62 protein-coding genes, 1 other RNA gene and 1 riboswitch (2 of these 64 running past the window's edge) are annotated in these 56969 nt (G+C 43.3%); of the genes, 47 read left to right on the top strand and 16 right to left on the bottom strand.

Going from position 1 to position 56969, the window contains the following annotated elements; genetic code table 11:
- Window positions 1-252, bottom strand: the 5' portion of a protein-coding gene (locus SporoP37_RS06845; RefSeq protein ID WP_085430583.1) for a hypothetical protein. Its footprint begins 27 nt before the window's first position; 252 of the gene's 279 nt are visible here — the first part of the coding sequence; it begins with the start codon at window positions 250-252; its stop codon lies off the left edge, out of view.
- 397 nt (window positions 253-649) lie between these two features.
- Between SporoP37_RS06845 and SporoP37_RS06840 the strand changes: the two genes are divergently transcribed.
- Entirely contained in the window at window positions 650-1162 is a 513-nt protein-coding gene (locus SporoP37_RS06840) for a flavin reductase family protein (RefSeq protein ID WP_081242954.1), read from the top strand.
- Window positions 1163-1235: 73 nt separating this feature from the next.
- Here the strand turns inward: SporoP37_RS06840 and SporoP37_RS06835 are convergent, their stop codons facing one another.
- The gene (locus SporoP37_RS06835) at window positions 1236-2120 is read right to left on the bottom strand and encodes a hypothetical protein (protein ID WP_143565476.1); all 885 of its coding nucleotides are present in this window, start codon (window positions 2118-2120) and stop codon (window positions 1236-1238) included.
- Window positions 2121-2338: 218 nt separating this feature from the next.
- On the opposite strand from SporoP37_RS06835, the gene SporoP37_RS06830 reads away from it, so the two are divergent.
- The 4 genes from SporoP37_RS06830 to SporoP37_RS06815 all read left to right on the top strand — a co-directional run bounded on the left by SporoP37_RS06830 (window position 2339) and on the right by SporoP37_RS06815 (window position 6899).
- The gene (locus SporoP37_RS06830; protein WP_157118623.1) at window positions 2339-3412 is read left to right on the top strand and encodes an AIM24 family protein; all 1074 of its coding nucleotides are present in this window, start codon (window positions 2339-2341) and stop codon (window positions 3410-3412) included.
- Window positions 3413-3600: 188 nt separating this feature from the next.
- Window positions 3601-4440, top strand: a complete 840-nt coding sequence (locus SporoP37_RS06825; RefSeq protein ID WP_196796877.1) for a response regulator — start codon at window positions 3601-3603, stop codon at window positions 4438-4440.
- The gene (locus SporoP37_RS06820; RefSeq protein WP_085430580.1) at window positions 4433-5470 is read left to right on the top strand and encodes a HEAT repeat domain-containing protein; all 1038 of its coding nucleotides are present in this window, start codon (window positions 4433-4435) and stop codon (window positions 5468-5470) included. Before SporoP37_RS06825 ends, SporoP37_RS06820 begins: the two co-directional genes overlap by 8 nt.
- Before the next feature lie 4 nt (window positions 5471-5474).
- A complete protein-coding gene (locus tag SporoP37_RS06815) occupies window positions 5475-6899 on the top strand; it encodes a glycosyltransferase family 2 protein (RefSeq protein ID WP_085430579.1) in 1425 nt (474 codons plus the stop codon).
- Between the two features lie 63 nt (window positions 6900-6962).
- Here SporoP37_RS06815 and SporoP37_RS06810 read toward each other — a convergent pair whose 3' ends face one another.
- Together SporoP37_RS06810 and SporoP37_RS06805 are read right to left on the bottom strand one after the other, a co-directional pair.
- Window positions 6963-8366, bottom strand: coding sequence for a purine-cytosine permease family protein (locus SporoP37_RS06810; RefSeq protein WP_081242948.1), 1404 nt, complete (start codon window positions 8364-8366; stop codon window positions 6963-6965).
- 313 nt (window positions 8367-8679) lie between these two features.
- Window positions 8680-9576, bottom strand: a complete 897-nt coding sequence (locus SporoP37_RS06805) for a catalase (protein ID WP_158233648.1) — start codon at window positions 9574-9576, stop codon at window positions 8680-8682.
- 112 nt (window positions 9577-9688) lie between these two features.
- Here SporoP37_RS06805 and SporoP37_RS06800 point away from each other — a divergent pair, with 112 nt between their 5' ends.
- Window positions 9689-10237, top strand: a complete 549-nt coding sequence (locus SporoP37_RS06800) for a YusW family protein (protein WP_081242946.1) — start codon at window positions 9689-9691, stop codon at window positions 10235-10237.
- Window positions 10238-10438: 201 nt separating this feature from the next.
- Here SporoP37_RS06800 and SporoP37_RS06795 read toward each other — a convergent pair whose 3' ends face one another.
- A complete protein-coding gene (locus SporoP37_RS06795) occupies window positions 10439-10789 on the bottom strand; it encodes a DUF3899 domain-containing protein (RefSeq protein WP_158233647.1) in 351 nt (116 codons plus the stop codon).
- 188 nt (window positions 10790-10977) lie between these two features.
- Here SporoP37_RS06795 and SporoP37_RS06790 point away from each other — a divergent pair, with 188 nt between their 5' ends.
- The 6 genes from SporoP37_RS06790 to SporoP37_RS06765 all read left to right on the top strand — a co-directional run bounded on the left by SporoP37_RS06790 (window position 10978) and on the right by SporoP37_RS06765 (window position 17997).
- Complete coding sequence (locus tag SporoP37_RS06790; protein WP_081242944.1) at window positions 10978-12708, top strand: peptide ABC transporter substrate-binding protein; 1731 nt, start codon at window positions 10978-10980, stop codon at window positions 12706-12708.
- A 179-nt stretch (window positions 12709-12887) separates the two neighbouring features.
- The gene (opp3b, locus tag SporoP37_RS06785) at window positions 12888-13820 is read left to right on the top strand and encodes an oligopeptide ABC transporter permease (RefSeq protein ID WP_081242943.1); all 933 of its coding nucleotides are present in this window, start codon (window positions 12888-12890) and stop codon (window positions 13818-13820) included.
- The gene (gene opp3C, locus SporoP37_RS06780) at window positions 13820-14845 is read left to right on the top strand and encodes an oligopeptide ABC transporter permease (protein ID WP_085430576.1); all 1026 of its coding nucleotides are present in this window, start codon (window positions 13820-13822) and stop codon (window positions 14843-14845) included. Before opp3b ends, opp3C begins: the two co-directional genes overlap by 1 nt.
- Before the next feature lie 15 nt (window positions 14846-14860).
- Window positions 14861-15925 (top strand): ABC transporter ATP-binding protein, encoded by a 1065-nt coding sequence (locus tag SporoP37_RS06775; RefSeq protein ID WP_081242941.1) that lies wholly within the window; start codon window positions 14861-14863, stop codon window positions 15923-15925.
- A complete protein-coding gene (locus tag SporoP37_RS06770) occupies window positions 15925-16857 on the top strand; it encodes an ABC transporter ATP-binding protein (protein ID WP_085430575.1) in 933 nt (310 codons plus the stop codon). Before SporoP37_RS06775 ends, SporoP37_RS06770 begins: the two co-directional genes overlap by 1 nt.
- A gap of 405 nt (window positions 16858-17262) precedes the next feature.
- Window positions 17263-17997: a YtvA family blue-light photoreceptor gene (locus tag SporoP37_RS06765; RefSeq protein WP_081242939.1), complete on the top strand. Its 735-nt coding sequence runs from the start codon at window positions 17263-17265 to the stop codon at window positions 17995-17997.
- 50 nt (window positions 17998-18047) lie between these two features.
- On the opposite strand, the gene SporoP37_RS06760 is transcribed toward SporoP37_RS06765, so the two are convergent.
- Window positions 18048-18572 (bottom strand): DinB family protein, encoded by a 525-nt coding sequence (locus SporoP37_RS06760; protein WP_232329823.1) that lies wholly within the window; start codon window positions 18570-18572, stop codon window positions 18048-18050.
- 44 nt (window positions 18573-18616) lie between these two features.
- On the opposite strand from SporoP37_RS06760, the gene SporoP37_RS06755 reads away from it, so the two are divergent.
- The 6 genes from SporoP37_RS06755 (at window position 18617) to SporoP37_RS06730 (ending at window position 23082) form a co-directional block, all read left to right on the top strand.
- On the top strand, window positions 18617-19255 hold the full coding sequence (locus SporoP37_RS06755; protein WP_085430573.1) for a pentapeptide repeat-containing protein: 639 nt from the start codon (window positions 18617-18619) through the stop codon (window positions 19253-19255).
- A 149-nt stretch (window positions 19256-19404) separates the two neighbouring features.
- Complete coding sequence (locus tag SporoP37_RS06750) at window positions 19405-19950, top strand: GNAT family N-acetyltransferase (RefSeq protein ID WP_085430572.1); 546 nt, start codon at window positions 19405-19407, stop codon at window positions 19948-19950.
- Window positions 19951-20049: 99 nt separating this feature from the next.
- On the top strand, window positions 20050-20715 hold the full coding sequence (gene msrA, locus SporoP37_RS06745; protein WP_232329822.1) for a peptide-methionine (S)-S-oxide reductase MsrA: 666 nt from the start codon (window positions 20050-20052) through the stop codon (window positions 20713-20715).
- Between the two features lie 95 nt (window positions 20716-20810).
- On the top strand, window positions 20811-21983 hold the full coding sequence (locus tag SporoP37_RS06740; protein ID WP_085430571.1) for an MFS transporter: 1173 nt from the start codon (window positions 20811-20813) through the stop codon (window positions 21981-21983).
- 12 nt (window positions 21984-21995) lie between these two features.
- Window positions 21996-22586, top strand: coding sequence for a histidine phosphatase family protein (locus SporoP37_RS06735; protein WP_085430570.1), 591 nt, complete (start codon window positions 21996-21998; stop codon window positions 22584-22586).
- On the top strand, window positions 22570-23082 hold the full coding sequence (locus SporoP37_RS06730) for a YcxB family protein (RefSeq protein ID WP_158233654.1): 513 nt from the start codon (window positions 22570-22572) through the stop codon (window positions 23080-23082). The genes SporoP37_RS06735 and SporoP37_RS06730 overlap by 17 nt, the downstream gene beginning before the upstream one ends.
- Before the next feature lie 252 nt (window positions 23083-23334).
- On the opposite strand, the gene SporoP37_RS06725 is transcribed toward SporoP37_RS06730, so the two are convergent.
- A complete protein-coding gene (locus SporoP37_RS06725) occupies window positions 23335-23526 on the bottom strand; it encodes a hypothetical protein (RefSeq protein WP_085430568.1) in 192 nt (63 codons plus the stop codon).
- 128 nt (window positions 23527-23654) lie between these two features.
- Here SporoP37_RS06725 and SporoP37_RS16905 point away from each other — a divergent pair, with 128 nt between their 5' ends.
- Window positions 23655-23807, top strand: a complete 153-nt coding sequence (locus SporoP37_RS16905; RefSeq protein WP_157118622.1) for a hypothetical protein — start codon at window positions 23655-23657, stop codon at window positions 23805-23807.
- A gap of 51 nt (window positions 23808-23858) precedes the next feature.
- Here SporoP37_RS16905 and SporoP37_RS06720 read toward each other — a convergent pair whose 3' ends face one another.
- Window positions 23859-24605, bottom strand: a complete 747-nt coding sequence (locus SporoP37_RS06720; protein ID WP_081242931.1) for an AAA family ATPase — start codon at window positions 24603-24605, stop codon at window positions 23859-23861.
- Window positions 24606-24916: 311 nt separating this feature from the next.
- Between SporoP37_RS06720 and SporoP37_RS06715 the strand changes: the two genes are divergently transcribed.
- The 3 genes from SporoP37_RS06715 (at window position 24917) to SporoP37_RS17685 (ending at window position 27456) form a co-directional block, all read left to right on the top strand.
- The gene (locus SporoP37_RS06715; protein WP_085430567.1) at window positions 24917-25732 is read left to right on the top strand and encodes a Cof-type HAD-IIB family hydrolase; all 816 of its coding nucleotides are present in this window, start codon (window positions 24917-24919) and stop codon (window positions 25730-25732) included.
- A gap of 151 nt (window positions 25733-25883) precedes the next feature.
- Window positions 25884-26420 (top strand): acyl-CoA thioesterase, encoded by a 537-nt coding sequence (locus SporoP37_RS06710; RefSeq protein ID WP_085430566.1) that lies wholly within the window; start codon window positions 25884-25886, stop codon window positions 26418-26420.
- A 253-nt stretch (window positions 26421-26673) separates the two neighbouring features.
- Window positions 26674-27456, top strand: a complete 783-nt coding sequence (locus tag SporoP37_RS17685) for an ASCH domain-containing protein (RefSeq protein ID WP_081242928.1) — start codon at window positions 26674-26676, stop codon at window positions 27454-27456.
- A 168-nt stretch (window positions 27457-27624) separates the two neighbouring features.
- Here the strand turns inward: SporoP37_RS17685 and SporoP37_RS06700 are convergent, their stop codons facing one another.
- On the bottom strand, window positions 27625-28326 hold the full coding sequence (locus tag SporoP37_RS06700; RefSeq protein WP_081242927.1) for a YczE/YyaS/YitT family protein: 702 nt from the start codon (window positions 28324-28326) through the stop codon (window positions 27625-27627).
- A gap of 325 nt (window positions 28327-28651) precedes the next feature.
- On the opposite strand from SporoP37_RS06700, the gene wrbA reads away from it, so the two are divergent.
- Both wrbA and rpoN read left to right on the top strand, forming a co-directional pair.
- On the top strand, window positions 28652-29275 hold the full coding sequence (wrbA, locus tag SporoP37_RS06695) for an NAD(P)H:quinone oxidoreductase (RefSeq protein WP_085430565.1): 624 nt from the start codon (window positions 28652-28654) through the stop codon (window positions 29273-29275).
- A 145-nt stretch (window positions 29276-29420) separates the two neighbouring features.
- Window positions 29421-30701, top strand: coding sequence for an RNA polymerase factor sigma-54 (rpoN, locus tag SporoP37_RS06690; RefSeq protein ID WP_085430564.1), 1281 nt, complete (start codon window positions 29421-29423; stop codon window positions 30699-30701).
- A 54-nt stretch (window positions 30702-30755) separates the two neighbouring features.
- Here the strand turns inward: rpoN and tatA are convergent, their stop codons facing one another.
- Entirely contained in the window at window positions 30756-30953 is a 198-nt protein-coding gene (tatA, locus tag SporoP37_RS06685) for a twin-arginine translocase TatA/TatE family subunit (protein ID WP_081242924.1), read from the bottom strand.
- 149 nt (window positions 30954-31102) lie between these two features.
- On the opposite strand from tatA, the gene SporoP37_RS06680 reads away from it, so the two are divergent.
- The 3 genes from SporoP37_RS06680 to SporoP37_RS06670 are packed head-to-tail and all read left to right on the top strand — an operon-like array spanning window position 31103 to window position 34733.
- Window positions 31103-32518: a spore germination protein gene (locus SporoP37_RS06680; RefSeq protein WP_232329821.1), complete on the top strand. Its 1416-nt coding sequence runs from the start codon at window positions 31103-31105 to the stop codon at window positions 32516-32518.
- Complete coding sequence (locus SporoP37_RS06675; RefSeq protein ID WP_085430563.1) at window positions 32515-33612, top strand: GerAB/ArcD/ProY family transporter; 1098 nt, start codon at window positions 32515-32517, stop codon at window positions 33610-33612. The genes SporoP37_RS06680 and SporoP37_RS06675 overlap by 4 nt, the downstream gene beginning before the upstream one ends.
- Window positions 33609-34733 (top strand): Ger(x)C family spore germination protein, encoded by a 1125-nt coding sequence (locus SporoP37_RS06670; protein WP_085430562.1) that lies wholly within the window; start codon window positions 33609-33611, stop codon window positions 34731-34733. Before SporoP37_RS06675 ends, SporoP37_RS06670 begins: the two co-directional genes overlap by 4 nt.
- A gap of 95 nt (window positions 34734-34828) precedes the next feature.
- Here the strand turns inward: SporoP37_RS06670 and SporoP37_RS16900 are convergent, their stop codons facing one another.
- The 3 genes from SporoP37_RS16900 to SporoP37_RS06660 all read right to left on the bottom strand — a co-directional run bounded on the left by SporoP37_RS16900 (window position 34829) and on the right by SporoP37_RS06660 (window position 36163).
- Complete coding sequence (locus tag SporoP37_RS16900) at window positions 34829-34987, bottom strand: hypothetical protein (RefSeq protein WP_155961314.1); 159 nt, start codon at window positions 34985-34987, stop codon at window positions 34829-34831.
- Between the two features lie 125 nt (window positions 34988-35112).
- Entirely contained in the window at window positions 35113-35610 is a 498-nt protein-coding gene (locus SporoP37_RS06665) for a DUF3231 family protein (protein WP_081242921.1), read from the bottom strand.
- Window positions 35611-35677: 67 nt separating this feature from the next.
- Window positions 35678-36163, bottom strand: coding sequence for an antibiotic biosynthesis monooxygenase family protein (locus tag SporoP37_RS06660; RefSeq protein WP_085430561.1), 486 nt, complete (start codon window positions 36161-36163; stop codon window positions 35678-35680).
- Window positions 36164-36317: 154 nt separating this feature from the next.
- Between SporoP37_RS06660 and SporoP37_RS06655 the strand changes: the two genes are divergently transcribed.
- From SporoP37_RS06655 to SporoP37_RS06645, 3 genes are all read left to right on the top strand, one after another.
- The gene (locus SporoP37_RS06655) at window positions 36318-36641 is read left to right on the top strand and encodes a four-helix bundle copper-binding protein (protein WP_085430560.1); all 324 of its coding nucleotides are present in this window, start codon (window positions 36318-36320) and stop codon (window positions 36639-36641) included.
- A gap of 242 nt (window positions 36642-36883) precedes the next feature.
- Window positions 36884-37594, top strand: coding sequence for a type II restriction-modification system restriction endonuclease (locus tag SporoP37_RS06650; protein ID WP_196796872.1), 711 nt, complete (start codon window positions 36884-36886; stop codon window positions 37592-37594).
- Window positions 37591-39375 (top strand): hypothetical protein, encoded by a 1785-nt coding sequence (locus SporoP37_RS06645; protein ID WP_085430559.1) that lies wholly within the window; start codon window positions 37591-37593, stop codon window positions 39373-39375. Before SporoP37_RS06650 ends, SporoP37_RS06645 begins: the two co-directional genes overlap by 4 nt.
- Window positions 39376-39454: 79 nt before the next feature.
- Here SporoP37_RS06645 and ssrS read toward each other — a convergent pair.
- A non-coding RNA gene (gene ssrS / locus SporoP37_RS06640) (6S RNA) lies at window positions 39455-39650 on the bottom strand.
- A gap of 112 nt (window positions 39651-39762) precedes the next feature.
- Between ssrS and SporoP37_RS06635 the strand changes: the two genes are divergently transcribed.
- From SporoP37_RS06635 to SporoP37_RS06620, 4 genes are all read left to right on the top strand, one after another.
- A complete protein-coding gene (locus SporoP37_RS06635) occupies window positions 39763-39996 on the top strand; it encodes a hypothetical protein (RefSeq protein WP_081242917.1) in 234 nt (77 codons plus the stop codon).
- Between the two features lie 56 nt (window positions 39997-40052).
- The gene (locus SporoP37_RS06630) at window positions 40053-40196 is read left to right on the top strand and encodes a Jag N-terminal domain-containing protein (RefSeq protein WP_158233653.1); all 144 of its coding nucleotides are present in this window, start codon (window positions 40053-40055) and stop codon (window positions 40194-40196) included.
- Window positions 40197-40373: 177 nt separating this feature from the next.
- On the top strand, window positions 40374-40889 hold the full coding sequence (locus SporoP37_RS06625; protein ID WP_081242915.1) for a type 1 glutamine amidotransferase domain-containing protein: 516 nt from the start codon (window positions 40374-40376) through the stop codon (window positions 40887-40889).
- A 222-nt stretch (window positions 40890-41111) separates the two neighbouring features.
- Window positions 41112-41294 carry a hypothetical protein gene (locus SporoP37_RS06620; RefSeq protein WP_081242914.1) on the top strand — a complete coding sequence of 61 codons (183 nt, stop codon included), beginning with the start codon at window positions 41112-41114 and terminating at the stop codon, window positions 41292-41294.
- A 68-nt stretch (window positions 41295-41362) separates the two neighbouring features.
- Here SporoP37_RS06620 and SporoP37_RS06615 read toward each other — a convergent pair whose 3' ends face one another.
- Complete coding sequence (locus tag SporoP37_RS06615; RefSeq protein WP_085430558.1) at window positions 41363-42493, bottom strand: methionine biosynthesis PLP-dependent protein; 1131 nt, start codon at window positions 42491-42493, stop codon at window positions 41363-41365.
- Between the two features lie 81 nt (window positions 42494-42574).
- A riboswitch (SAM riboswitch) is annotated at window positions 42575-42674 on the bottom strand.
- Window positions 42675-42831: 157 nt separating this feature from the next.
- On the opposite strand from SporoP37_RS06615, the gene SporoP37_RS06610 reads away from it, so the two are divergent.
- The 7 genes from SporoP37_RS06610 (at window position 42832) to SporoP37_RS06580 (ending at window position 47979) form a co-directional block, all read left to right on the top strand.
- On the top strand, window positions 42832-43167 hold the full coding sequence (locus SporoP37_RS06610; RefSeq protein WP_081242912.1) for a DMT family transporter: 336 nt from the start codon (window positions 42832-42834) through the stop codon (window positions 43165-43167).
- A gap of 2 nt (window positions 43168-43169) precedes the next feature.
- On the top strand, window positions 43170-43484 hold the full coding sequence (locus SporoP37_RS06605; RefSeq protein WP_081242911.1) for a DMT family transporter: 315 nt from the start codon (window positions 43170-43172) through the stop codon (window positions 43482-43484).
- Window positions 43485-43503: 19 nt separating this feature from the next.
- The gene (locus tag SporoP37_RS17650) at window positions 43504-44013 is read left to right on the top strand and encodes a methylated-DNA--[protein]-cysteine S-methyltransferase (RefSeq protein WP_081242910.1); all 510 of its coding nucleotides are present in this window, start codon (window positions 43504-43506) and stop codon (window positions 44011-44013) included.
- A 208-nt stretch (window positions 44014-44221) separates the two neighbouring features.
- A complete protein-coding gene (locus tag SporoP37_RS06595; protein WP_081242909.1) occupies window positions 44222-44944 on the top strand; it encodes a FadR/GntR family transcriptional regulator in 723 nt (240 codons plus the stop codon).
- Window positions 44945-45096: 152 nt separating this feature from the next.
- Window positions 45097-45816, top strand: coding sequence for a (Fe-S)-binding protein (locus SporoP37_RS06590; RefSeq protein WP_081242908.1), 720 nt, complete (start codon window positions 45097-45099; stop codon window positions 45814-45816).
- A 22-nt stretch (window positions 45817-45838) separates the two neighbouring features.
- The gene (locus SporoP37_RS06585) at window positions 45839-47260 is read left to right on the top strand and encodes a LutB/LldF family L-lactate oxidation iron-sulfur protein (protein WP_085430557.1); all 1422 of its coding nucleotides are present in this window, start codon (window positions 45839-45841) and stop codon (window positions 47258-47260) included.
- 2 nt (window positions 47261-47262) lie between these two features.
- Window positions 47263-47979: a LutC/YkgG family protein gene (locus SporoP37_RS06580; protein WP_085430556.1), complete on the top strand. Its 717-nt coding sequence runs from the start codon at window positions 47263-47265 to the stop codon at window positions 47977-47979.
- A gap of 103 nt (window positions 47980-48082) precedes the next feature.
- On the opposite strand, the gene SporoP37_RS06575 is transcribed toward SporoP37_RS06580, so the two are convergent.
- Window positions 48083-48364: a hypothetical protein gene (locus SporoP37_RS06575; protein WP_085430555.1), complete on the bottom strand. Its 282-nt coding sequence runs from the start codon at window positions 48362-48364 to the stop codon at window positions 48083-48085.
- 141 nt (window positions 48365-48505) lie between these two features.
- On the opposite strand from SporoP37_RS06575, the gene SporoP37_RS06570 reads away from it, so the two are divergent.
- From SporoP37_RS06570 to guaA, 6 genes are all read left to right on the top strand, one after another.
- On the top strand, window positions 48506-49975 hold the full coding sequence (locus SporoP37_RS06570; protein ID WP_081242904.1) for a nicotinate phosphoribosyltransferase: 1470 nt from the start codon (window positions 48506-48508) through the stop codon (window positions 49973-49975).
- Entirely contained in the window at window positions 49944-50816 is an 873-nt protein-coding gene (gene nadE / locus SporoP37_RS06565) for an ammonia-dependent NAD(+) synthetase (RefSeq protein WP_081242903.1), read from the top strand. Before SporoP37_RS06570 ends, nadE begins: the two co-directional genes overlap by 32 nt.
- A 119-nt stretch (window positions 50817-50935) precedes the next feature.
- Complete coding sequence (locus SporoP37_RS06560; protein WP_085430554.1) at window positions 50936-51886, top strand: AAA family ATPase; 951 nt, start codon at window positions 50936-50938, stop codon at window positions 51884-51886.
- Window positions 51883-53061: a DUF58 domain-containing protein gene (locus tag SporoP37_RS06555; protein WP_085430553.1), complete on the top strand. Its 1179-nt coding sequence runs from the start codon at window positions 51883-51885 to the stop codon at window positions 53059-53061. Before SporoP37_RS06560 ends, SporoP37_RS06555 begins: the two co-directional genes overlap by 4 nt.
- Window positions 53058-55232, top strand: coding sequence for a transglutaminase TgpA family protein (locus tag SporoP37_RS06550; RefSeq protein WP_085430552.1), 2175 nt, complete (start codon window positions 53058-53060; stop codon window positions 55230-55232). The genes SporoP37_RS06555 and SporoP37_RS06550 overlap by 4 nt, the downstream gene beginning before the upstream one ends.
- Before the next feature lie 205 nt (window positions 55233-55437).
- Window positions 55438-56969, top strand: the 5' portion of a protein-coding gene (gene guaA, locus SporoP37_RS06545) for a glutamine-hydrolyzing GMP synthase (RefSeq protein WP_085430551.1). Its footprint extends 22 nt past the window's final position; 1532 of the gene's 1554 nt are visible here — the first part of the coding sequence; its start codon is at window positions 55438-55440; its stop codon lies off the right edge, out of view.

The raw sequence follows: 56969 nt of genomic DNA, 5'->3' as shown, positions 1-56969 counted from the left end.
ATCCGGATCGACCTCGGCATCTGGGTCAACTTCCGCATCCGGATCGACTTCAGTGTCCGGTTCCATATCTACTTCGGGCTCTGTATCTGCGTCATCATTCGGCGTCACATCAGCCGGCTGATCTACATCGATATCGTCATTATCATCAATGACCGGGTCATCATCTCCGCACGCGCTGAGGACGCCGACAGATAATATTGCTGCTGCTCCAATTTTTAATAAATTGTTTTTCTTTAGCTTATTTAGATCCATTTAAGGTATCCTCCTCTAATTGTTTGATAGATTTGCTATGTGTATAATATCCGGTATTTGATCTTGTAAACATTGAACCTGTTAAATGAAACTTTCGTCTTATCCCGGAACAATAATTCATTTTATCATCTGTTGTAAAAGGAAAATAATGATTAAACGATGTACCCAGTTTAGTGAAAACAGAAAGAAAATCACAATAAATGCTGAGAGCCAGTATGCAATACAGCATGGCAGATGGGTCAACGCGTGCATAAACTGATAGAAAAGGATAAAGTAAGCTGAGAATAATGAATAATGACGGAAAAAGTGCTATGATGGGAAAAGAGCTGTCTATTTCAAGTGGACTGGACATGTTCCGTCACTGGAAGTAGCGAATGAATAAAGGAGAGAATATTTTATGAAAAAAGAAGAACAACAAAACTTATTCAAGGAAATTATGGGGAATTATCCTACAGGTGTCACAGTCGTCACTGCGGTAACAGAAGACGGCACGCCGGTTGGATTGACAGTAAACTCGTTTGCTTCAGTATCCTTAGACCCCATGCTTCTCTTGTGGTCAATTGATCATAGAGTTTCATCTATTAAAGCATTTACAGAAGGCGGTAAATTTGCGGTTCACGTACTGGCTGGAAATCAGCAAGAACTTTGCAGTACGTTTGCCAGCCGTGTAGAAGACCGTTTCTCTACATGTAAATGGGAAATGTCCGACCGCGGTGTTCCAATTATTGAAGATGCATTCGGCGTATTCGAATGTAAAACATTCCAAACGATTGAAGCGGGAGATCATACAGTGATTATTGGTGAAGTCGTTGACTTGCACATTGACAAGCAAAAAGATCCAATGCTTTACCACCGCCGAGTGTTCGGTTCAGTGCCGCCTGTATTTTATGAGCAAGACGGAAAAGCCTGAATCTCTGATGCCTTACAATACAATACGAAAGCCGTCCCTTTCCAAAGGTGACGGCTTTTTGCGTATGTAATAGTTATTTCCGTTTCATCCAGCTTTCCAGCGAGTGAATCGCAATCCCTCGGAACTCTTCGGAATGATTAAATGCATTCTCCGCTTCTTTCAGCTGCTTATCCATATACGCGTTATTTTTGCCGAAGAAAGACAAGTAATCCCCTTCAAAAGACTTACTTGTTTCCACCGCGATGCGTGCTTCTTTTCCTGCTTGGCTCGCATAATCCATTTCGCTTTGCGCTAAGCTGATTATCCCGTTTCGTCCGTTTGCTTTATTGCGGTATGCCATTACGTTAATGCTGTCTGACTGATCAATCAGCCACTCAGATAATACCCCTTCGCCCATAGAAGTTGTGTAAAACGTGGTATCGAACCAAAAGGGAATATCGATTCCGAAATGGAGGTTGAGGAGAGCTGCCTCACCTGCGGCCAAATGAATGCTTTGCTGATAGCTGTCTATGGTCTTTTGTATGTCGGTATTCCAGTCTGGTAAGATGTAAGGTTCGATATCTAAGTGTATGCCCGCAAATTGTTCTGTTTCATCGGACACCGACTGATATGTTTCTATCCAGCGAAAAAAGTCTTGAACGGATTTTTGATCAGTTGTCCAATGCGGAGCACCGTCCAAGGCGTGAACTTCTATAGTATGCTCGTTTGCCTGTCTGATGAAATGCTGATACGCATCGTCGGGTATATCTGTATTCACTTGCAAATAAAGTATTGAAACATTTTTTCTGTTCATAAAATCAATTAAATCATCGGATCTGTCTGTTATTTGATGAGTGTGCCAAAGCCAAGTTGCTTTCGGCTGATCAGCACGCATAGTCAACATAGGTTTGAGCCAAATAAAATTAGTAATAACCAATAGAAATACCGCCACCCAAATAATTCGTCCCTTTTTAGTCAATATATTCACCTTTCTCTGTTAACCTCTAGTCAATTTGCTATACACATTAGTTTAGGCCTACCATTATATTTTACATCAAGAGATGTGAAAAAGTATAGTATATATAGACTAATAAATTTCTGTTAAGTAATTGTTTGCTAGAGTAGTAGATGATATAATAATACTAAAATATGGTTATTTAACGGTTGTCGATATATATATGAAGGAGAGACAGATCAGTGAAAAAAATAGTGATAGCCATACTTTTGATCTTCCTCGTCCTTTCACCACGGATTTATTGGACTGTCAAAGAGGAGAGAGTTTTGGATATAGCAGTTATCGATAAATCTGTTGCAAAAGAAGATTTTCGTGAGCACAAGGGGCTGTTTCATATACTCAAAGGCAAGAAAGTCGTCCGCCCTGATGGGGAATTGTATGATTTTACTACTGATTATTATGGTTTTGACCCGTTTCAGCAGAAAGCGCTGGAGCCATTTCGCGCACGCCCTCTGGATATGATTTATGTGGCTGACACATACGGAGTATTCAGCGATGATGTAAAGAAGCAGCCCGATGGTCAGCGTTCTGAACTTATTTACGGAGGTATGGAATTACCGGAGTGGAATGAGCTGATGGACAGTAAAGCGGAAAGCACAACATTAATAGCGGAATTTAACAGCTTTGCATCACCTACAAGTGAAGAAGTCAGTATCGTGATGCAGAAGAGTCTGGGGATAACGTGGACGGGGTGGATCGGCCGTTACTTTTCGGACTTAGCAAATGAAGAAATACCGCAATGGCTTGCAGAAGGATATAAAAATCAGACGGACAAAGAGTGGGTTTTTGCCGGGCCAGGCCTGGTATTTGTCCATACGTCAGGGCAGATTATTGTTTTGGATGGCCAAGAGAATAAAAGTGCTGCCCATTTCCAGCTGACGGCAGCAGGGAAAAAGAAATTTCCTGATGTCTATTCCTCTGATTATCTTTATTGGTTTGACGTGGTAGAACCGGCAGAGCAGACAGAAGTGCTGGCAACGTATGAATTTGACCTGACTGAAAAAGGACGCAGTGTGCTGCAGGGAGCTAATATACCTGAAACATTCCCTGCTGTGCTGCACCAGAATCAAACCCGCACGTATTATTTTGCGGGAGATTATGCGGATTTTGACAAACAGCCAATTTTGAAATGGCAGGGAATTCATAACGTCTATAAATATTTTGCGGAGGATGTGTCTGCATTTTATTGGCTGACATACTTTCCGATGATGAAAACGATTTTGGATGAAACCTATGAAAGAAAGACTAAAGGATAGTTGGCAGCTAATCCGATGTTTTCTCTTTGCTGCCTTGCTCTATTTTACAGCCCAAAGAGTACGGATAGCTGCATAAATCAGTAATACGGAATACCGTTTGCAATAACGAAAACTCCGCGGGCTCTCGCAGTAAAAACTTACGTATAGATATTCCAGCAGCTGATTTGCTGACGAAGGGTGTAATGAGAATGACAAATAAGGAACGTAATATAGTGGATGCAGCACTTTTTCCGCAGTTTTTCATGTGGCAGAAAGCAAATACAAAACGCTTTCGGCAAACATTCACATTGGTGTTCGTGAAAAGTCCGGACAGCCCGGCAATCAAACAGTTAGTCCTAAGGCAAATCAGGGATTCAGATCTGCTGTTTAGTTTTCCGGCAGGTGAGCCGGATATTATTTTAATGGCAAATACAAGAGAAGAAGAAGCGGATGTGTTCATCGAAAGGCTGCGTCAAACGGAAGATTCCAGAACATATCGGGTAGGGATTGCAGTTGTTGAAATCCGCAATGGCGACGTAACACTGGAAAATATACTGCAGACGGGATCTGACGCAGTAAACCGTGCAATTCAATTAACCGGAAATACTCCGTTTGTCAAAGAACGTTCGTTCAGAAAACTGGAGCAGCAGATAATACGTATCAGCATAATTGATGAAGATCCTGTCGTCACGACGGTCGTTCAGAAATTGGTGGAACGCGTATCGATTAAACAACTTGAACTGGAAATAAAAGTGTTTCATGACGGACAGTCATTTTTGGACTCTGCCTGGTATGAGTCTTCCCATACACATTTGGTCATCGTGAACGATATACTGCCCAGGAAAAATGGTTTGGAAGTGCTCTATGCATTGCGGCAATTACCAAATACACAAAAGTATCATGTGTTTATGATGACCAAGCGTAAGAATGAAGCGGAAATGATATTCGCTTATGAACACGGAGTAGATGACTATATAACGAAACCATTTAATCCGAATTTATTTGAAGCGCAAATAAAGAAAGTGTTGAACCGAATTTATTATGGATAAGTTATTATTGACGCTGCTGCTGATCATCCTGTTCATACTGCTCATTCTCTTTATTATGTTTTTTGTTCTTGTATACTACCGTATTCAAGAAGTAAAAAAGAAAGAAAAGATTGCAGATTATATTAAAGAGCGCCAGGACGAATGGTATGACTACTTATTTAGAGATAATCTGCAGGCTGAAACACTTATGCCGAAACACACTGTGGAACTGGAAGCAATTGATGAATTATTTTTCCGTCTCAGCTATCATTTTGCATCCGAAGACATCAGCGGAAAAATGAATGATTTCGCAAAGCGATATATGTCCGGCTACTACACTAAGCAATTAAACAGCCGGAGTGCAGGAGTCCGTATTAATACGCTAAATAAAATAAAATTATTTAATTTAACTTTTATTGCGGAAGAAGTATTGAAACAGCCGCAACGAAAGAGAAAATATTCTAAAACAGAGTATTTACTCATTTACGCGATTATTGCGAGGTTTTCTGCAGCTGAATTCGTTGCTCATTTTATTTGTCCGCAAGTTCCGCTTGGAGAATTTGACTATAAAAAGCTTCTTATAGAATTGGAGAAATCACAGATCGATTTACTGGGTGAGAAATTCGATGAATTGCCTGAGTTGCTTCAACTGACGCTGATTGAGATTGCAGGAGTCAACTATTACTTGGATTGGCTGCCTCTGCTGCATCAATGTCTGGACAGCACAAATCAAGAATTACGCATACGGGCACTAAAAAGTATTGCCGAGCTCGAAGTTGCGGACGTTCTGACGCTGTATAAAGAATTCGCATATTCACCGGTATGGGAAGAGCGTCTGATGACAGCGAAAATACTCCGATCCGCCCCGGCAGAAGATGCGCTGCCTGTATTAAATCAATTGATAGGAGATTCCGTCTATCAAGTTCGTGCCCAGGCTGCGAAATCTATGAAGTCATTAAGAAACGGTCAGCAAGCACTATATTCTGTCATCACTACATCATCAGATGAGTTTGCCGTGGATGTAGCGGAAGAAATGTTCGGAAAGGAGTAATGAGATGAATTTACCTGCTATTACTTCTTCAGTATTTGCATTTGTCGACTATATCCTGCTGATTTATATGCTGGCTGTCATTTTTGCATACACGTCTATGCTGATCATCGCGTTTACACAGCTGATGAAAGAGCGGAAACTGCAGAAAAACCTGTCAGATGAGGAAGCAGTCGATTTCATCTATACACAGCCTGTCACTATCATTGTACCTGCTTATAATGAGCAAGAAGGGGTGCTCGGTAATATTTATTCGTTATTGGCGCTGCAGTATCCGCAGTTTGAGATATTGGTGGTGAATGACGGCTCAACGGATAATACAGAAGACATTGTGATTGAGCATTTCAATATGAAGCCGATTCGTAAAGTAGTGAATCAGCAGCTTGCCACGCAGCCAATTGAGGCGATGTATCAATCTGTTATGCATCCGAATCTTTTGCTGATTACGAAAGTGAACGGCGGGAAAGCTGATGCACTTAATGTTGGGATCAACGTGTCGCAGTATCCTTATTTCTGTTCAATTGACGGTGACTCCATTCTGGACCGCAATTCATTGCTGCGGGTGATGAAGCCGATTATGGAGTCAAACAAGGAAGTGATAGCGACAGGCGGCAACGTAAGGATTGCGAATGGTTACGAAATACAAATGGGACAGGTAGTCAGGGAAGGGCTTCCAGATTCAGCTGTTGTGAGGATGCAGATTATAGAATACATGCGTGCTTTCCTGATGGGACGCATGGCGCTCAGTAAGTTTAATCTCGTGTTAATCATTTCAGGTGCATTCAGTGTGTTTTCAAAGAAATGGGTGCTGCAAGCCGGCGGGTATGCGAGAAATACAGTCGGTGAGGATATGGAGCTTGTAGTCAAGCTTCATGAAGAACTGGCGGATCGCAAAGAAGATAAAGAAATCGTCTTTACGCCAGATCCTGTCTGCTGGACGGAAGCTCCAGATTCTTTTAAAGACTTGCGCACCCAGCGCCGCCGCTGGCATCAGGGGTTGGCCGAGAGTCTTTGGCTCCATAAGAAAATGGCGTTTAATCCGAAGTACGGTACAGTAGGGTTGTTGTCTATTCCGTATTTCTTGTTTATTGAATTGCTTGGGCCGCTGATTGAACTGGCAGGCTATGCTTATATAGTTCTCTCTTTCTTCATGGGAGAGGTCTATATAGCCTTTGCGGCGATACTGGGCTTATTATTTATCTTGTATGGCTCATTGTTTTCTATGACCTCTGTTTTACTGGAAGCATGGAGCCGGAACACCTATCCAAAAATTAATGATTTGCTGCGCCTGGTTTTGCTGTCGCTCACCGAAGTGTTTTGGTACCGTCCGCTGACGCTGTTCTGGCGCGCAGAAGGAATTATTCGTGCATTAAGAGGGAAGCGTGACTGGGGACATATTAAACGCACAGGATTGTCGGAAGAACGTAAATGAAAAAGTGCCTGAAAGACCATAGTATTGGTCTTTTAGGCACTTTTTGATTGTATTAACCAGTTATTATCTAATTCTGTCCTCTGCGGTAATATCGTTTGGTTCACGCTGTAAATAATATGAACCTTTCGTATAGACGGCGATGACTACTGTCAATATAGCTGCAAGCAGCGCGGCAAAAAATGCTGCGGTTGACTGCAGGAATATTCCAAGCAGACCAGAAGCGGCAATTGTACCAAATGCGCTGGCTGCAAGAAGTGATACGACGCCTACAGGGTTCCATTTATACAGGAATCTCTGTCGTGCCACATAATAATCAGGTCCAATTTTCAGCCACTTTTTGACGATGAGTGCATCCGTCACCAAGATAGCAGCCCAGGAGAATAAAAACACCCCTTGGAAAGTCATTACGGTATCCAGATGATCCACAATTCCGCCGAGCATCAGTAAAATGGCGGTAACAGCGGAGACGACAACCCAAAATCTGCGTCCTGGAGTGAAACGAAGCACATTTTCGAAGAAATTGGACAATGAAAGTGAACTGCTGTAAATATTGGTAACATTGATTCGTAACTGCGTCAGCATAGTGAATAATGCACCGCCGATACCGAGCAGCAGAACGATGTAGACACCCGGATCCTTCTCGAGGAATCGTACACCAAACCATATTCCAAGTCCGCCCATCACGCCGTAACAGAAAATCTGCGGAATAAAACCAATCGCAAGGGAACCGAATTTTCGGTCTGAAGGTTTTAAGAAACGTGCATAGTCTGAAGCAAGTAAAGCGGTTAATCCCATAATCCCGTTATGCATACCGATACAGAATAACAGGGCTGTACCGCCAAACTGTACTCCTTCCGGCATGTATGAGAAAACAGATCCGGTGTATACTGCGGGTTTAATGAAAGAGACCACGATAGCTGTAACGAGAAATATCATAAATATTGGCATAGACCATTTCTGCAGCTTGTCCAATTGTTCGATTCCGAACCAGTTAAGCGGAATGACTAATGTTCCGAATACCACAATCAGAACCCATTCAGGCAAACCGGGAACGAAATGATGAACTGCTGAGACAAGTATCAAGCCTTCAAATGCACAATACATAATAAAGTTTGAAGCGTAAATCAGAGAGGTGAGTGAGGCGCCAATATAGCCGAAACCGCCGCCCCGCGAGAGTAAATTGACATTCATGCCCGATTTAGCCGATAAATATGCAATTACTGTACCAAGCAAGCCAGCTACGATAATTGCATAAATTGCAGAAGCGATGGCGTTTGGTGCGCCAAATTGCAAGGCCATCACGCTGCCCATTTGAAAATAAAAGATGGCAGTTGCGATACCGAATGTAATATTCGTTATGCTTAGCCAGCTTTTTGTCCGGTCTTCAATTGGCACACGGTCCAGGGTGTAATCCTTTTCTTCTTCATCTACTGTATTATCCAGTATCATTTGTTCTTCCTTTGTCATACACATCAGCTCCTTGTAGTGAGTAGTCAACCCCTTCTGCCAGTCTGACTGGTGAATTCTTATTTATAAAGAATTGCTTTTATTCCGCACGTTGAATTGACACGATGCTAGTTTAACAAGGGTGTGATGAAAAAATCAAGTTTATCAATACGGTATAAAAGTATGATTGTTTATATTACGGTTGTGAATAATTTAAAAATACAATGGAAATTGAAAGAATTGACAAACTGTGTGTGAAATATTTGGTGAAAATATTAAATTATCACATCGGATTATTACCGCCAATAGATTGCGGGCGTTCTCTTATATGAATCTATTCGAGTGCACCGCGCCGTCTGGCTGATTCTGCATAGGCGGCAGAGCGGAAGTGCAGAACCGGATCTTCACTGCACTTTACACCTTCAACTACCACTGTCGGATCAAAGACAATAGATTCAGCATTATCGGCACGCACGGCAGTCAATGTAAGGATGCCTGCCTCAATTTTCTTTCTGTCATTAGGCCACATAACAGTAGGATCATCAGTTGGGTCCCCTTTTTCAGCAAGCTGTATGAGCAGACGAAAGCGTATGGGGATTTCCGCTGACTCTACTTCTCGGATAAGTTTGTTTTCCATAGAGTTGCCTGATAAAGTCCGGTCATTTTGAGGCAGGGGCTGCCATTCAAATCGCACAGCCTGTTTCCGCTGTTCTTGATTCACTAGGTAGTATGCATGGATGGAGTAATAATGTAAGGTCTCATAATTGCGAAACGGTTTGATCTTCTTCAAAATAGTGCCGAATGCTTTATATTCGGCGTCTTGCAACAATGATTCGAAGCGCTGCGGCCAGGAGCCCGAAGCGCCAAGTGCCTGGATTAGGCGAATGAATGCATCAGGTGTTTTACTGATGAAGATTGGAATATTGGCCATTGTAAGATTTGTAAAGTTATCATCAGGTAATTCAAAGCGAACCGCCATACCTTTAATTGGATTCAGCCGCTGGTTTGGATCAGCACTTGTGGAGCTGTGAGAGAAACGAACGACAGCGGGCACTTCTTTTTTTTGTAAATGGGCTGCGACAGTCCAGGGCATTGCAGCACCGGTCGGCAAAAACACGGCATCAAAAGCGATGCCGGCCGCATGGGCCCGACGTAAATGTCTCTCTGTTGGAACAGCTGATTCAATCGAATCAATAGCCTCTTTTGCAGTTGCCAGGTATTTTTTGTCCATTCGATTCACTCCTTTACTTACCAACATACCCTTCATTAAATAAAACTAATCGATTAAATAATGAAAATCGGGGAATTACTATAAGGAATACAATATACAGGAGGAATTTATAATGAAACGAGCATTACTGACCGGAATTTCTGTCATGGCACTCAGTCTGGCGGCATGCGGGACGGACGCCGCAAAAGACACGGGAACAGAAAACAAAGATGCAGCATCAGCGCCTGTGGAACAGCCATTAGAACCTGCCACTGATGAGACAACGCAAAATTCTATGGGTGAAGGCGAAACGGAAGGATCAGCAGATTCTGCGGCAGGCAATATGGAAGCAGATATGAAGCAGCTTTCATTTAAAGAAATTGAAGTAGAGGTTTCATATGACAAGGACATCGAATACGAAGCAGAAATTGAACAAGATGAAAATGAGCCTGTAAAAGCGAAAGTAGAGGACGAAGTAAATAACGTGCATTTGAAAGGGCAGGAAGCATTTGACGACATATATCCAAAAGTGAAACAGCTAAGTCTGACGAAAGACAGTACAAATGAAGAGGCAATTGATCAGGTGCTGAAAGTCTTTAATCTGGATGCGAACTATACAAAGTTCGAAGTCAAGATTACGTTTAATGATGGCGGCAAACTGAAAGTAGAAGACCGTAAATAATGGAAATAACGCAGCGCTCCTGTAAAGGAACGCTGCGTTTTAATATTGAGAACATCGGTAAAACATATCTCTTATGTATGTAATAGTTTTTAGAAAATAATAAGAGAAAAATGAAAGCGTTTGGTGAACATTCAGTACATATATCCGTCAGGGAGTTAAGACGATTATTCCATTCAGTATATTTGTTCAAAAAATCCTTACTTATTGCTGTATATAATACACCACAAGCGCAACAATCATTAGAACAAAAGCAGGCAAGCCGGCTATAAAAAACCATGCCGGATTCGCTGACATTGCTTCACTGGGAGCACGCATGGAATCGAGCACTTCTCTCTGCCCTTTAGGCGCAAATACTTTCCGTGTACTTTTCATGAAAAAGTCGAAAGAACCCGTACGGATAATGAATACTGCACCGCCGATAAAGAGCAGAAAACCACTGACGAAAAATGAAGTGTTAATATAGCCGAGCAGTGAGATCCGGCCGTATACTGAATATGCTGCGATAATAATCATCAATTGAGATATAAGAAATATAATAACATTACGGTTCATTGAAATCCTTCTTTTCATTAATAGTGTAAGCAACTACTGTATATCATACAAGAAACGGGTCAAATTGTGTAGAATCTTCATCAATAGTTTAAAATTAAGATAATTATGTTGTTAGCGTTTACATTTATATGTTTTTCTTGTATAATTAAAAAGCTAGTACTTCAAAAACAAAAGGGGAGGTCAACAATTTGAAGAATAAGAAGTGGCTTTTACTTATGGCACTCACGTTAGTGCTAAGTATGTTCTTGGCTGCATGCGGCGGATCCAAAAATGAAGATAAGCCGGCAGCGGACGGAGATGACAAGGACAACGAAGAGGCAACTGAAGAAAAACAGCATCCGAAAGACGAAGACGGAGAACCTGACGCTGAGCAAGTACTATACTTGGCTGAATCTGCTGCTATTCCATCTGTTGACTCATCAATCGTAGAAGATCAGGTTGGCTTCAACGTATTGAACAATATCAATGAAGGTTTATACCGTTTAAACCAGGAAAATATTGCTGAACCTGCAATGGCTGCTGAAGAAGCAGAAGTAAGTGAGGATGGACTGACTTATACATTCAAACTTCGCGATGCAATGTGGTCTGATGAAACACCTGTTACAGCTGACGATTTCGTTTATGCTTGGCAGCGTGCAATCGACCCGGCTACAGGTTCACCATACGGACCATTCATGATGTCTGGCGTAGTAAAAAATGCGACAGCTATCTCTGAAGAAAAAATGGAAGTGTCTGAGCTTGGAGTTAAGGCTGTAGACGAAAAAACGTTTGAAGTAACACTGGAGCGTCCGGTACCTTACTTCTTGTCACTGATGTCATTTGGAACATTCTACCCGCTGAAAGAAGAGTTCGTAACTTCTAAAGCTGATGCATACGCAACAAATTCAGAAAATCTTCTGTCAAACGGTCCATTCGTTTTAACAAAATGGGATGGTACTGGTGACAGCTGGACGTATGTTAAGAACGAACATTACTGGGATGCAGAAAACGTAAAGCTTGATGAAATTCATGTAAACGTTGTAAAAGATTCTGCAACTGCAGTAAAGCTTTATCAGGATGGCAAGCTAGATCGTGCAGGAGTTTCCGGCGACTTGGCTATGCAGTATCGTGATGACGCGGAAGCAGTAATTCAGCCGGAAACGTCTGTATTCTACTTCAAGTTTAACCAAGAGCGCGGTGGAGAAAAAACACCACTTGCGAACGAAAATATCCGTAAAGCAATTGCTAAAGCGTTCGAGAAAAATGACATGGCTGATGTAGTACTGGCTAACGGTTCATTGCCTGCGAACTTCCTAGTTCCAACAAACTTTGCATTTGATGAAGATGAAAAAGATTTCCGTGAGCTGAGCGGAGACCACTTGGAGTATAATGTGGAAGAAGCACAAGAACACTGGAAAAAAGGTTTAGAAGAATTGGGTGTTGACTCTCTTAAATTAGAAATTCTGGGTGGAGACACTGAGCTTTCTAAGAAAATGGACGAGTACTTCAAATCTCAATTAGAAACAAATTTAGAAGGTCTTTCAATTTCATTGAAAGAAGTGCCGTTCTCTGTACGTCTTGACTTAGATGGTAACCAAGACTATGATATTCAAGTATCAGGCTGGGGACCGGATTTCCAAGACCCGATTTCATTCTTGGATCTATTCGTAACAGATGGCACAAACAACTTAATGTCTTACTCTAATCCTGAGTACGATAAATTGATTGAAGATTCCAAAGGCGAGCTGGCACTTAAGCCTAAGGAGCGTTATGAAGCATTTGCAAAAGCCGAGAAAATTCTTCTTGATGAAGACGCTGCCATCGCACCGATTTATCAGCGTGGTTTGATCTTCCTGCACAAGCCATACTTTAAAGGCTTAGTAGATCATCCGTTTGGAGCAGACTACTCATACAAGTGGGCATACATCTCCGGTAAATAATAGCAGCAAAGTATGTATGTAAGTTTCATAGGGGAGAGTATATGGGAATTGATATTCCATATACTCTCTTTTTAGTAACATCGAATAGTTTAAATATTTCAAATGGTGCATTTTGTCGGAAATTGTAGAATAGCTAAATGAATATACAGAAAGAAACTTTCTTGGAGGTGTAACGTACCGTGGTTAAGTATATTGGAAAACGTATAGTATATATGTTCATAACGCTGATGTTAATTGCAACGGCCTCTTTTTTCCTCATGCAAACATTGCCGGGTTCACCAATCGCTTCTTATAACAAATTAAATGATACACAGAAAGCGATTGTTGAAAAGAAGTACGGGATCGATAAACCAAAGCCCGTACAATACGCAATTTATATGAAGAACTTGGCAAAAGGTGATCTGGGAACGTCCTTTGTATTTAAAGGGAAAAGTGTCAACGATCTATTGGCTACAAGATTGAAACCTTCTTTAATCTTGGGAGCGCAAGCGATGGTCTTCGGGACGATTGTCGGAATCCTGCTTGGTATGCTTGCAGCATTGAAGCATAATACATTCTGGGATTATGGAAGCACCTTCTTTGCCATACTCGGTATTTCCATTCCGTCCTTTGTATTTGCGTCATTACTGCAGTATTGGATTGCTTCTGAATGGCATCTGTTACCGGTCGGTTTGTGGAATGACGGTTGGAAGTCCAGTGTCCTGCCATCGCTTGCACTCGCTATGGGGCCGCTAGCCCTATCCGCGCGTTTCATACGGACTGAGATGATAGAAGTATTAAATTCAGATTATATTATATTGGCTAAAGCAAAGGGAGCGAACGGTTTCGAAATCGCTTTTAAACATGCTTTCCGAAACGCGCTGATTCCATTAATCACAGTGCTCGGGCCATTGGCTGCCGGATTGGTTACAGGCTCGCTCGTTGTAGAACAAATTTTTGCTATTCCGGGAATTGGTGAACAATTCGTATCGTCTATCATGACGAATGATCATGCAACAATTATGGGTACGACGCTATTGTTCTCTGCCTTCCTTATTTTAGTTATTTTTATTGTGGATATTTTATACGGAATTATTGATCCGCGTATCCGCGTGGCGGGAGGTAAGGGATAATGAGCAACGAATTTGAAGAAAAGAAAATAACGCAGGAAGACTTTGAACGAATCACAATTGACGCTGATAAAGCAGAACGGATAGAAAAACCAAGTTTGAGCTTTTGGCAAGATACATGGCTTGGTCTTCGTAAAAATAAAGCCGCGATCATCAGTATGGTCATACTATTATTGATTGGGCTGATGGCATTAATTGGTCCGTATTTAACTGGGCATGCCGGCGATGCGCAAAACTTGCGCCATGCCAACCTGCCTCCTAAAATTCCGGGGATTGAAGCGACAGGTTTCTTTGATGGAGAAGGTAAACTCGCAGGTAAAAAAGTAAACTTGTATGAAATGAAAAAGGTCGATGAATATTATTGGTTCGGTACAGATGGTCTCGGCCGCGATTTATTTACACGGCTCTGGGAAGGTACTCGTGTATCCCTGTTTATCGCATTTGTTGCAGCGGCAATTGATATGGTCATCGGTGTTGCATACGGCGGGATTTCAGGATACTTCGGCGGCCGCACCGATGACATTATGCAGCGGATCGTTGAAATACTAATCGGCATACCGACTTTGATTGTTGTCATCTTAATGATCATGATTATGGATCCGGGTATAGCTGCAATCATTGTCGCGATCACCATAACCGGCTGGATTGGAATGTCACGGATTGTCCGTGCCCAAACATTGAAATATAAATCCCAGGAATTCGTTCTTGCTTCACGCACACTTGGAGCTAAGGATGGAAAAATTATTACCAGACATTTATTGCCGAATATGCTTGGTATTATCATCATCAATACGATGTTTACAATTCCGAACGCGATTTTCTTTGAAGCATTCTTAAGCTTTATTGGAATCGGGCTTCAGCCGCCGGCGGCATCGTTAGGTACATTGATTAATGATGGCTATAAAGTGATGGAGAACCAGCCGTATGTCCTTCTGTTCCCGGCGCTTGTCATCAGTATTTTAATGATTGCATTTAACTTGATTGGTGACGGACTGCGCGATGCGTTAGATCCGAAGATGAAAGATTAAGAGGAGGAGAGCAAGTTGACAAAAATTTTAGAAGTAAAAGACCTCGAGCTTTCCTTCCATACATTTGCAGGTGAAGTGAAAGCGATCCGTGGAGTGAACTTTGATTTGCTTACAGGTGAAACACTCGCTATCGTGGGAGAGTCAGGATCAGGAAAATCGGTAACGACAAAATCAATCATGCGCTTGCTTCCTGAGTCAAGTGCCGAATATAAAAACGGCGAAATCATATTTGAAGGAAAAGATTTAACGAAAATTCCTGAAAAGGATATGCAGAAAATACGCGGAAAAGATATATCAATGATTTTCCAGGATCCGATGACGTCATTAAATCCTACGATGACGATCGGCAAACAGATCATGGAGCCGATTTTAAAACACCAGAAGCTAAATAAATCACAGGCTAAGGAAAAAACGATTGAATTATTGAATCTCGTGGGTATTCCGAATGCTGAAAATCGCTATAAAATGTACCCTCACCAGTTTTCAGGCGGTCAGCGTCAGCGTATCGTTATCGCAATTGCGCTCGCATGCAACCCGAAAATACTGATAGCTGATGAGCCGACGACGGCACTTGATGTAACCATTCAAGCGCAAATATTAGAATTAATGAAAGAAATTCAAAGCAAAATTGATACATCTATCATCTTCATCACACATGATCTGGGCGTTGTAGCAAACGTTGCAGACCGTGTGGCAGTGATGTATGGCGGCAGAATTGTGGAGATCGGCACAGTTGATGAAATCTTCTATAATCCGCAGCATCCTTATACATGGGGATTGCTTAGCTCAATGCCGTCCATGGATTTGGCGGATCAAAAGCTGTATGCAATTCCGGGGACGCCGCCTGACTTATTGAATCCGCCAAAAGGGGATGCATTCGCACTGCGCAGTGAGTATGCAATGAAAATTGATATGGAGCGTCAGCCGCCATTCTTCAAGGTGAGTGACACGCATTATGCAGCGACGTGGTTATTGCACGAACAGGCGCCGCAAGTTGAACCGCCTGCGGTGATTATTGAGCGGATGAAAACATTCCCTGGCAGTCGATACTATGTCGATCAGACTGGAGGTACTGTGTAATGACAGACCAATTAATTGAAGTGCGAAATCTGAAACAATACTTTAATGCAGGAAAAGCATCTGAAGTCCGTGCAATTGATGATATCAGCTTTACAATCAAGCGCGGCGAAACATTTGGCCTGGTGGGAGAGTCGGGATGCGGCAAGTCTACAACAGGCCGTACTATGATTCGACTGTATGATGCAACGGCAGGACAGGTTCTCTATGACGGAGTAGATGTTCACGCACCGAAAAGCAAACAAGAAAATCACGCCTTGAACCGGAAGATGCAAATGATCTTTCAAGATCCTTATGCCTCTTTGAATCCACGGATGAAAGTGCTGGATATTATAGCAGAAGGACTGGATATACACGGTCTGGTGAAAGGCAAGAAAGAGCGGAAACAACGTGTCATTGAGTTGCTCGAAACCGTTGGATTAAACCGTGAACATGCTGAGCGTTATCCCCATGAATTTTCAGGCGGCCAGCGCCAGCGCATCGGAATTGCCCGTGCATTGGCTGTTGACCCTGAATTCATCATCGCAGATGAACCCATTTCTGCATTGGACGTTTCCATTCAAGCGCAAGTTGTGAACTTGCTGAAGGAGCTTCAGGAAGAAAAAGGTTTGACGTATTTATTTATCGCACACGATTTGTCGATGGTGAAATACATTTCTGACCGGATCGGTGTAATGTATTTTGGTAAACTGGTGGAGATGGCCCCGGCAGATGAATTATACCGAAATCCAATGCATGCTTATACAAAATCTTTGCTGTCAGCAATTCCGCTGCCGGATCCTATTTATGAGCGTTCACGTGTACGCAGACCGTATAATCCGAAAGACCATCAATATGGGCCGGATGAAAAAGTAGAATTCCGCGAGGTTGCTCCTGAACATTTTGTGTTATGTTCGGAAAAAGAATTCAAAGCGATGCAGGCTGCACGTATATAAAACGGAGGAGGCTGGGACAAAACTAAAAAAAGTCCGTTCCCCTGCGCTCCAAAAGGCACGCTTTCCGCGGGGCGCGCTTGAGCCTCCTCGTCGCTGGCGCTCCTGCGGGGTCTCAACATTCGCGCTAAATCCCGCAGGAGTCGGCCTTTTTCCGCTCCGGTCCACTCAAATGCTTTGCAAAGTATTTAATAAAAAATAGACATAAAAAAGCGTAAAGGAATAAACTTTACGCTTTTTTTATATTTTGTCCCAGTCTGTTTATTTTAAAAAGAAATTCGGCGAACTATTCAAATTTATTATACAAAACGCAAAAGCATATGCTACGATAAAACAATAACAAGTATTTGATATGGATGGGATGTGTAGAGAATTAGAAACTTACCGGATACAGTACAAAGACAGCTGATGGAAGCGTTAATTGACGGCAGCCGGGTTTCGGCGCTGGTTACCGACGTCTCCCTTGAAGACAATCCTATAATCTATACTAATAAAACTTTTGAAACTATGACGGGATACACGCAAGAAGAAGCGCTTGGCCGCAACTGCAGATTTCTTCAAGGTGCAGATACGGATCCGTCCAGTGTGATGAAAATCAGAAGAGCAATTTCAGAGAGAGTGCCAATTACAGTCGTACTGAAGAATTATAAAAAAGACGGGACAATGTTTTGGAACCGTCTCAGTATCCGTCCGGTTGTGATCGAAGGCAAAGACTATTTCATTGGTACGCAGACAGACGTCTCGGTGCAATACAGACAGATAGAAGAATTACATAGTAAAGACAATGAAATCGAACAGCTCATGCTGCCGATCATGATGATTTATGACAATCTCGCTGCCGTTTCATTAATTGGTCAAATGAATGAGGAACGCTTTAATCTTTTAATCATGAAACTGAGCGACTTCGTACATTCCCGGGAAGTGGATCATGTACTTCTAGATATTACGGGGCTATATTGGGAGGAAGGCACATCGATTGACCGGTTGCTGGAAATTCAGCAAGTACTGGATTTAATGGGCAGTCAGCTCTACATTACAGGTGTGTCACCGCAGCTTGCACGAAAACTGGCAGCAGTAAAGGATCCGGCAGAAGTGCTGAAAACTTTCGCCAGCATACAGCAGGCACTTCAGCATATTCACTAGCAATCAGAAAAGACCTCTGCCGCAATATAAAGTTGCAGCAGAGGTCTTTATCAAATACCAAGTTGTTCTTTCACTTCTTTAATTTGTTCAATATGACGCAATTCATGATACCCTACAAAAGGAATCCATTGTTTGAGATTCATCTCGCCGAAAACAGGATGCGGATGAGATTTCACTTCCAAATGTTCAGCAGGCGTGTTCTCTGCCAACACATGTAATGCAGAGTGGGTGGCTGATAATTGCGCTTTCAATTCCTCAAGCGCGGAAAAGTCCCCGGTGGGTGTTACGAAATCGGGTGCCTCTACTTTGGTGGAGCGTTGAACAGCGAGTTGAATCGGTTTATCTGTGGCCAGATTTTGCTCATTGGAGGCGAGCCGGGTCTGTATAATTTTCGTTACCCCGCCTTCCATGAGGCAAAGGTGCTGCAAAATCTGTTTAACGGACCATCTGTCTTCGGCTGGTTTCCGGTTAATATCTTCATCGGACAGATGTTCAACCTGAGCCAGAAGCTGTTTTCGTGCTTGATCATTGATTTCCATAATCGTCACCCCTTTTCGCAATAATACCATGTACATAATTGTAAGTCCTGTAACAGAACTTAGAATAAGGAGTCGGTAAAATGAAACGTAATCAGCCCCGAATACCAGAACAATTGACATCTGTACAATTGCAGGATGCAATGCATGAAGAGGATCCTTATGTACTGAACGCCAGCGTTATAGATTCCAGACTGGATGGACAGACCATTGAGCGTGCTCATTTTACAGCTGCGCACATTAAGAACACCAGCTTTCAAGGTTCGGTGTTACCCGGATTATTTCTAACGGACGTACGGTTTGAGAACTGTGATTTTTCCAATGCGGACTTGACAGGGATCAGTATTCACCGCGCCAGTTTTCACAATTGTAAAATGCTCGGTGTAAACTTTACAGAAGCGCGGTTCACGGGCGTTCTGTTTGAAGAATGTATATGCAATCTGTCAGCCTTTGTCCATGCAAAGTGGGAGAGGGTATGGTTTGAAACGTGTCAGTTGAAAGATGCGGACTTCTTCGACTGTAAATTAAAACATACTTATTTTGCAGAATGTAACTTAGAGTCATGCAGTTTTGATGAAACACCGCTGAAAGGTGTGGAGCTAAGAACGTCAGAATTTGAACATATGACCATATCGATGGAAGATTTGGACGGATGCATTGTGTCTTCGGTTCAAGCCGTGCAATTTGCGGCAATGATGGGTTTAGATATTCGCGATGAATGAGGTGGACCAGAAATAATAGTGAGCCGCTCCGAGTATATTGAAGCAGACTGCTTATTAGTATTATGGCTATCTCTAATTACTTGGCATAATCATATAGCTATTCAGGGAATTTGTATGTCCAGCAGGTATATGACGAAAGGAGCTTAACTATGTTTGTACATCATGTAACAGATGATATATCTTTGAAATTAATGAGCCAAAAAGATGCAGGAGAGCTGTTTGCTTTGGTCGATCAATCACGGGGGCATCTGCGGGAATGGCTGCCGTGGGTCGATTCAATAAAAAGTGCAGATCAGTACGGTCCGATTATTACTGCGTGGCTGCGGCAATTTGCTGAGGAAGATGGATTTCAGGCAGGGGTTCTTTATAAGGGCGAGTTAGCCGGCATGGCCGGATTTCATTCGGTGAACTATGTAAATAAACAAACGAGCATCGGCTATTGGCTTGCGGAAGCGTATGAGGGAAAGGGCATTATGACAGCCGCAGTATCTTCACTGCTTGACTATGCGTTTGATGAATATAATGTACACCGTGTCGAAATCAGATGCGGGGCAGGTAATAGGAAAAGTTTCGCTATACCTGAACGTTTAGGTTTCCATAAAGAAGGGGTCATCCGTGACGGAGAATTCCTGTATGATCACTATCATGATTTAATTGTGTACAGCAAGTTGAAGGAAGAATGGAAAAAACATTAAAAGTCATCATATATTTTATGCAGAGTCCCAGCCAAATGGACTCTGTTTTTTTACCGTCATTTTTTGGTATAGTAGAACTAAGCAAAGGAGTGAATCAGCTTGTTTACTGTCATTGAAGCAGAGAAAGAATTAATCTCCAATAGACAGCTCGAAACCGCGACGTTTGGTATGGGCTGTTTCTGGGGTCCAGAAGCCCGGTTTGGCAGTCTGCCGGCTGTCATACGAACTCGAACAGGCTACGCAGGAGGAACAACGGAAAATCCGACGTATAGAACGATGGCTGATCATACAGAAACAGTGGAAATTGATTTTGATCCGGCAATAAGCAGCTTTCAGGAAATACTGCTTCATTTTTGGCGCAATCATTATCCAAATCGCGATCAATATAAGGGACAGCAGTATGTATCCTCGCTGCGCTATCATAACGAACAGCAAAAACGGACTATTGAACTGGTGAAGGCGGAGATGGAAAAAGAACTCGGTGAAATAATTGAAACAGAAATCACACCATTGGCTCACTTTACGTTAGCTGAGGAACGCCATCAAAAGTATTATATAAAACGCTACCCAAAAATACTCGAACAATTACAATCACTCTATCCAACTGAACAGTCTATGAGAAATTCCACTTTTGCTGCCAGACTGAATGGATTTGTCAAAGGATTTGTCACGCGTGATCAAATTGTAACTGAAATTCAGTGCTGGCCGGTCGCTGAAATTGCACGACGGCAGCTTATTGAACATTTTTTGAATTTGAAGTGGTAAAACATGAATAACACACGTCTTTACTTCTTGTAACTTCCTTCCGTGCTTGCTATGATGTTCCAATATCAACTTAGAAAGAACGTAGGAGAGAGTACATGAAAAAGGAATCTATTACGTTAGGGCTGCTGTTGACCAATTTACTGATTGCTTTTTTAGGAATTGGACTGGTTATTCCTGTCATGCCGAGATTAATGAACGAATTACATATAACCGGTACGGTAGTGGGCTATATGGTTGCGATTTTTGCCATGGCCCAGCTGCTCGCTTCTCCTATTTCAGGAAGGTGGGTTGACACTTTCGGCCGAAAGAAAATGATTGTAGCCGGCCTGGTGATTTTCAGTTCATCCGAGTTCCTGTTCGGGATTGGACAAACATTACCTGTTCTTTTTGCATCCCGTATTTTAGGCGGCATCAGTGCGGCATTCATCATGCCGGCTGTGACTGCGTTTATTGCAGATATCACTACAATGGAAACGCGTTCCAAAGCATTAGGCTTCATGTCGGCGGCTATTTCTACAGGGTTTATTCTCGGCCCGGGAATAGGCGGTTTCTTAGCAGGCTTTGGCACGCGGGTCCCGTTCTTTTTTGCGGGCGGACTCGCTTTATTTGCAGCCGTCTTTTCCTTCATTGTCCTGCGGGAGCCTGACCGCTATCAGGAAGCGGTGACGGAGGACGAAAGTAAGCCTGGATTAAAGCGTATCTTTGCTCCGCATTATTTTATTGTGTTTATTATTATTCTTATTTTATCTTTTGGTTTGGCTTCGTTTGAATCGATTTTCAGTTTGTTTGTTGACCATAAATTTGGCTTCACACCAAAAGATATCGCCATCATCATTACAGGAAGCGGACTGGTCGGAGCCGTTGCACAAGTGCTGCTTTTTGATAAACTTGCGAGAACAATTGGTGAAAAGAGACTGATTTTATTCTGCCTGATATTTTCTGCATTTCTCGTGTTCCTGGCAACATTCGTGCAAAGTTATTTCGCTGTGCTTGCGGTAACGATGATTATTTTCGTAGGGTTTGACCTCATCCGTCCTGCTGCCACTTCCTATCTGTCCAAAATCGCGGGAAATGAACAGGGATTTGTAGGCGGAATGAACTCGATGTTCACAAGTATCGGTAATGTTTTCGGACCTGTTATAGGGGGAGCATTATTTGACATTGATGTGGATTATCCGTTCTACTTCGGAGCATTCGTCCTGCTGCTTGGGGTAGCACTGAATTACTTGTGGATTAAAAGGACGCCGGCATTCAGACCGAATATATAGGGGGAGATTTCATTGACCATTATTGGCTTTATTCGACACGGCGTGACGACTTGGAACAAAGAAGGCCGCGCACAGGGAAGCTCGAATATACCGCTGGATGAAGAAGGTGTAGAAACCGCCCGGAAATTGGCGGAGCGTCTGGCCGAAGAAAAGTGGGATATTATCTTCACCAGCCCAATGATACGCGCCAGGCAGACAGCGGATTTACTTGCGGAACAATCCGGCGTACCTGTTGTCGAAGATGACCGCCTGCGCGAAAGAAGCGGCGGATTGATTGAAGGAACGACAGAACAGGAGCGGCTGCAGAAATGGGGGCCAAAGTGGCGGGAGCTGGATTTGAAATTTGAAACGGCAGAAAGCGTGATTGCCAGAGGACTTGAATTTGTAAATGAAAAAATTAGCGAAAATCCTGATCAGCGTCTGCTGATTGTCAGCCATGGGAGCTTCATCAAACGGATTATAGCTGCGCTGATGGAGGATTCACAATATGCCGTAACAATTGATAATACATCGCTGACTGTAATAGACGCAGAAAAGAAAAGCTGTCTGCTATTAAATGACACCGCGCACTTGGCAGGAGGATCCTATGGAGATTCAGTATAAATTAACGGAAGAAGATGTAGTTGCGTTCAATTTGTATCATGTGAAACATTCTAAAGTCGGGAAAAACTCGTTGCAGTGGCAACGATACATATCCCCATTAATATTTTTGCTGTTTGCATACTTCCTATCTGTATTTACGGAGATGCCAAAAGGGCCATTGTTTGCTGCATTTGGAATCACAGCGGTATTGTGGGTGATCTTCTATCCGAAGTATTTTTATTTTCATATTACCCGGCAGGTACGTAAGATGCTGAAAGAAGGCAAGAATGAAGGATTAGTCGGAGAGCATCTGATGAAGATGAACAAGCCGGGAATTACGGATAAGACTTCTGTAGGCGAAACAGCTGTGCAGTGGACGGGAATAAAGCAGCTGAGAGAAGATGCGGAGTATTTTTACGTGTACACGAGTACGGTAAGTGCGTATATTATACCGAAGCGGGATGTGTATTCGGCGGATGGATTCAAGTCGTATGTCCGGAAGCGAATGTTAGCCTGATAAGATAGGAAGCATTCGTGTGATCATTAGACAGTGCGTTTACGATTGCTGACTCTGAACAGAAATTCTTGAAAATAATTCTTAGTAAAAAAGAATGGCCCTTGAAGTTCGTAACTTCGGGACATTCTTTTTATTATGCTCTTAAACGCCGGACTCAATTACCAGTTACGTTCAGTTCCTAAACGAATTTTTACTTTACTCTTTTGCATTGGCGGCTCTGACTTGCTGTTCTTCTTTCGGTTTCAAACAGACTTATCTTTTTCCAGGTTTCATTTCTCGTAAGCCGATACGCATTGCAGCAATAGCGCTTGTTAGATTTAATATGACAGCAATCGCCAAAAGTGCCCACATGACTTTTTCAGGCAGATCGAGAAAAATAGCTAAAAATAAAAGAGTGAAGCCGATCACCAGCATGAGTATATAGATAGACAATTTCTTGCGCACAAAGGAGTCCACCTTTCTTAGATTCTTCCCTCATTGTAGCATGAAAAATCAGGTATTCTAAAATGTGTGTTTTTATTTTGAGTAACTGGGGAATAATAAAGTTACAAATTCAGACAGGAGTGTGTGAAATGACAAAAAGTTATGCAGATACACCTGAACATGGCCAAGATAGGAGTTCATCCAAGATCGCAAACGATGCAGCGAAGGCAGCTGAAGAGCAAGTGGAAGAAATAAAGAAAGAAGCAAGGCGAGAAGTGCAGAATAAAAACGGAAAAGAATAAAGTCAAAAAGCGATTATTTCCGAGGAAATAATCGCTTTTTATCGTCTGAATTTATTTCAGCAGATAATGCAGCATTCGATCTTTATCATCAAAAAACTGCTTCATAATTTGGTAATGGCTTGTCTCTTCTATTGTCGCTTCCTGTGCACCTTCATTTGTAAATTCGATAATCTTCGCGTCAGGGTAGGATAGGAGCAGCGGTGAGTGTGTTGCAATAATGAACTGTGAACCTTTGCCAACCAAGTCATGAATCCTGCTCAACATAGAAAGTTGACGCATGGGAGATAGTGCAGACTCCGGTTCATCCAATAAATAGATTCCGTTACCTCTAAAGCGATGAATGAATGTCGACCAAAAGGATTCGCCGTGTGACTGTTCATGCAATGATTTCCCGCCAAAACCGTCTATAATACGGGGGCTCGGACCTGGTGAACTGTCCAACTCCTCAATCGTCGTTGCCAGGTTATAGAACGTTTCGGCACGAAGAAAGAAACCGTCAGCGGGGCGAATCACGCCTTTGATGAGAGTGATGTATTCGTCCAATATAGAATGTGAATCATACGTAGAAAAGTTGAAATGCAGAGAACCGCCTTCAGGATTGAAACCTGCTGCCACTGCGATAGCTTCGAGCAGTGTAGACTTCCCTGTACCATTTTCGCCTACAAAGAAAGTAACATTTGGATGAAGTTCTAACTCTTCTAAAGTGCATATACTAGGCAAATGAAACGGATAGTCAATAAAAGATGGAACAGAATCACGTTTCAAACGGATACGGCGAATGTATTGATCAGATTGCATACTGTATTCCCCCTTTGTATAACTATACTATAATAGTGCCTAACTATTTCTAGAAAGCTCCAGTTCACTGGATTTCCTGCTCCAGACTATCCCTTCATGTTTTCTTCCTCCTCAATCTTGAGTCCGAAATTGACTCTGTGCCCTGCATTGGTAAATCAGCGTGCTTTAAGCAATTTCACAGCAATTTACCAAATGAATTGGTAGACTACATGGTATATAGCCGCCTGGCATGCAGCGTCAGCAAGACGATGTACGGATAGATCAGAAAGAGAAAATTGAAAGTAAACGAATAGAAGGAAGGGGAAACGAAAATGAATTCGGATAAAAAAATTGTGTTTTTTGATTTGGACGGAACGTTAATGAATCATGATAAAACAATTTTAGAATCGACAAAGCAATCGCTTAAAGCATTGCAAGATAAAGGAATTTATACTGTCATTTGCACAGGCAGGGCACCGCTAATGTTTCAATGGCTGCTGGAGGAGTTATCGTTCGACTCCTATATATCTATGAACGGACAGCATGCTGTACTGGAAGGGAAAGAAATCTATTCGAATCCTATTGAGCGTGAAATCCTGCATCAGCTTACAGAGCTTGCCCATAAAAACGGGCATGGTTTAACGTATGCCACGTTTGAATCGTTCGTAACAAATGCCGATGCGCATCCGTTCGTACAAGGAGGAACATCTCGTTTGAAAATACCTTATCCGCCAGTAGACCCGCAAGTATACGTTCATTCCGATGTTAATCAGGTGCAGATCTATTCCAGTCCTAACGAAATGGAAGAGTATATGAATGTATTTAAAGACTATACATTTATTCGGTGGGATGAATGCTCAGTCGATATGCTGCCTAATGGCGCCTCAAAAGCAATAGGTATTCAAAAGATGCTCGAATACTTACAGATCCCTGTCGAAAACAGCTACGCATTCGGCGATGGTGAAAATGATATGGAAATGATTAAGACCGTTGGCACTGGTATTGCAATGGATAATGCAATTCCTGAGTTAAAAGAAATTGCTGATTTTATTACAGCATCATGCGCTGAGGATGGAATTATGAAAGGTCTGCTGGAAACAGGTCTGTTGGAAGAAAAGGATCTGCCAATGCTTCAAGAAAGCAAGTAATATCAATAGAAGAAATGTAAATGGAAGTCTATTCTTGACAGTTGTGTGAACGAGGTGTATATTTAGATGATATACAAAAAAGGAATATTTTAATTTTTCAAATTACTTATAAAGTAATTTGCTGCACAATCCAGAGGAGGCTTCATTTACAATGAAACTAGAAAAGCAGTGTCGGGAATCAAGGGTCGTACGTACGAGCAGGGTGTTTCCGAACGACGTTAACAATCATAACACATTGTTTGGCGGACGTTTAATGAGCGATATTGATCAAATTGCATCGATTTCTGCAGCTCGGCACAGCAGAGCAGATTGTGTCACGGCATCTATGGATTCTGTTGACTTTCTGTATCCGATCCGTCCTTCCGATTCAGTATGCTTTGAGTCGTATGTGACTTGGACCGGGACATCTTCCATGGAAATATTCGTGAAAGTCATTGCGGAAGATTTGGCTACCGGCGAATGTAAAATTGCGGCGACTTCATTGTTAACGTTTGTGGCACTGGATAAAGATAAAAAGCCTTTAACCGTTCCCCGTGTTATCCCTGTAACAGAAGAGGAAAAATATTTGCATGAAACCGCACCGCAGCGGGCTGAAATCCGTAAAATGAGAAAGCAGCAAAGTAAAGATTTGGCTACGGTATTAACGAACAATTATCCATGGCATGAACCTGCTCAAGTGAATGCATAAATGATGCCGTCGAAGTATGCTGGCGAAATTTCAGTAAAAATAATGTATAACTTTCGACAGGATAACACACACTGATAAAAGATAGGACGTTCTCTAATTTACATACTTGGAGGATACCTATCTTTTTTGTTTTGATAACATGAATTATTTACATATACCACAGAAATATAAATTGTCAGTAACTTTCCCAAAAAGCAGTCTGGTGAAGGTATAATAGAAATCATCAACTGAAAGATAAGGAGAATGAATAACTATGGCTGCAACAATTACTCCGGAAGAATTATATAAGAAAATAGAAGCTCGGGAGGATTTTCTGCTGGTGGATGTGCGTGCAGAAGATAAATACAATCATTTTCATATTGAAGGTGATGCTGTCCAAGAGTTGAACTTGCCGAAAACCAACATATTTCAGCTAGAAGAAGAACACAGCCAAAGCCTGCCGGAATTACCGGCCGACAAAAAAATGGTGATTACGTGTACGACAGGAAACTCTGCGGCCAGATGCGCAGCCATTCTTTCTGACCGTAATTATCATGCAGTCGTGCTGGAAGGCGGAATCACTGCATGGAAAGAGTACGTAAGCAGAAAATCGGTCATTCAAATGTGGGAAAAATATAAAGAAATTCAGCCCGAAGCCCCTGACCGCTACGAAGCATGGTCTTTTGGTGATTCAAAAGAGATGGCGGATAATTTGTTGAATTTGACGGCAGCAGGAGTTAAAACGGCAACCGCATCGAACTATCTCCTGTATCAAGCGGAAAATGAACCGTTGCCCGAGCCGGGTCTTCATAATATTATTCTCGATGGTGACGGCATAGCAGCAGCAATTGTTGAAACGACATCGGTGGAAGTAGTTCCTTTCAATGAAGTGACGGAAGAGCATGCATACCTGGAAGGGGAAGGGGATCGCTCTCTTCGCTATTGGAGGGAAGTCCATGAGGCATTTTTTACGAAAGAGCTGAAAGAGATCAACGGGGATTTTTACGACACGATGCCGGTCGTTTGTGAGAAGTTTCGTTTAGTATATAAGAAATAATTAGCATGTAGGACAGTGGGCGGTAAGGCAGCCCTTATTCGTTCATCAACCTAAACTTTTTCAGAAGTCATCCGCAGCGTTAAACTTTATAACTCCCAGTCACAAAAGGAGATGCCCTGGAAGCCGTATTGCTTCGACTTACGGAACATCTCCTTTTGTACTATACGTTCATTTGTGCAGGGGCCCAGGCAATTCTTTTTCTTTTGCCGTCAAATCCTTTTTGCTAGTAAGTACCCAGCTCTGAAGCGCGGGCTGGAAACGAGGCATGGCATAACCAAGGATCTTTCCGATGAAATACGCTGCCAATAGAGTACCGATTCCAATAGCTCCGAGCGTATGGATAAATACTAAACAGATGATGCCTGCCAATACTACATTCAGCAAGTCGCTGGTGATCTTTGCTTTCCCAAATTTCATTTTGAATCGGTCACTAATAACATACGTTAAGGCATCGTAAGGCATTAATGGTAATTTCGCGGTGAAATAGGCCAGCAATCCGGCAGAAATAACATACAGACTGACTGCTAAGTATATGTATCTTCCCAGCAGTGTTTCAGGAGCAGACAATAATTGAACGATTGCCAGTGTCAGATCCATGAAAACACCAAATAGAAATACGATTATCAGCTGAACGATGAATTCACGCAGTCCAATACGTTTTTCTGTCAACAGAATCTGAATAAAAACAAATAGAATATTTGCTAATACAGTGGTAGTCCCAATAGTTAATCCTGAAGTGAGTGAAATCGCGTATGCTAAAGATGATACGGGGGAGACGCCGAGGTTTGCCTGTATTGAAAAGCTGACACCTAACGATAATAAAAATAATCCTGTTATATATAGAATGAGTCGTTTCGTAATACTATTCATATTGGATAAGGACCTCAGCTTTCTGACTCGTTATATCCATTTTAGCATGGAATAGGAAATATGAATAATATATAATTATAAGAGAACGCATACATAAAACAACTAGTAAAGTAATAAATAGTGGGCAAGTTCAACGGATAAAACAGCGCCCCAATGGGAAATAAGGAACCAGCGGACTCTAGTTCCAGTAGAATAGAAAACTATATTGGTAAAAAAAGTGCATGATTTTTATTTGGCCAGAAACAGTTAGCGGTTCATTCAGTCAATTATTGACCGAATGAGGATAGTTGCTGGCTGTTCAATAGATGTAAGGAGGGAGCCGTCGGTGGCGAATGTAAATTTAGCAGTTATATATTATAGTGCGACAGGCACGAATTATCAGCTCGCCAGATGGGCAGCGGAAAGCGGTCAGCAGGCCGGTGCGCAAGTAAAAGTGCTGCGTGTGGAGGAATTGGCATCACAAGATGTAATTGACAAAAATGAAGCCTGGAAAGCGCATAGAGAAGAAGCGAAAGATGTGCCTATAGCGACGGTCGAGGATCTAGTGTGGGCAGATGCAATCATTTTCAGTGTGCCGTCAAGATTTGGAAATATTCCATCTGAGATGAAACAATATCTAGACGGGACAGGAGAAGTTTGGTCACAAGGCAAGCTGGTTAATAAGGTAGTCAGTGCAATGTCCTCAGCTGATCATCCGCATGGCGGTCAGGAATCGACCATTAAGGCACTTTACACGACAATGATGCATTGGGGTGCAATTATTGCAGCGCCGGGTTATTCTGATCCTTCGATATTTTTAGCTGGCGGGAACCCATACGGAACCAGCGTAACAGTGGATAAAGAACATCATCAGATTAAAGATGCAGAAAGTGCGGTAAGGTACCAGGGAGCGCGTACAGTTACTATTTCCTCTTGGATTAAACAGGGACGCAACAGGTGGAATGAATAGAACGCAGCAAGGGGGCACTGGCTTCCTTGCTGTTTTTTTAAAAAATTTTATCAACAGATGAAAAGCATGATATGATAGATGAATATAAATGAAAGCGCATCCAATTGTTATCTTTAAAAGTAATGTACGTTAGGAGGGAACTGCTATGGAGATGGTCCTTCGGCAAAAGCAGGAGTTGGGTCTGCACATGACAACAGAGCTTCGCCAGGCTATTGAGTTGCTGCAATTATGCACATATGACTTGGAACAATATATTCGGGAGCAGGAACTGGAAAATCCTCTTATTGAATTAACAGAGCCAAAACTAGATCATTCATTTGAGGAACGGATCACCCGATCGTATGCCAGTTCAGAATCTGATTCACAAGAATGGGTGAAGCAGGATGAAGAGGGGAAACGTGACCAGCTGATTCAACAGATAAATGTCAATTTTCCTGATGAGAAAACGAAGCAATTTCTGAAGCGGCTGATTCACAGCCTGGATGACAACGGCTATCTATCAGCAGAAATGCAGTCAGTTACGGGAGTGGAAAAAGGAATTGAATTGCTGCAGCAAATTGGTCCCCCTGGCATCGGTGCGCGCAATTTGCGGGAATGTCTGCTGCTGCAGGCCAGGCAGAGCGAGGATTGTCCTGAATTTGCTGAAACGTTCATTGCGGATTATTTACCGCTTGTGGCGGACAGGAAATGGCAGGATATTGCGAGAGGGATGAATATCACAATGCCTCACGTGAAGGAATTGTATGACTTTTTATTAACGCTGAATCCCAGACCATGCCCGGAGCTTGCAAATACAAAGACGGAATTTATGGTTCCTGATGTGATCGTAGAAGAAAAACAAGGCAAGCTGACGTTTCATCTGAATGATCAGGAACTGCCAAAGATCAGTCTGCGCAAGGAATATGTATCTTCACTGAAAGGGAAGTCTGAACTTTCTAACTACCTGCAAGGCTATCATAAACAGGCGCAATGGTTATTAACGAGTATAGAACAGAGGCGCACTACGATGATCCGTATCGTCACGGATCTTCTGGAAAAACAGCAAACATTTTTCCGGCAAGGCCGTGAAGCTTTACAGCCTATGACATTAAAAGATATTGCAGACAGTATCGAAATGCATGAATCGACAATCAGTCGGGCGGTGTCGAATAAAGTAATACAAACACCAGCGGGAACTTTTGAAATGCGTTCATTATTTACGTCCAAGCTTGCAGCGCAAAACGGAGAAAGTGTTTCGCAATCGTCTGTCAAAGCAGCGCTGAAAGCACTCGTGGCAGATGAAGATAAGCGAAAGCCTTTATCCGATCAAAAAATTGCCGACTTTTTCTTAAAGGAGCAAGGAGTGACAATTTCACGCAGGACGATCAGTAAGTACCGGGAAGAATTGCAGATTCCCCCATCCAGTAAAAGAAAGTCAATCTTATAACAAGGGGAAAAGCCAATCACATGCGATTGGCTTTTTTGCTGTAACAACAACTAATTATTTCACTTGCTCTTTAGTTTCAATCTTCTTCGGTTCTTCATCATCGTCCATGATGTCTTTTGCAGACTTTTTAAATTCTGCCAGCGTTTTACCTACAGCTGATCCCACCTCAGGTAATTTGCGGGGGCCGAATAAAATTAGAACGATCACTAAAATAATGATTAATCCGGGAACTCCAATTGCAGCCAAATTCATAAATACTCCTCCTCTTCTTCGCGCGTAAGAAACAGTCTTTATCTGTATAATAACCGGTTTTTGTTCATCTGAAACACGATATATACAACTTTTCACTTCAGAAGAAAATGGCAAAAAGAAAATTTATAAATGATTAAAGTTTCCAAGGATTGGACAAACTGAAATTCAATCAGCGTGATCAGAAAGAAGTGATAAGTGTGGATGAATTAACGGGACAAACAGAAATGCCGGCTTATTTTAACCGGCTTGTCAAAGGATTGGCACCTTCTGCTGATATAGTGAAAAAGACATTGAAAAGCAAAGAAAAAGTTGTTCATTTGCTGTATTTAAAAAGCGTGGTAGATATGGCTCAGCTTCAGGAAATCCTGATTAAGCCTTTTTATGAGATGTCACAGGAACATAGTTTTTCAGAATATATAAAATCACTGCCATACGATACCAAAATGCCGACAGGGGATCAGGAAGTGCTAATCGAAATCACGAAGGGCAATGTTTTTGTGATGATGGATAAGCAAATCACATTACTTGAACTAAAATTAGTAGCGGCGAATACAGTCCAGGATGCTATTATGGAACCGACAATTCATGGACCCCAGCTTGGCCTCAGTGAGAGTATAGAAACAAATATAAATTTGATTCGGCAACGTTATCATAAACCGTCTTTAATTATTGAACCGATGCAGTTGAACGATATTTCTAATCGTGATATCGCATTAGTCTATGACGAAGGAAAAGTGCATCCAGGGCGCTTAGAAAAAGTCAGGGAACGAATTCAGTCATTGGAAGTCGAGCTGGTTCAGGCCTCGGGGGATTTACAGTATTACTTGAATAGCCAGAAATACAGTTTATTTCCCACCAGTATGCTGACTGAACGACCAGACCGGATTCTTCACAATGTGGCGCAAGGTAAAGTCGTTATCATGGTGGATGGAAGTCCGCATGCCATAATTGCACCTGTAGTGTTTTTTGATTTTATGGTGTCTATGGAAGATGAATACTATCCATTTTGGGTTTCGATATTAATTCGTTCTCTTCGGTATGGAGGGCTGTTTACCTGTATTACGCTGCCTGCGTTATACGTAGCAGTGACATCCTATACACCGGATATTTTCAGAACGGAACTCGCGCTGACCGTAGCGGCCAGCCGAATTGGCGTACCGTATCCGTCTTTTATTGAAGTATTTTTCATGCTGATATTTATCGAACTGTTGACGGAAGCGAGCATACGGCTGCCCAATGCAATCAGTGCGACCGCTACCACAGTCGGCGGACTGATACTCGGAACCGCTGCAGTAGAAGCTGCCTTGACTTCCAATATTATGGTAATCGTTGTGTCATTGGTGGCGATTTCCACATTCGTTATACCGATCAGTGAAATGGGTTATGCCATCAGGGTCTGCCGTTTTTTATTATTACTGTATACGACGGTATTTGGTTTGGCGGGTGCACTGCTAGGATTATTGGGATTGATGCTGTATTTAGTTAACAAAGACAGCTACGGTGAGCCGTATTTACGGATGTTCTGGCAAAACCGCCGGGAAGAATTGAAGGCGGATGATTCATGAGCCGCTTTGTTTATTTTTTACTGTTATCCAATATGGCCGCAAATCTTATTGCTGCGGGCCCCAGAATCTTATTCAGTAAAAGTGAAGACGGGGCGATTGTTGCAATTATTATGGGATTGTTTTTTGGAGTATTTATGAATTGGGCTTTAATTACTTCGCTCAAAGCGTTTCCAGGAAAAAGTTTGCCCGAAATTTTGACGCAGTATGTTAGCGGATGGATTAAAGTTCCGGTCCTGCTTTTCCTTGGCGGTATTTGGTACACTGCAGGTTTTCAGACGTTAATTACGTATATTGATATTCTTCTGCGATTTCTGACACCCGAAATGTCGGTATATACAGTCATTTCGATGTTTGTCATAGTAATCAGTTATAGCTTAATCATGCAAAGCAGAAACGTATTATATATGCTTGAACTCGTTTTTATCCTGTTTTTTCCGGTTGCAGTGTATTATGTGGTGAAGATTTACTTTGCAGAACAAATGAATTGGGATTATGTTGTGCTGGCTATGACGTATATTGACAATCCGCCAAGTTATCTTGTGTTTTCCACTACAGCTTTCTATTTTGTTGGGGCATTCGATATAATTATTTTCAATTCATTACTTAAGAAAAGAATGAAATTTGGCATAAAACAAGCATTGATTGTATTCTCTTTGGGCACGTTTACAGTCTTCACAAGCTACTTTATTCCAATAGGCGTATTAGGATTTGATGATATTGAAAATATTCTTTATCCATGGATTCTTACCAGTGATTCCATTCGGATGAAGTATGGAGTAATTGAGCGTGTAGTTTTTATCTTTTTAATTCTTTTCCTGGCTGTGGCATTTGTAAATATTATTCTGCATTGGCATGTTGCATATAAGCTGTTTGAAAGTGTATTCGGCATGGAAAAGTTAAGTGCAGGTATTCGTAAGTACAGCAGTATGGCAGCAGTAATTATAGTGTTTTGGACTGCCGCATTTTTTATAACGTTAAAAGTGACAGACTATGATTTATTTCTTTACAGTCAGTATTTCTTTCAGTTAATTCCAATCGTATTTGTCGGTTTGATGATACTCATGCTGCTGGTGAACAGGAGGGCAAGGTCATGAAACTCCCCTTAATTACTAAATGGTTTGCCGTCATGTTGTGTATGAGCAGTGTATTGCTGCAGTCAGGTTGTGCATTTAAAGATATTGATAAGCTTCTATTCGTCTCCGCGATAGCGATTGATCCGGCTGAACATCTGGAAAATGGTTATAAAGTCACGCTGAAAGTTGCCCTTCCATTCGGAGCGATAAAAGAGAGCAATAAGCCGAGTTACGCTTATCTTTCCCGTGAAGGAGAATCGGTGGGTGAAGCTATTCGGATGCTGGAAACACATGTGGATAAAGTATTGGAGCTTGGTCATATGAAAACGATAATCGTCAACGAGAAATTATTGACGAATCATATGCAATCATTTATGGATTACTTTATTAGACGGGGAGATATCCAATTAATTGCGTACGTTGCAGGTGCCAGACCTTCAGCGGAAACCGTTTTAAAAGTAGAGCCCTCGACCGAAGCGCCTGCATCGGTTGCATTATTCAACTTTTTCGGAAGAACTGCAAATGAAAGTCCGTTCATTGTAACTACCTTTTTATTTCAATTGAGAAGGGAAGTTTTGGCAAAAGGTATTAATCCGGTGCTACCGTTAATTGAAACGAATGATAAGCATGATGAACTAATAGTGAATAATGCTGTTGTAGTAGACCATCAGCGCGACCCGAAAGTATTATCCACCGTTGAAACGAAATACTATAATTCATTGCTGAAAGGTGCATCAGGACTTACGTATTTGGTTAAAGACGAGGATCTTAAGTTGTTAATAGATGTTAGCCAAAGTAAGATGAACTATCGCTTTGTTACTAAGAATGGAAATACAACGCCTGATGCCATAGAAATGCACTTCAAAATAAAGGGCGTTATAAAAGAGGCGAACAAGAAAATACTGCTTTCAAATTTAGAGGAATATAATCGTCTGGCATCAAAGGAAATGAAAAAGAAAATCAAACATTTCCTGACTGAAATGCAAGAAGAGAAACTGGATCCTGTAGGGTTTGGATTGCGTTTTCGTACTACCCGTCTGCATAAAGAAAGTTTATTTGCTGAATGGGAAAAAGCGTATGCAGATATGGAATTTACAATCCATGTAGATGTCGATTTGCAAGGGGCAGGGTCGATAGAATAACCATTGCGAAGCTGTCGCTTATCCTCATCATCCGCAGTAAAAAAAGAGTTATTCTAAGAAGTCATGAAGATGACTTCTTGAATAACTCTTTTTTCTTATTTTCTTTGGTTTCGCCGCTCTTTGTTTGGCATGCTGTCTGGCTGCTGCCGTTTCTCATCAAAAGTAAACTCTTCGCCAAACTCCACGTTTTCCGGCTGTTGTGTTCTTTCGTTCTGAGAATGCTGTTTCCGCTGCTTTCGTTCCTGCTTCTTCATAAGAATCCCCGTCCTTTTGTGTTGTTAGACGATTTTCATCCACGTGATTAGAGTGAGCAGAAACAAAGCTTTTATACATGAAAAAACTCCGCTTACGATAGACGGTCAGCGAAGTTTTGCAGTGATTAGTTCAGGTGAAGCGGCGGAGGGATAATCCACCCTTTTGATTTGTTCAGGCTCAGCAATTTAGCGCCGAATGCAGTCTTTTCCATATGACATTTTGCAAACATTGCCGCCACGTCTTCACGCAGACACTGACCCATTGCCATACTGCATGAAACGAGGCCCTGTCCTACGTTAATCGATATGGCTCCGCTTATTTCCGGATCCATAAAGCGTGCGCCGGCTGGGATATCCTCTGCGTTAGCTTCGGGTCTTTCGGGCAGAGAAGGCGGAGGCGTGATGCCATTTGACTTCAACACTTTACCGAAGTCCTTATTTTCCGCTTTCATCATCTTAATCGCTTCTTGAAGCAGCCGGATCAACTCTGGATCTTCTGCATGATTAACGAAGGCTTCGTAGCCGCTGATAAGACCGTTGTTTGCACCCATAAATGACCAAATAGCTGTGATCTCCCCGTAATGCAACGGTTGATCTTTTGGATTACCATCTAAAATACCCACAGAAACTCACTCCTCATATTGTTTTCGTATTCAGAAGTAGTCTCTGCAGATATCATTTTTTTATACGTTATTTTTTATAAGTCGTTACAAAAGAAGGCCTTGGGAAGATATTAGGGCGCTGATCGACACCTTCTTTTGTGCCGCGTTTCGCGTGTGCTTTACCGTATGCCTGTGAGGACTGCCAATTATGGAATGACTCTTCATCTTCCCACATCGTCAGAATTACATATGTATCGGAGCTGACAGGACGCAGTACCCGAATCGCAACAAAGCCCGGCTCCGCTTCAATCAGACGTGCCCGGTTATTGAAGCGCTGCTCAAAAATTTCACGGCCTTCTTCTGTTACAGGAATATTATTCAAAACGGCAAAACGTCCTGAAGGCAAATCACCGCTCTGGTCTAAAATTTCGTATTCAACCGCATTGTCGAGCGTTGTCGTTTCCGCTTCTTGCAATACAAGCACTTCTTCGTCATTATTCATCAATGACACACGAGTTTCTTCCGGCAGATTTCCTGCTTCTTCCAATGGGCCTGTCCATTTAAATAATTTCATGCAGAACACCTCATTCGTTTCTATTTTATTCATACTGCTTATTATAACCAATAATTGAAAGTGCTTTCAATGAAAAAGGAACGGCAACATATATGGTTTATCAGTCAGAAGATGCGGGAAGAGTGAAAATAACATACCATTTGGAGGCGATCAAATGAATCAGAAATACGAAGAAGTACTGACGGTATTGGAGGAGTGCGTGAAAGCATGTAATCATTGTTTCGACGCATGTCTAAGAGAAGAAGATCTGCAGATGATGGCTGACTGTATACGATTAGACCGTGAATGTGCAGATGTCTGTACATATGCTATTCAGGCGATTACAAGGCAAAGTCCGTTTACAGACAAAATTTTGAAATTATGTGCGGAAATTTGCGATGCATGTGCCGAAGAATGCGGAAAGCACGAACACGACCATTGCAAAAAATGTGCGGAAGCATGCCGCAAATGCGCAGAAGCTTGCCGAAATGCAGCATAACTTTTAATACAAGGAAGAGAGAGACTGGGACATAATATGAAAAAAGCGTAAAGGAGTTTATTCCCTTACGCTTTTTTATGTCTATTTTTTAATAAATACTTTGCAAAGCATTTGAGTGGAGCGCAGGGGAACGGACTTTATTTTTAGTTTTGTCCCAGCCTCTTTTCTTCTGCTTTCCTCTTCCTTGTTACAAAGAGAGCAGGCAGGTATAATTAAGGTTGATGAGAAACGGGGGATACAGAATGAAAAGGGAAGATCTGAATACGGTCAGTGCAATTGAAGAGACAGACGGATCCATTATTGAACTGACAATCGACACGATAAAAACAGAAGCGCGTAATTTCTGTATGTATCAGGAGCAGGTGAAAGTCCCGCATTTGTACGGTACGACTGACGGGAAAGCTGTAGGCACTTACATTGAGCATGAGTTTAAAGAGTATCTGACTGAAAAGTACTCGTTCTCCAAGGGGAATTCTGCCAGCGGTATTGACCTGCCAGGGGAAGAAATTCTGACTGATATTAAAGTTACATCCGCAAGACAGCCCCAATCCTCATGTCCTTTCAAATCCGCGAGCCAAAAAATCTACGGCCTCGGTTATAATCTGCTGTTGTTCGTTTATGAAAAAGTCGATGATCCAGTCACGCGGACAGCCACATTCAAATTTGTCAGCTGTGCGTTTATTGATAAAGCGAGAACTGCTGATTTCCAAACGACTAAAATGATCAACACGATTTTAGACAATGACGGGAATGCGGATGACTTGTTTGCTTTCTTTGAGGATAAAAACATTCCCGGAGATGAAATAGTCTATACACATCTGGCCAATGAAATTTTGGCTAATCGTCCTAAGCAAGGCTATCTGACGGTCTCGAATGCATTGCAATGGAGACTTCAGTACAAGAGAATTGTAGATATGCCTTCATCAATCGATGGAATTGAAAAAATCGTATGAACAACAGTCTGAAAGTATGGGAACAGATCGTTCAGTCGTATGAAACATCTGATGTGAGTCTGCTGAATGAACAAATGCGGGATGCTTACGGAATCAGTAACTTCTTTAAAGACAGCGAAGAAGTCCGGTTTTGGAAAGAGTCATATAAAGATGGGGAATTGCAAGTGGGAATTAGAGAGTTTGGAGATTTTCAAACTCCTGAGGACCTGGCTGACAGAGTTTGTAAAGTTCTTTTGAAAAAGGGAATCAGCCCAGCTGTATTAATAGAGCCTACGTTCGGAAAAGGGAACTTTATCCGCGCCGCCCTGCAGAACTTTGAAGAGATAGATCGGGTATATGGGGTAGAAATTCAAAAGCAATATGAAATATATTTTAAAAAGTTCATCTTGGAAAATAACCCGGTTAAGTTTCTAGGAAGAGATAAACTTACAATGGAAATACATCAGGACGATTTTTTCACACATACATTTCCTGAACATCTGCTTGAAGGGGAAGGGGAAGTACTGGTGCTTGGAAATCCGCCCTGGATTACTGTCGCTGAACTTAGCACATTAAGCTCTGCCAATATGCCGGAGAAATCCAACTTCAAAAAATACAGCGGACTGGATGCCATCACGGGGAAGAGTAATTTCGATTTATCAGAGTACATTATTACCCAGCTGCTCACTTTGTTGAACAAGACAAAACAAGGGACGCTTGCTATGCTTTGTAAAAATTCTATTGCCAAAAACATTGTCCATTCGCTGTCCAATCAGGAGTGGAACATTACTACATTGGAACTGTATAACTTTGACGCGAAAAAAGAGTTCGATGTTGCTACAGATGCGTCACTTTTCTTGGTCAGGTTAGGGGAAAAAGGGAAAGTCCGCGTAAATACTTGCGACGTCTACAGCTTGTCAGATCCTGATGCCAGGATGAAATCATTCGGCTGGGTCAATCAAAAGTTTGTATCAGACGTTGAATCTTATGAACTCAGTGCGGCAATAGATAATGTTTCTCCATTAGTTTGGCGGTCAGGTGTAAAGCATGATTGTTCCAAAATTATGGAACTTACCGTGACGGAAGAGGGTAAATTACTAAACGGCTTTAAAGAGTATGCAGACATAGAGGAAACGGATGTCTATAACTTGTTAAAAAGTTCTGATTTAAAAAAGGAGACTATTCCTAATAAAACCAGAAAAAAAGTCATAATTACTCAGCGGAAAATTGGCCAGGATACGTTATATATCAAAGACGAATCCCCGAACTTGTGGAAGTACTTGCAAGACAATAGGGGGTATCTGGATAAAAGAAAATCCTCCATTTATAAAGGAAAGCCGGATTTTTCTATTTTCGGGATAGGAGACTATTCGTTCGCTCCTTATAAAGTGGCAATTGCAGGTATGTATAAAAAATCAAATTTTTCATTAGTAATGCCAATCAATAATAAACCGGTGATGCTGGATGATACGTGTTACTTTCTAAGCTTTACTAAATATCTTGATGCGGTATTCACATTGCTGATAGTAAACAGTCCTATCGTTCAGGCATTCCTGCAGTCACTCGTATTCATTGATACGCAAAGGCCTTATACAAAAGATACGCTAATGAGAATTGATCTGATTGAGGTTTCCAGCCAATTAACTCTGGATGACCTTCTGGATTACGCAAAGGGATTTGATATCCATATCCCCTTTGGAGTTTCCGAAGAAGATTATGCAGATTATAAGCAAAGGCTAGCTGAAAATCCCGACACATTTTTCACAGGGGAAGCAGATTCAGCAAATATTCAAGAGGGATAAACCTTCATATAGTCAATCCCGCACTGCACATAGACAAAAAACACCTTCCATACGAAATGGAAGGTGTTTTTATGTCTTTATGTAAGCCGTCTTTGCCGTAGTTTAGTCATAGAAAGTTTTAAACCACCACTCCTCAAAGTGGGTGTTTGCGGAAAACGTTCCTGTATGTCCGGGCTGCTCTAAAGGAACCCGGCATGCCATTTCCGTTTCGTAATAAACTCCCTTTTACAGCTTAAAGGTTAAAACTTAATGTCGTACGAGCAATACAGCCTGTAGATGTATCATACACCCGGCTATGTAAAAATGCAAATGTAAAATTCTGCTGCATCTTGAATCTTTGCCTGCTTGCCAAACGTAGAGTAATGAAACGAGAAGGAGTGATCATGTATGGAAACGCATGTGAACAACCCGGAAACACAAGAATTGATCACGAGGCAGACGCAAGAAATTACCGCTCTGAATCAGGAAGTGGAAGAACTGCGCAAAGAAGTGAAACAACTGCGTGATGACATTGAACTTATTGATGTGTTCCAAAAGAAACCTGTAATCGGAGCAGATGTAATAGGAGTCGTAGGATTTTATATTATTGCTGCGTTAGTTATTATTGGAATATTTTTTTAATGAAGCGACGCCGATATGATACTATAAAAGTAATAGGATTATAGGCGGAGGTGGTCGTGTTGAAAAGGGCAGTTACGGTCCAGGCGAACACGGTAGATGAGGCGATTTTACAAGCATTGGAGATATTAAAATTACATCGTGAACAAGTGCATGTAGAAATCCTGACGAATCCGGGCAGACGGCTGCATCAAAATTGGTAAAGCCTATGGAGGCACGGAAATTCAAGTGGGCAACCGCAAACATGTCTTCTCGAAAGATGCAGTAAATATTAACGCTCACTTAAACGCTGAAGGAGAGCTCGACCTTGGATGATGTTTAGACCACTTATAGTTGTGGAATAGTATTTGCAGAACATCATATAAGGAGTGAGTAGCATTATGGCTAAAATTGCAGCAGTACTTGGAGACATGTTTGAGGATTCGGAATACCTGAAACCGGCCGCCGCATATAAGGAAGCTGGTCACGAAGTAGAAGTGATCGGTGCGGAAAAAGGGTCAGAAGTGACCGGTTTGAAGGAAAATACAAAGGTGAAAATCGATAAAACAATCGATGATGCCAAATCATCTGATTACGACGCATTGTTTATTCCAGGAGGATTTTCTCCGGATATTTTGCGCGCAGATAATCGCTTTGTGAAATTCGCCAAAGAATTCATGGATGCAGACAAACCTGTATTTGCTATTTGTCACGGTCCGCAGTTACTGATCACAGCAAAAGCGCTGGAAGGCCGCGATGCAACAGGTTATAAATCTATTCGCGTGGATATGGAATACGCTGGCGTGAAATATGCAGACAAAGAAGTCGTGGTGTGTCAGAACCAGCTTGTAACAAGCCGTCAGCCGGATGACATCCCCGCTTTTAACCGTGAATCATTGAAATTGCTGGAAAAATAATAATAGTTCAGCCGTCCGGGTATTTACAGCCCGGGCGGTTTTTCTATGTGCATTTTCCGCTCATAAAATTAACCGCGGGACCATACATTGGGGTATATTTTAAAATTCGTTGAAAAAGATTCTCAATTGCACTTGAAAATTGTTCTCAATGGGAGTATGCTAAAAGCAACGAATAACACGGAGAGACGATCGAGTCTTATAATTGAAAGGTCGGGATCTACTATGTATAAGATTGTTGCGTTGGCGGTACTGGCGGGAATTGGCTTAGGTGCGGCAGCAGGATTTTCATTTGGAAGCAAAGAACTGACAGGCATGGCGGCCGGACTCGCGGCGCTGGTGTTTATCGCAGCACCGGCGGCAGTAGTCTATGCAAGCGAAAAGAAAAAATGGCAGCAGGCGCATTAATCCATCACACGAAAACAACAGTCCGCACAGTCGATTCCATTCTGACTGTGCGGACTGTTTTATTTTACTTATTGTATCTTCACGCCTTCTGCAGCTTCCTTTGCAGCATAAAGGGCCTGTTTGACGTCAGCGATCAGGTCTTCCGCCTCTTCCACGCCGACAGAGAAACGCAGCAGACGGTCGTCTACGCCGCGGCGATTCCGTTCTTCAACCGGTATATCCATATGCGTTTGCGTAGTCGGATAGGTAATGAAGCTTTCCACTCCGCCCAAACTTTCAGCAAATGAAATTAACTTCATATTCTCCAGGAACGGACCGACCCACTCGCTGTTCTGTACACGGAACGACAGCATGCCGCCGACGCCTGCATACAGTACATCTGAAATGAGAGGTTCTTGTTCCAAATAGGAGACCATCGCTTTAGCATTGGCATCATGTTGTTTCATGCGCAAATGCAAAGTTTTCAGGCCGCGTACTACCAGCCAAGAATCAAATGGAGACAGTGTCGCTCCGATGGCGTTATGGCTAGTAAACAGTCGTTCACATAATTCTTCGCCTTTTGCCACGACAAGCCCCGCAAGCACATCATTGTGACCGCCGATATATTTAGTCGCGCTATGGATGACAATGTCTGCTCCTTCTTCAATCGGACGCTGGAAATAAGGGGTCAGAAATGTATTGTCAACGATGAGCAGCAGTCCGTGCTTTTTGGCGAGCTCTGCATAAGTGCTGATTGTAATATTTTGCATTAATGGATTCGTAGGCGTCTCCAGGAAAATAGCTCTTGTGCGTTCCGTGATAGCCTGCTCCACTTCTGAAACATTTTCAAATGACAGATAGTTTGTCGTGATGTTATACGTATTTTTGTATTGAGTAAACAGACGGTACGTACCGCCGTACAAGTCTTCAGGCGCAAGCAGTTCGTCCCCGGTTTTGAAAAGAGATAAGATGAGCTGAATGGCTGCCATACCGGAACTGCACGCGAATCCCTGATCTCCGGACTCCAAATCTGCGATTCCATCTTCAAGTACAGAACGTGTGGGATTTTTTGTTCTCGTGTAATCATACCCCGTAGATTTGCCGAGCCCGTCGTGATGGTAGGCTGTCGACATATAGATTGGCGGATTAACCGCCCCTGTTTTTTCGTCACTGTGATTGCCTAGTTGTACTAATCTCGTTTCTAATCCGCTGTTTGTCATGAATATCCATCCCTTCAGAAAAAAATAAAAGAGGACCTCTTCTTTTCGAATAGGCCCCCGAACATACAAGTGTATAGATTATTCTCATCTTCAAGGTGGACTCACCCTTGGAATTAGCACCGTGCCTGAGCTGGTTGCTGAGACTTCGCCGGGCCTATCCCTCCGTCTCTCTCGATAAGAATATTCACAATATAAGCAAAAGTGTTGACGAATTCATTCTATCATGTGTAAATAACGGATGCAAGTTTCCATTCAATCATCAATTGATGTCTTTTTATTTCAGTAAAATTATTGCTATACTGATAGACAATATGTATCGGTGAAGGAGGATTTTCATAATGGCTTGGGCGTATGTTGCATTAGCCGCTGTTGTAGAGATTTTCTGGGTTGTCGGTCTCCGATACTCGGAAACGGTCTGGCAATGGGCGGGAACGGGCGCAGCGATTATTTTCAGTTTTTACTTCATTATAAAAGCATGTGAAAAACTGCCTTCAGGAACTGTCTATGCAGTCTTTACAGGATCAGGAGCCGCAGCCATTCTGCTCGTTGATATATTTGTCTTCCATGCAGGGTTCACCTGGATTACGCTGTCTTTCATTGGATTAATTGTCATTGGGGTTGTCGGTATTAAAATGACGACAGATGAACATGGAGAGCAGAAGGGGGACGGCTGACAATGGCATGGGTTTATTTAATTATTGCCAGTCTTGGCGAAATTTTCGGTGTAATGAGCATCAATTATTACTTACAGAACCGCTCCGTAAAACGCCTGTTACTGATCGTCGGAATCTTTGGTTTTGGGTTTGTTTTTCTGTCATTGGCTATGCGGGAAATTCAGATGAGTACTGCTTACGCGGTATGGACAGGCTTAGGCGCAGCAGGTGCGGTGTTAATGGGGATATTGATTTTTAAGGAGCCGGCAAGTGGTAAGAGACTGTTCTTCTTATCACTCATTATTTTAGGTGCAGTAGGATTAAAATTATTCGGCTGAATGAAAGGCGGTGCTGATGATGATTTACTGGAACAGTTTTGATATAGAGCATGGCCTTGTTGCGCTTGCTGCAACTGAAAAGGGTGTCTGCTACATCGGTCTTGGAGAAGGCAGTGAAGAACGTATGAAAAACTGGCTGTCGAGGCAGTTTGGTGAAGCGGCAGTTATGCAGGATGCAGACAGATTATCGGATGCTGCAGCAGAAATCAGCAAGTACTTGTCCGGTGAAATCCGCCAATTTGTTTCACCGTTCGATAGCATCGGCACGTCATTTCAGCTTGCTGTTTGGGAAGTGCTGCGGGACATTCCCTATGGCGAAACTGCTGCCTATTCAGATATCGCAGAATCAATCGGACGTCCGGCTGCTGTCCGGGCCGTTGCATCGGCAATTGGAAAAAACCCTTTGTTGCTGATAGTTCCGTGTCACCGGGTCATTGGAAAAAACGGAAGTCTGTCCGGCTATCGTGATGGGCTCCAATGGAAAGAACGCTTACTTTGTCTGGAGAAGGAATTTGCAGGACTTTGTTGAACCGGCTGATACCGCAGTGCGTGCATCAGAGACCTCGTGCGGTTTCTGCGGACAGTGCGCGATGTCCGGGATAAATATATAAATTAAAAAAGAGCCATGGCGGGTTCTTTTTTATTTGTATCTGCCTGTCTGTCACAAATTTTTAGATGTTGTAACCTATCATTCAAATTATCGATTATAATGAATACTGGAGACAGGAGTGAATGACTTGCAATATAAGCAGATTAAGCCTAAAAAGATATATGAAGAAGTAGCAGATGCATTGGTTCATCTGATCCGGTCCGGAAAATTAAAGCCTGGAGATAAATTAGATTCTGTCCAGCAGCTGGCACAAAATTTCAATGTAGGAAGATCGGCTGTCCGGGAGGCCTTGACATCCTTACGGGCGATGGGCTTAATTGAAATGCGTCAGGGGGAAGGGACGTATGTATTGGAATTTTCATCAGACGGCCTGAAGTTCCCTCTTCATAGCGCGATGCTCATGAGCGAAGAAGATGTTTTTCATTTGCTTGGCGTCCGAAAAATATTAGAAGCAGGGGCTGCACACGCGGCGGCTGTTAATAGAACAGATGAGGATCTAGTAAAGATGGAAGAAGCTCTAGTTGAAATGAAACAACACGCAGGCGATATCGTCCTGGGTGAAAAAGCAGATTTAGATTTTCATTTTGCAGTTGCCCGTGCAAGCGGCAATCCGATCTTGGTCAGTCTGATGAATCACGTATCAGATTTAATGAGTGAATCCATGAGAGAAACGCGAAGAATTTGTCTGTATTCGAAGACTGCGGCCGCAGACCGTCTGCATGAAGAGCACGAAGCAATACTTACAGCCATCAAAAATCAATCGCCTGATGCTGCGGCACTGAATATGCAGGCACATTTACAAAATGTAGAATCAGTTTTATCCGAGTATATGCGCACGTTACATCCATAATCCGTTTCACCCGTTCTATATGCGGGTGATTTTTTTATCAGAAAATATAGTAAACGTCTGTTCATATGAAAAGATCTATAGTATGCTAGAAAATAATTAAGTCATCTGATGACCTGTTGACTAGAAAAATTCCCAAAATGAGGTGAATGAAAATGAAAGTAAGTTTATTTATTACTTGTCTGGTGGATATGTTTTATGCAGAGACCGGCAAAGACATGGCGGAAGTATTGGAGAAACAAGGTTGTGAACTGTCATTTCCTAAAGGCCAAGTCTGCTGCGGACAGCCGGCCTATAACAGCGGATATGTAGAAAGCTCAAAATCCGCTATGAAGAATATGATCAAGGCATTTGAAGGAGCTGACTATGTAGTGACCCCCTCCGGGTCCTGTGCCGCGATGTTTAAATTATATCCGGACGTATTTAAGGATGATCCGAAGTGGCTGCCGAGAGCGCAAGAGCTGGCAGACAAAACGTATGAGTTCACGCAATTTCTTGTCAATGTTCTGAAGACAGAAAATGTAGGAGCGAAACTGACAGGAAAAGCAACGTATCATCCATCCTGCCATATGACCCGATTACTTGGCGCAAAGGAAGAGCCGGGGAAATTGCTGGCGCAAGTGGAGGGACTCGAGATGATCCCGTTGCCGAACGCACATAATTGCTGCGGCTTTGGCGGAACATTCTCCGTTAAAATGGGCGACATTTCTGAACAGATGGTAGATGAGAAGGTGAACAGCGCCATCATGACGGAAGCAGATTATGTAATTGGTGCAGACTGCGGCTGCCTGATGAATATCGGAGGACGCGCTGAGCGTTCGGGTAAGCCGATCCGGGTCATGCATATCGCGCAAGTGCTGAACAGTCACGAATAAATCAGAAATGAGGTGATGCGAGATGGCTATGAAATTCAGCAAGAAAAACTTTACGGATCGTACTAAAGATAATATTTCTGACGAATTTATGCGGCAGGCAGTAGCAGGCGCACAAGAACGATTGCACGGCAGAAGGCTCGATGCAGCGGAAGAGCTGGGGAATTGGGAAGAATGGCGTTCGCATGGAGAAGAAATCCGTCAGCATGTGCTTGAAAACCTGGACTATTATTTGCATCAGCTGAGTGAAAATGTGGCAGCACGCGGCGGTCATGTGTTTTTCGCCAAGACTGCCGAAGAAGCAAGCGCGTACGTCAGGGAGGTCATCGAGAAAAAAGGCGGGAAGAAAGTTGTGAAGTCGAAATCGATGGTCACGGAAGAAATTAATTTGAATACGGTTCTCGAAGAAGCGGGCTGCGAAGTAATTGAGACTGATTTGGGAGAGTATATTTTGCAAATAGATGATCATGATCCGCCTTCTCATATCGTAGCACCGGCGCTTCATAAAAACAGAGAACAGATTCGGGAAGTGTTTGAAGAAAAATTGGGGTACCGCCGCACATCCAAGCCCGAGGAACTGGCGCTGCATGCCCGGGAAAAGCTTCGTCAAGAATTTTTGGATGCGGATATTGGTATTACGGGCTGTAATTTTGCGATAGCGGAAACGGGTTCAATCAGTCTGGTGACCAATGAAGGAAATGCGAGACTTGTATCTGCATTACCGAAAACGCAAATCACCGTGATGGGCATGGAAAGAGTGGTCCCTTCCTTTGAGGAGTTTGAAGTGCTTGTCAGTTTATTGACCCGAAGTGCAGTCGGACAGAAGCTGACAAGCTATGTGACTGCTTTGACAGGTCCGCGTGATGAAGGGGATGCGGACGGTCCGGAAGAATTCCATCTGGTCATCGTTGACAATGGCCGGTCCGAAATTCTCGGCACAGAGTTCCAGTCAGTTCTGCAATGTATCCGCTGTGCGGCCTGTGTCAATGTCTGTCCGGTGTACCGTCATATCGGCGGCCACTCGTACGGTTCGATTTATTCAGGTCCAATCGGCGCGGTACTGTCACCGCTGCTCGGCGGATATGATGACTTCAAAGAGCTGCCGTTTGCTTCCACATTATGCGGAGCCTGCACAGATGCCTGTCCTGTGAAAATTCCTCTTCATGAACTGCTTCATACACATCGCAGAATCATCGTTGAAGAAGAAGGGCGTTCGCCTATTTCCGAACGGCTTGCGATGAAAGCATTTGGAATTGGTGCGTCTTCCAATCCGCTGTATTCCATGGGAGCGAAGATGGCGGCTGCTGCAATGAAGCCGCTGACGAAAAATGACCGGATTTCAACAGGTCCCGGTCCATTGAAAGAATGGACAGATTTGCGGGAATTCCCGGCAGTCGGCAACACCCGTTTCCGGGACTGGTTCTATGATCAGAAAGGGGGCGAATGACTATGGCCGGAACCATTCAAAACCGCGAAAGTTTCCTCTCATCAATCGCTGCGCAGTTAGGCCGTGAACCGAAAATGAATGCAGACAAGCCTGTGTGGAAATATCAGCCGCAACGCAAAGTACTGCAGGATGCTTCGGCCGATGGATTGCTGGAAGTGCTGCGTGCACAGTGCGAACAAATTCATACCGATTTAATTGAGACAAAGAAAGCTGAGCTGCCCGCCGTGCTGCATGAAGCAGTAAACAGATATGGCGGGGGTCCGTTGTCGCTTTGGAAAGATGACCGATTTGCAGAATATGGATTAGATGAGCTGCTGGATACCATATGGCCTTCAGAACAAATTACCGTCAATAGTTGGGATGTTTCTCTTGGGGATAAAAATATTGAGCTTGCCGAGCAGGCCAATATCGGCATTACGTTCAGCGACATGACCCTTGCGGAATCAGGTACAGTCGTCCTGTTCAGCAGTGCGGATAAAGGACGTTCGGTCAGCCTGCTGCCTGCACATTACATCGCGCTGGTTCCGAAAAGTACGCTGGTTCCAAGAATTACTCAGGCATCGGATATGATCCGGCAGAAACTGGATGAAGGCGGGCAAGTTCCATCTTGCATCAACTTTATTACGGGTCCAAGCAACTCTGCAGATATCGAGATGAATCTGGTCATCGGTGTACACGGCCCTGTAAAAGCAATGTACATCGTAATAGATGATTGTTAGAATTCCGCAGTCTAAGTTCCGCAGAAAACGGGAACAGTTATTGAAATTCACTGAATAAAACGGAAGACCTATCCCGCAGAGATGGGCCTTCCGTTTATATTTTTTACTGCCGCGGACCAATTTCTTCCTGCAGCTGATCGACGTACTGCTTCGCTTCAAGCAAGGAAAAACCGAACACTTCCCGCGCCCGCTTTACTGCTTTCACAGTTTCCCCCTGTATAATCAGCAAACGAATAGAATCATCATCAACGGCAGGTCCCGGCAGACCCTCTGTCAGCTGCTCGAGCATAGACTGCTGACGCGCCAGCCGTCTCTCAATGCCGTGTAATTTCTGTAAAATGTAAAAACTGAAAAACACGATAAACACTATGGCGTAAATGAGCATATTCATCCCCCCGTAATAATTCTACGATTAAATTACATAAAAGTTTCAGAAAACATTTCATGCGCAGGTGGTTACTTTGCTGAGAAACAGGGAAAATAGTGTATAATGACACTATTATTGCAACGGAAGAAGGAGACGACTATGACTTCATCATATCAAGACGACAGCTTGGCGTTACACACAGATTTATACCAAATTAATATGGCCGAATCATACTGGGCAGACGGAATTCATGAACGGAAAGCCGTGTTTGAAGTGTATTTCAGAAAAATCCCGTTTGGCAACGGTTATGCGGTATTCGCGGGTCTCGAACATGTATTGAAGTATCTTGAAGAATTTTCATTCACAGAAAGTGATTTAGCCTACTTGCGCGAAGAGCTTGGATTCGCTGACGATTTCCTTGACTACCTCAAAGGCGTCCGTTTCACAGGCGATGTGTACTCCATGAAAGAAGGAGAGCTCGTTTTTGCAAATGAACCGATTATCCGCATCGAAGCAAATCTAATCGAAGCGCAGCTGATTGAAACGGCGCTGCTGAATATTGTCAATTATCAAACGTTAATCAGCACTAAAGCAAGCCGCATTAAACAAGTGGTAAAGGATGACGTCGTGATGGAATTCGGCAGCCGCAGAGCGCATGAAATGGACGCAGCTATTTGGGGTGCGCGTGCGGCAGTAATCGGCGGTGTCGAATCAACGAGTAATGTGCGCGCCGGCAAACGGTTTGGCTTGGACGTTTCAGGCACACATGCGCATTCGTTTGTCCAGGCATATAAAGACGAATACACGGCATTTAAAGTCTATGCACAGCGTCATAAAGATTGTGTGTTCTTAGTGGATACATACAATACGCTGAAAATTGGTGTTCCGACAGCTATTAAGGTAGCAAAAGAGCTTGGCGACAGCATTAACTTCATTGGGGTGCGGCTGGACAGCGGTGATATTGCGTTCCTTTCCAAAGAAACACGTCGAATGCTGGATGAAGCAGGTTTCCCGGATGCGAAAATTGTCGTCTCCAATGATTTAGATGAATATACAATTTTAAACTTGAAAGCCCAGGGCGCACAAGTCGATGTCTGGGGAATCGGCACCAAGCTGATAACGGCTTATGATCAGCCGGCGCTTGGAGCGGTATATAAAATCGTCTCCATCGAAAACGGTGACGGAGAGATGATGGATACGATTAAAATATCTGCCAATGTTGAAAAAGTGACGACGCCTGGACGCAAGAAGGTATACCGGATCATAGACCTGGAGAACGGTAAAGCGGAAGGCGATTATATTACGATGCATGATGAAGATCCGACAAAAGAAGAGCGCATCAAAATGTTTCACCCTGTGCATACGTTCATCTCAAAGTTTGTAACGAACTTTAAAGCGGTCAATTTGCATCAGCAAGTTATTCGCAGCGGAGAAGTTGTTTATGAAAACCCGCCTGTCTATAAAATCCGGGAATTTGCTCAGGACAACCTTTCGTTGCTATGGGAAGAATATAAACGTTCATTGAACCCCGAAGAATATCCGGTCGACCTCAGTCAGAAGTGCTGGGACAACAAAAGACGCAATATAGAAGAAGTGCATGAGATGGTGGACAACTATACAAACCAATGAAAGGGAAGTGGAAACGTTGACATTGCAGCAAGAAATTATCCAGACATTACGTGTGAAGCCGGAAATCGACCCGCAGCAAGAGATCCGCACTTCCATTGATTTCATGAAAGATTATTTGAAAAAGAATACATTTCTGAAAGGATTCACACTTGGCATATCGGGTGGTCAGGACTCCACGCTGGTCGGCAAGCTGGCGCAAATGGCGGTCGACGAGCTGAATGAACAGGCGGGTACAGAAGAATACCGCTTTTACGCCATACGTTTACCGTATGGCGTTCAATTCGACGAAGATGACTGCCAGGATGCGCTGCGCTTTATCAGGCCGTCGATCGTCTACTCAGTGGATATTAAAGAAGCCGTGGATGCCAGCGAGCGGGCTCTTCGCAGGGCTGGTCTCCACATCACCGACTTTGATAAAGGCAATGAGAAAGCGCGCGAGCGGATGAAGGTCCAATATTCAACGGCGGCGGTTCATCATGCCGTTGTGCTTGGAACAGACCATGCGGCTGAAGCGATTACAGGGTTCTACACGAAATTTGGTGACGGCGCAGCAGATCTCATGCCAATCTATCGGCTGAATAAGCGTCAGGGGAAACAGCTGCTGGAAGCGCTGGATTGCCCGCCGCATCTGTACAATAAAATCCCGACAGCTGATCTGGAAGGAAATAAGCCAGCTATCCCTGATGAAATAGCGCTGGGCGTGACGTATGAAGAAATCGATGACTATCTTGAAGGTAAAGAAGTGTCGGATGAAGCGCGCAAACAAATAGAAGGACATTATTTGCGGTCTGCCCATAAGCGGCACTTGCCAATCACTGTATTTGATGACTTTTGGAAATGAAAACTGCCGGCCTTTATCAGATAAAGGGCCGGCAGTTTTTCTGTTTGTCGGGCTTATTTGTTTCAGGTATGATGGTTTCATATAAAAACGGATTCAGTTCGTGGCGGAGGAGAACAATTATGCATTCACAAAGGATCGAACAACTGCTGAATAATATAGAAAAAGTCATTGTCGGCAAGCGTGATATTGCGGAATTAAGTATTACGGCGCTGCTGGCAGGAGGGCACGTATTGCTGGAGGATGTGCCGGGTGTCGGAAAAACTATGCTGGTGAGAGCTCTTGCTACATCAATCGGTGCCCAGTTTAAACGAATTCAATTTACGCCTGATCTGCTTCCTTCTGATGTATCGGGTGTTTCGATCTACAACCCGCAAACTATGCAATTCGAATTTCGTCCGGGTCCCCTGATCGGTAATATCGTACTGGCGGATGAAATTAACCGAACCTCCCCAAAAACACAGGCGGCGCTGCTGGAAGGAATGGAAGAAGCGTCGATTACCGTCGATGGCACAACTATCCAGCTGCCCAAACCTTTTTTTGTCATGGCGACCCAAAACCCCATTGAATATGAGGGGACCTACCCTCTGCCCGAAGCGCAATTGGATCGCTTTATTTTTAAATTGAAAATGGGCTATCCGACTAAACAGCAGGAAATGGAGTTATTGAAGCGGGCGGAACAGCAGATTCCGGTTAATCAAATTAAAGCTGTTCTGACAGTAGAAGAATTGCTCGAATTACAGCGGGATGTGCAGGAAGTCACGGTAGATGACACAGTTATTTCTTACATAGTAGATTGCGCAGAAGCGACACGCCGCCATCATTCAGTTGCATTGGGTGTCAGTCCGCGGGGGGCATTGGCATTGATGAAAGCGTGCCAGGCCTATGCATTTGTGAAAGGGCGTACGTTTGTTTTGCCGGACGACGTGCAATATTTGGCGCCATACGCCTTCTCACATCGGCTGATATTGCGTCCGGAAGCTAAATATGAAGGGGTGGAAGCCGCGGGCATCATCAGGGATATTCTTGGCCGGCTGGAAGTGCCGGTGAACCGCAGGTCTGCTACTATATGAAACATTTGAAATCATTCGGCCGGTTAGCGGGCGTTCTGGCAATCGGGGTAACCGCCTATGCATTCGCGAAATTTCAGGGAGGATTTGTCAGCTGGTTTATTTTCTACATGCTGGTGCCATTTGTCGCGTACTCCATCCTGCTATATTTGTATCCAATGCGTGATATACGTGTGGAACGGCATATTGAGGACCGCCATATAATGCGTAACGGGCAGGCGGTGATCCGTCTGATTATTAAAAGAAAGTGGCCATTTCCTTTGCCGTATATAATTCTTGCGGATAAACGGATACATGCGAAACAGACGCGGACAGTGAGGCAAATGGCGCTGATCGGCTTCAGGAGGACATACGAATATTCTTATGTGCTGAAGGATCTTACACGCGGCGAATATACGTTGCCTGCGGTTGAAATTGAACTGGTGGATTTTTTTAATTGGATAAGAAAAAAAGAAGTATTTGCTGTGCATGACACGTTCCTGGTCTACCCGAACGTAACCGGTCTAATGTATCAGTCAGCTGCTGGCGGAACAAGCGGTGGTCAGCGGCTTTCAGCTTATACGCCGGCAAAGGATGCAACGACTCCTTCGAGTGTAAGGGAATACGCGCCCGGCGACCGAATATCCCTGATTCACTGGAAATCATTTGCGCGCACTTCGAAGCTGATGACGAAGGAATTTGATGAGCAGCGTTCTGAACAATATACTGTGCTGCTTGACTGCGGTAAATCAGAGGCGTTTGAAGACGCAGTAGAGTTCGCTGCGTCCATAGTCGTCTCAGCAAGAGAGCATCAGGCCAAGCTGACATTCATGACAGCGAGTTCTCAGCCATCCTTATTTCCGCGTATGCAATCGGCCGATCAGACCAGACAGGCATTAGTTCACTTGGCTAAAATTCACTCTGATGATGCGCACCGCGTCTTGCTGCCGACGGAGAAGGCGGTATCTGAAGACGCGTTGCTTGTTGTTACAGCCGCTCTTCACTTAGATTTTATCCGCCGGGTGCTGCATTTTTACCGTAATCCGTCAGGCATGGTTTGTTTTGTGATGATTACGGATGAAGAGGAAGTAAAAAGAATGGATTCGGTTGTCAGCCAAGTGAAGCAGCTGGGCGTCAAAGTGCGATTCGTTCACCCGTCTGATCGTGCCGTGGCGCTGAAAGAGGCGGTGGCAGTATGAAGAAACAACGAATGAGCTGGAAAGTGCTTATATTTTTATACGTATTGAGCGCGATTTTACTGTGGGAATGGTTTATTCCGATTATGGAGCTGACTGATTTTGGCCACCCTGCTCTCTTTTTGCTGTATGTGGCATTATTCTTCATTTTGGCGCTGACGCGTCTGCCTTGGTGGATCAGCGGGATGGTCCAGCTTCTTTATATCGCATGGTCGATTCATTACATGTATTTTAATCAGCTGTCACTGTCGCTCAAGACGATTGGCATAATCCTAAGGGATGTGCAGCGCAATATTCTGCTGTTGTTTCAGGGCGAGCTGGGTGACCTGTCAAATTTATTCCGTACGTTATTGCTGTTTACATTAGTTTGGATGATCGCATATTTAATCCGGCATTGGATTGAAGTGCGGCAGAGCATGATGATGTTCTTTGGCATTACTGTGCTGTTTGTTTCTGTTCTGGATACGTTTACTCCGTACGATGGATCTTCTTCGATCGTCAGGATTATGATTATAGGAATGGTCATTACCGGGTGTCTTACAGCGCTGAAGCTGGCGGGCAATGACAGAGTCTCACTTCGCCCGAGGCGCATGCTGGTTCTTTTCTTGCCAGTCATGCTGATCGTTGGGGCTGTAGGGTTATTCTCCAGAAACGCCCCTGTACATCCGTCGGCATGGCCGGACCCAGTGCCGTTTTTATTATCATTAAGCGGAGCCGAAGATCAGGCTTCAGACAAAGGGCAGGCAAAAGCAGGTTATGATCCGGATGATTCTCAGCTTGGCGGAGCCTTCGTTCAAGATCACGGACTTGTGTTTGAAGCTGCGGTGGAAGACCGTCAATACTGGCGGATTGAAACAAAGGACACCTATACTTCAAAGGGCTGGCTGCAGGAAAGGGAAATGAATAAAAAATTATTATCGACCGGCGAAGAGCTGCATGCAACTCCGGAAGAAGCGGAAGTATCATCAGCAGTACTGAAGTTTGCAGAACCGCTGCCGTTCATTGCCGCGCCATATGGGACAACGAAAATATCCGAACCTGCCGGCATAGATCTGATGCATGAAACGGATGCAAATCGCCTGTATTTGCTGATGGGTCTTCAGGAGAAGGTGGAGCAATATGAAATACAGTATATGGCTCCTGAATATATGCTGTCCGAATTGCAAAAGCCGGAGATGGTGAACTATGAAACAGTTATAGAGGATTTGAATAGTTATTTACAGCTACCCGAAAACTTGCCTGAGCGGGTAAAAGAGCTGGCCCTGTCGATTACGGAAACAGAAACGAGTGTTTACAACAAAGCAAAAGCCATTGAGCAATACTTCAAAAAGAACGGCTTTTTCTATGACACGCAAAATGTAGCAGTGCCGGAAGATGAACAGGACTATGTTGATCAGTTTTTATTTGAGACGAAAAGAGGCTATTGCGACAATTTTTCTACTTCTATGGCAGTAATGCTCCGTTCCGCAGGCGTGCCGACACGCTGGGTAAAGGGGTTTGCTCCCGGTGAACCGGCATTAAAAGCGTCAGGGGAAAGTGTATATCGTGTAACCAACGACGAAGCACATTCGTGGGTGGAAGCGTATATACCGGAAATTGGCTGGATGCCGTTTGAGCCGACCATCGGTTTTACGCACCCGACTGATATTACATATGACATGCCAAATGACAGCCAAGAAGAAGAAGAGGAAATCCAAAAGCCTGTCCAGCCGGCAGCGGAAAAGCAGAAAGAATTCCAAAAGCAGCAAGGACAGCCGGCGCCATTTTTTAACGAACTGAAAGAGAAGCTGGTATGGCTCTTCACTAAGTGGTGGCTGTATGTGTCGCTTCTGGTCGCATCTGCCGTTGCAGGTATTGTCGTATTTAGTAAACGAAGCGGCTGGCTGCCTGGGTGGCATGTCAGACAATTACATGCTCAGCCGAATGGACGAGAGAAGTTTGAACAGCAATATAGACAATTATTGCGGCAGCTCGACCGTACCGGCATGCCGAAAGAAGCCGGCATGACACTTTCAAACTATGCAAACCAAGTGGATAAACGTTACGGCGGAGAACGCATGTCGGTCTTAACAGCAGCCTATGAAAAAGGAATTTACGGCAACGACTGGAAATCGCAGGATTGGGATAAGTTAAATGAAGTGTGGGAAGATTTAATTATTAGTACAACATGTTGATTTTTTAGCGAAATATGCGTAAAATATGTATTGAATCAATATTTGATATGACCTCGGCATATTTTGCACTACTGAACGTCAATCGTCATCGTATAGCATGAATTGTATTCTTTGGCGGAAGAGACGCGTGGAAAGTTGACTTTCTTACGCGTCTTTTGTAGTTGAGGCATGAATCAGCACTAAAAAATTGGAAGAGGTGGATCAGTTGTCAAATGCTCCTTTGTTAGTCGAACAAGAAAAAATTGTGGTTCTCGATTACGGCAGTCAGTATAATCAGCTCTTCACGCGTACGATCCGTGAATTTGGTGTGTACAGTGAGTTACATGCGCATACAACGACTGTTGAGGAATTGAAAGAAATGAATCCGGTCGGTATCGTGCTTTCCGGGGGTACAGCTTCTGCAGGAGATGCAGCAGCGTATGATATTAATCCGGAAATATTAAAACTTGGTATTCCGGTGCTGGGCATCAGTTACGGAACGCAGCTTATCGTCGAGCATTTGGGCGGTACAGTGGAAGTGAATGCGGACGGCGAAGGAAAAGAAGAATTGGTTACAGTGGATACCACATCTGCATTGTTCGCGGGACAAACAGAGAAGCAGAACGTTTGGGTGAAGGACAGTGCTCATGTAGCACAATTACCAGATGGGTTCACGTCTTCAGCAACGGACTCTGAAGGTAATATCGTCGCTGTTTCCAACGACGCACAACAGATCTATGCAATTCAATTCCATCCCGAAGAGCACCGTTCAGAACACGGCAAAGATTTTTTACGGCACTTCGTTTTTGAAATCTGTAAAGCCAAGGGCGATTGGACTATGGAACGATTCATCGAGATCGAAGTGGAGAAGATCCGTTCGACAGTAGGTGACCGCAAAGTATTATGCGCACTGAGCGGCGGAGTAGATTCTTCTGTCGTTGCTGCTTTAATCGACCGGGCGATCGGCGATCAGCTGACATGTATCTTTGTCGATCACGGCTTGCTCCGTAAAGGGGAAGTCGAGAGTGTTGTCAAGACTTTCAGTGAACAATTCAGCATGCACTTCATTAAAGTGGATGCGCGCAAACGTTTCCTGGACAAGCTGGCGGGTGTTACAGAACCTGAACAAAAACGTAAGATTATCGGTAATGAATTTATTTACGTGTTTGATGAGGAATCCGCTAAACTGGATGGTATTAAATTTTTAGCGCAAGGTACGATTTATGCAGACATTATCGAAAGTGGAACTGCTACATCTGCCACTATCAAGTCTCACCATAATGTAGGCGGCCTGCCTGAAGATATGGATTTCGAGCTGATTGAGCCGCTTCGTGCTTTATTCAAAGATGAAGTGCGTGCAGTTGGAGCGGAATTGGGCTTGCCGGAAGAAATCGTGAACCGTCAGCCATTCCCTGGACCGGGTCTCGGAGTTCGTGTACTTGGTGAGATCACAGAAGATAAGCTGGAAATCGTTCGTGATGCTGACTTCATTTTACGTGATGAAATTGCAAAAGCAGGCTTGGACCGTTCGATTTGGCAATACTTCGCAGTGCTGCCGAATATCCGCAGTGTCGGTGTCCGAAATGAACAGCGCTCCTATGATTATGCGATCGGTATCAGAGCGGTTCATTCAGTGGATGGGATGACAGCGGACTGGGCTCGTATACCTTGGGATGTACTGGAGAAAATCAGTACCCGCATTACGTCTGAAGTCGACCAGGTGAATCGCGTAGTATATGATATTACGGCAAAACCTCC

The sequence above is a fragment of the Sporosarcina sp. P37 genome (assembly GCF_002109365.1).
Taxonomy (GTDB): domain Bacteria; phylum Bacillota; class Bacilli; order Bacillales_A; family Planococcaceae; genus Sporosarcina.
The sequence above is the reverse complement of the archived record's forward strand: the minus strand, read 5'-3'. Positions and strand labels throughout refer to the sequence as shown.

Excerpts from the sequence above, each read along its gene's own strand:
- SporoP37_RS06765 (WP_081242939.1), top strand. The coding sequence starts at position 17,263 with ATGGAAGCGTTAATTGACGGCAGCCGGGTTTCGGCGCTGGTTACCGAC.
- SporoP37_RS06755 (WP_085430573.1), top strand. The coding sequence starts at position 18,617 with ATGAAACGTAATCAGCCCCGAATACCAGAACAATTGACATCTGTACAA.
- SporoP37_RS06655 (WP_085430560.1), top strand. The coding sequence starts at position 36,318 with ATGAATCAGAAATACGAAGAAGTACTGACGGTATTGGAGGAGTGCGTG.
- SporoP37_RS06615 (WP_085430558.1), bottom strand. The coding sequence starts at position 42,493 with ATGACAAACAGCGGATTAGAAACGAGATTAGTACAACTAGGCAATCAC.
- SporoP37_RS06750 (WP_085430572.1), top strand. The coding sequence starts at position 19,405 with ATGTTTGTACATCATGTAACAGATGATATATCTTTGAAATTAATGAGC.
- SporoP37_RS06570 (WP_081242904.1), top strand. The coding sequence starts at position 48,506 with ATGACTTCATCATATCAAGACGACAGCTTGGCGTTACACACAGATTTA.
- SporoP37_RS06620 (WP_081242914.1), top strand. The coding sequence starts at position 41,112 with ATGTATAAGATTGTTGCGTTGGCGGTACTGGCGGGAATTGGCTTAGGT.
- SporoP37_RS06800 (WP_081242946.1), top strand. The coding sequence starts at position 9,689 with ATGAAACGAGCATTACTGACCGGAATTTCTGTCATGGCACTCAGTCTG.
- SporoP37_RS06555 (WP_085430553.1), top strand. The coding sequence starts at position 51,883 with ATGAAACATTTGAAATCATTCGGCCGGTTAGCGGGCGTTCTGGCAATC.
- SporoP37_RS06740 (WP_085430571.1), top strand. The coding sequence starts at position 20,811 with ATGAAAAAGGAATCTATTACGTTAGGGCTGCTGTTGACCAATTTACTG.
- SporoP37_RS17650 (WP_081242910.1), top strand. The coding sequence starts at position 43,504 with ATGATTTACTGGAACAGTTTTGATATAGAGCATGGCCTTGTTGCGCTT.
- SporoP37_RS06560 (WP_085430554.1), top strand. The coding sequence starts at position 50,936 with ATGCATTCACAAAGGATCGAACAACTGCTGAATAATATAGAAAAAGTC.
- SporoP37_RS06815 (WP_085430579.1), top strand. The coding sequence starts at position 5,475 with ATGAATTTACCTGCTATTACTTCTTCAGTATTTGCATTTGTCGACTAT.
- opp3C (WP_085430576.1), top strand. The coding sequence starts at position 13,820 with ATGAGCAACGAATTTGAAGAAAAGAAAATAACGCAGGAAGACTTTGAA.
- SporoP37_RS16905 (WP_157118622.1), top strand. The coding sequence starts at position 23,655 with ATGACAAAAAGTTATGCAGATACACCTGAACATGGCCAAGATAGGAGT.
- SporoP37_RS06805 (WP_158233648.1), bottom strand. The coding sequence starts at position 9,576 with ATGGACAAAAAATACCTGGCAACTGCAAAAGAGGCTATTGATTCGATT.
- SporoP37_RS06575 (WP_085430555.1), bottom strand. The coding sequence starts at position 48,364 with ATGCTCATTTACGCCATAGTGTTTATCGTGTTTTTCAGTTTTTACATT.
- rpoN (WP_085430564.1), top strand. The coding sequence starts at position 29,421 with ATGGAGATGGTCCTTCGGCAAAAGCAGGAGTTGGGTCTGCACATGACA.
- SporoP37_RS06590 (WP_081242908.1), top strand. The coding sequence starts at position 45,097 with ATGAAAGTAAGTTTATTTATTACTTGTCTGGTGGATATGTTTTATGCA.
- SporoP37_RS06810 (WP_081242948.1), bottom strand. The coding sequence starts at position 8,366 with ATGACAAAGGAAGAACAAATGATACTGGATAATACAGTAGATGAAGAA.
- SporoP37_RS06760 (WP_232329823.1), bottom strand. The coding sequence starts at position 18,572 with ATGTACATGGTATTATTGCGAAAAGGGGTGACGATTATGGAAATCAAT.
- SporoP37_RS16900 (WP_155961314.1), bottom strand. The coding sequence starts at position 34,987 with ATGAAGAAGCAGGAACGAAAGCAGCGGAAACAGCATTCTCAGAACGAA.
- SporoP37_RS06625 (WP_081242915.1), top strand. The coding sequence starts at position 40,374 with ATGGCTAAAATTGCAGCAGTACTTGGAGACATGTTTGAGGATTCGGAA.
- SporoP37_RS06605 (WP_081242911.1), top strand. The coding sequence starts at position 43,170 with ATGGCATGGGTTTATTTAATTATTGCCAGTCTTGGCGAAATTTTCGGT.
- SporoP37_RS06770 (WP_085430575.1), top strand. The coding sequence starts at position 15,925 with ATGACAGACCAATTAATTGAAGTGCGAAATCTGAAACAATACTTTAAT.
- SporoP37_RS06635 (WP_081242917.1), top strand. The coding sequence starts at position 39,763 with ATGGAAACGCATGTGAACAACCCGGAAACACAAGAATTGATCACGAGG.
- SporoP37_RS06700 (WP_081242927.1), bottom strand. The coding sequence starts at position 28,326 with ATGAATAGTATTACGAAACGACTCATTCTATATATAACAGGATTATTT.
- nadE (WP_081242903.1), top strand. The coding sequence starts at position 49,944 with ATGAGATGGTGGACAACTATACAAACCAATGAAAGGGAAGTGGAAACG.
- SporoP37_RS06610 (WP_081242912.1), top strand. The coding sequence starts at position 42,832 with ATGGCTTGGGCGTATGTTGCATTAGCCGCTGTTGTAGAGATTTTCTGG.
- SporoP37_RS06660 (WP_085430561.1), bottom strand. The coding sequence starts at position 36,163 with ATGAAATTATTTAAATGGACAGGCCCATTGGAAGAAGCAGGAAATCTG.
- SporoP37_RS06825 (WP_196796877.1), top strand. The coding sequence starts at position 3,601 with ATGACAAATAAGGAACGTAATATAGTGGATGCAGCACTTTTTCCGCAG.
- SporoP37_RS06675 (WP_085430563.1), top strand. The coding sequence starts at position 32,515 with ATGAGCCGCTTTGTTTATTTTTTACTGTTATCCAATATGGCCGCAAAT.
- SporoP37_RS06840 (WP_081242954.1), top strand. The coding sequence starts at position 650 with ATGAAAAAAGAAGAACAACAAAACTTATTCAAGGAAATTATGGGGAAT.
- SporoP37_RS06550 (WP_085430552.1), top strand. The coding sequence starts at position 53,058 with ATGAAGAAACAACGAATGAGCTGGAAAGTGCTTATATTTTTATACGTA.
- SporoP37_RS06710 (WP_085430566.1), top strand. The coding sequence starts at position 25,884 with ATGAAACTAGAAAAGCAGTGTCGGGAATCAAGGGTCGTACGTACGAGC.
- SporoP37_RS06585 (WP_085430557.1), top strand. The coding sequence starts at position 45,839 with ATGGCTATGAAATTCAGCAAGAAAAACTTTACGGATCGTACTAAAGAT.
- SporoP37_RS06650 (WP_196796872.1), top strand. The coding sequence starts at position 36,884 with ATGAAAAGGGAAGATCTGAATACGGTCAGTGCAATTGAAGAGACAGAC.
- SporoP37_RS06670 (WP_085430562.1), top strand. The coding sequence starts at position 33,609 with ATGAAACTCCCCTTAATTACTAAATGGTTTGCCGTCATGTTGTGTATG.
- SporoP37_RS06720 (WP_081242931.1), bottom strand. The coding sequence starts at position 24,605 with ATGCAATCTGATCAATACATTCGCCGTATCCGTTTGAAACGTGATTCT.
- SporoP37_RS06715 (WP_085430567.1), top strand. The coding sequence starts at position 24,917 with ATGAATTCGGATAAAAAAATTGTGTTTTTTGATTTGGACGGAACGTTA.
- SporoP37_RS06645 (WP_085430559.1), top strand. The coding sequence starts at position 37,591 with ATGAACAACAGTCTGAAAGTATGGGAACAGATCGTTCAGTCGTATGAA.
- SporoP37_RS06795 (WP_158233647.1), bottom strand. The coding sequence starts at position 10,789 with ATGAACCGTAATGTTATTATATTTCTTATATCTCAATTGATGATTATT.
- SporoP37_RS17685 (WP_081242928.1), top strand. The coding sequence starts at position 26,674 with ATGGCTGCAACAATTACTCCGGAAGAATTATATAAGAAAATAGAAGCT.
- SporoP37_RS06730 (WP_158233654.1), top strand. The coding sequence starts at position 22,570 with ATGGAGATTCAGTATAAATTAACGGAAGAAGATGTAGTTGCGTTCAAT.
- SporoP37_RS06820 (WP_085430580.1), top strand. The coding sequence starts at position 4,433 with ATGGATAAGTTATTATTGACGCTGCTGCTGATCATCCTGTTCATACTG.
- tatA (WP_081242924.1), bottom strand. The coding sequence starts at position 30,953 with ATGAATTTGGCTGCAATTGGAGTTCCCGGATTAATCATTATTTTAGTG.
- SporoP37_RS06580 (WP_085430556.1), top strand. The coding sequence starts at position 47,263 with ATGGCCGGAACCATTCAAAACCGCGAAAGTTTCCTCTCATCAATCGCT.